At 74.2% G+C, this 56,385-nt stretch carries 52 protein-coding genes (1 of these 52 cut by a window edge); 28 read left to right on the plus strand and 24 right to left on the minus strand.

Going from position 1 to position 56,385, the window contains the following annotated elements; genetic code table 11:
- The first annotated feature begins 298 nt into the window (after window positions 1–298).
- From EDF38_RS02825 to EDF38_RS02840, 4 genes are read left to right on the plus strand one after another with little or no spacing between them, the layout of a single operon-like run.
- Window positions 299–1,981: an ABC transporter substrate-binding protein gene (locus tag EDF38_RS02825; RefSeq protein WP_123353860.1), complete on the plus strand. Its 1,683-nt coding sequence runs from the start codon at window positions 299–301 to the stop codon at window positions 1,979–1,981.
- Window positions 1,959–2,999, plus strand: a complete 1,041-nt coding sequence (locus EDF38_RS02830) for an ABC transporter permease (RefSeq protein ID WP_123353862.1) — start codon at window positions 1,959–1,961, stop codon at window positions 2,997–2,999. Before EDF38_RS02825 ends, EDF38_RS02830 begins: the two co-directional genes overlap by 23 nt.
- On the plus strand, window positions 2,996–4,045 hold the full coding sequence (locus EDF38_RS02835) for an ABC transporter permease (RefSeq protein WP_199734557.1): 1,050 nt from the start codon (window positions 2,996–2,998) through the stop codon (window positions 4,043–4,045). The genes EDF38_RS02830 and EDF38_RS02835 overlap by 4 nt, the downstream gene beginning before the upstream one ends.
- Window positions 4,042–6,033: an ABC transporter ATP-binding protein gene (locus EDF38_RS02840; protein WP_123353864.1), complete on the plus strand. Its 1,992-nt coding sequence runs from the start codon at window positions 4,042–4,044 to the stop codon at window positions 6,031–6,033. The genes EDF38_RS02835 and EDF38_RS02840 overlap by 4 nt, the downstream gene beginning before the upstream one ends.
- An 80-nt stretch (window positions 6,034–6,113) precedes the next feature.
- Here EDF38_RS02840 and EDF38_RS02845 read toward each other — a convergent pair whose 3' ends face one another.
- The 12 genes from EDF38_RS02845 to EDF38_RS02900 all read right to left on the minus strand — a co-directional run bounded on the left by EDF38_RS02845 (window position 6,114) and on the right by EDF38_RS02900 (window position 18,381).
- On the minus strand, window positions 6,114–6,551 hold the full coding sequence (locus EDF38_RS02845; protein WP_123353866.1) for a hypothetical protein: 438 nt from the start codon (window positions 6,549–6,551) through the stop codon (window positions 6,114–6,116).
- A gap of 128 nt (window positions 6,552–6,679) precedes the next feature.
- Window positions 6,680–7,693: a phosphoglycerate dehydrogenase gene (locus EDF38_RS02850; RefSeq protein WP_199734558.1), complete on the minus strand. Its 1,014-nt coding sequence runs from the start codon at window positions 7,691–7,693 to the stop codon at window positions 6,680–6,682.
- Entirely contained in the window at window positions 7,690–9,156 is a 1,467-nt protein-coding gene (locus EDF38_RS02855; protein WP_199734559.1) for an Nramp family divalent metal transporter, read from the minus strand. Before EDF38_RS02855 ends, EDF38_RS02850 begins: the two co-directional genes overlap by 4 nt.
- A gap of 114 nt (window positions 9,157–9,270) precedes the next feature.
- Window positions 9,271–9,999: an SDR family NAD(P)-dependent oxidoreductase gene (locus EDF38_RS02860; RefSeq protein ID WP_123353868.1), complete on the minus strand. Its 729-nt coding sequence runs from the start codon at window positions 9,997–9,999 to the stop codon at window positions 9,271–9,273.
- A gap of 3 nt (window positions 10,000–10,002) precedes the next feature.
- Window positions 10,003–11,307: an exo-alpha-sialidase gene (locus EDF38_RS02865; protein WP_370275491.1), complete on the minus strand. Its 1,305-nt coding sequence runs from the start codon at window positions 11,305–11,307 to the stop codon at window positions 10,003–10,005.
- On the minus strand, window positions 11,304–12,089 hold the full coding sequence (locus EDF38_RS02870; RefSeq protein ID WP_123353870.1) for an HpcH/HpaI aldolase/citrate lyase family protein: 786 nt from the start codon (window positions 12,087–12,089) through the stop codon (window positions 11,304–11,306). The genes EDF38_RS02865 and EDF38_RS02870 overlap by 4 nt, the downstream gene beginning before the upstream one ends.
- 115 nt (window positions 12,090–12,204) lie before the next feature.
- On the minus strand, window positions 12,205–13,185 hold the full coding sequence (locus tag EDF38_RS02875) for an aldo/keto reductase (RefSeq protein WP_123353871.1): 981 nt from the start codon (window positions 13,183–13,185) through the stop codon (window positions 12,205–12,207).
- Window positions 13,182–14,012 (minus strand): ABC transporter ATP-binding protein, encoded by an 831-nt coding sequence (locus tag EDF38_RS02880; protein ID WP_123353872.1) that lies wholly within the window; start codon window positions 14,010–14,012, stop codon window positions 13,182–13,184. Before EDF38_RS02880 ends, EDF38_RS02875 begins: the two co-directional genes overlap by 4 nt.
- A complete protein-coding gene (locus EDF38_RS02885; protein ID WP_123353873.1) occupies window positions 14,005–14,889 on the minus strand; it encodes an ABC transporter ATP-binding protein in 885 nt (294 codons plus the stop codon). Before EDF38_RS02885 ends, EDF38_RS02880 begins: the two co-directional genes overlap by 8 nt.
- The gene (locus EDF38_RS02890; RefSeq protein WP_123353875.1) at window positions 14,886–15,869 is read right to left on the minus strand and encodes an ABC transporter permease; all 984 of its coding nucleotides are present in this window, start codon (window positions 15,867–15,869) and stop codon (window positions 14,886–14,888) included. The genes EDF38_RS02885 and EDF38_RS02890 overlap by 4 nt, the downstream gene beginning before the upstream one ends.
- Window positions 15,866–16,807, minus strand: coding sequence for an ABC transporter permease (locus tag EDF38_RS02895; protein WP_233572161.1), 942 nt, complete (start codon window positions 16,805–16,807; stop codon window positions 15,866–15,868). Before EDF38_RS02895 ends, EDF38_RS02890 begins: the two co-directional genes overlap by 4 nt.
- Window positions 16,804–18,381: an ABC transporter substrate-binding protein gene (locus EDF38_RS02900; RefSeq protein ID WP_123353877.1), complete on the minus strand. Its 1,578-nt coding sequence runs from the start codon at window positions 18,379–18,381 to the stop codon at window positions 16,804–16,806. Before EDF38_RS02900 ends, EDF38_RS02895 begins: the two co-directional genes overlap by 4 nt.
- 158 nt (window positions 18,382–18,539) lie before the next feature.
- Between EDF38_RS02900 and EDF38_RS02905 the strand changes: the two genes are divergently transcribed.
- The 3 genes from EDF38_RS02905 to EDF38_RS02915 all read left to right on the plus strand — a co-directional run bounded on the left by EDF38_RS02905 (window position 18,540) and on the right by EDF38_RS02915 (window position 22,072).
- Complete coding sequence (locus EDF38_RS02905) at window positions 18,540–20,147, plus strand: four-carbon acid sugar kinase family protein (protein WP_123353879.1); 1,608 nt, start codon at window positions 18,540–18,542, stop codon at window positions 20,145–20,147.
- Entirely contained in the window at window positions 20,144–21,226 is a 1,083-nt protein-coding gene (gene pdxA / locus EDF38_RS02910) for a 4-hydroxythreonine-4-phosphate dehydrogenase PdxA (protein ID WP_123353881.1), read from the plus strand. Before EDF38_RS02905 ends, pdxA begins: the two co-directional genes overlap by 4 nt.
- Before the next feature lie 75 nt (window positions 21,227–21,301).
- Window positions 21,302–22,072 carry a DeoR/GlpR family DNA-binding transcription regulator gene (locus EDF38_RS02915; RefSeq protein WP_123353883.1) on the plus strand — a complete coding sequence of 257 codons (771 nt, stop codon included), beginning with the start codon at window positions 21,302–21,304 and terminating at the stop codon, window positions 22,070–22,072.
- Window positions 22,073–22,130: 58 nt separating this feature from the next.
- Here EDF38_RS02915 and EDF38_RS02920 read toward each other — a convergent pair whose 3' ends face one another.
- Together EDF38_RS02920 and EDF38_RS02925 are read right to left on the minus strand one after the other, a co-directional pair.
- Window positions 22,131–22,874, minus strand: coding sequence for a hypothetical protein (locus EDF38_RS02920; RefSeq protein WP_148061437.1), 744 nt, complete (start codon window positions 22,872–22,874; stop codon window positions 22,131–22,133).
- 200 nt (window positions 22,875–23,074) lie between these two features.
- Window positions 23,075–24,025: a helix-turn-helix domain-containing protein gene (locus EDF38_RS02925; RefSeq protein WP_123353887.1), complete on the minus strand. Its 951-nt coding sequence runs from the start codon at window positions 24,023–24,025 to the stop codon at window positions 23,075–23,077.
- Between the two features lie 329 nt (window positions 24,026–24,354).
- On the opposite strand from EDF38_RS02925, the gene nadE reads away from it, so the two are divergent.
- The 3 genes from nadE (at window position 24,355) to EDF38_RS02940 (ending at window position 26,052) form a co-directional block, all read left to right on the plus strand.
- Window positions 24,355–25,185: an ammonia-dependent NAD(+) synthetase gene (nadE, locus tag EDF38_RS02930; protein ID WP_123353889.1), complete on the plus strand. Its 831-nt coding sequence runs from the start codon at window positions 24,355–24,357 to the stop codon at window positions 25,183–25,185.
- 185 nt (window positions 25,186–25,370) lie between these two features.
- The gene (locus tag EDF38_RS02935; protein ID WP_123353891.1) at window positions 25,371–25,646 is read left to right on the plus strand and encodes a GlsB/YeaQ/YmgE family stress response membrane protein; all 276 of its coding nucleotides are present in this window, start codon (window positions 25,371–25,373) and stop codon (window positions 25,644–25,646) included.
- Window positions 25,647–25,740: 94 nt separating this feature from the next.
- Window positions 25,741–26,052: a putative quinol monooxygenase gene (locus EDF38_RS02940; protein WP_123353893.1), complete on the plus strand. Its 312-nt coding sequence runs from the start codon at window positions 25,741–25,743 to the stop codon at window positions 26,050–26,052.
- Between the two features lie 57 nt (window positions 26,053–26,109).
- Here the strand turns inward: EDF38_RS02940 and EDF38_RS02945 are convergent, their stop codons facing one another.
- Window positions 26,110–26,925 (minus strand): hypothetical protein, encoded by an 816-nt coding sequence (locus EDF38_RS02945; RefSeq protein WP_148061438.1) that lies wholly within the window; start codon window positions 26,923–26,925, stop codon window positions 26,110–26,112.
- Between the two features lie 250 nt (window positions 26,926–27,175).
- On the opposite strand from EDF38_RS02945, the gene EDF38_RS02955 reads away from it, so the two are divergent.
- The gene (locus EDF38_RS02955; protein WP_123353899.1) at window positions 27,176–28,621 is read left to right on the plus strand and encodes a hemolysin family protein; all 1,446 of its coding nucleotides are present in this window, start codon (window positions 27,176–27,178) and stop codon (window positions 28,619–28,621) included.
- Entirely contained in the window at window positions 28,614–29,654 is a 1,041-nt protein-coding gene (locus EDF38_RS02960) for a hemolysin family protein (RefSeq protein ID WP_123353901.1), read from the plus strand. Before EDF38_RS02955 ends, EDF38_RS02960 begins: the two co-directional genes overlap by 8 nt.
- 65 nt (window positions 29,655–29,719) lie before the next feature.
- Here EDF38_RS02960 and EDF38_RS02965 read toward each other — a convergent pair whose 3' ends face one another.
- Together EDF38_RS02965 and EDF38_RS02970 are read right to left on the minus strand one after the other, a co-directional pair.
- A complete protein-coding gene (locus EDF38_RS02965) occupies window positions 29,720–30,379 on the minus strand; it encodes a GntR family transcriptional regulator (RefSeq protein WP_123353903.1) in 660 nt (219 codons plus the stop codon).
- 140 nt (window positions 30,380–30,519) lie between these two features.
- Window positions 30,520–32,274, minus strand: coding sequence for a glycerol-3-phosphate dehydrogenase/oxidase (locus EDF38_RS02970; protein WP_123353905.1), 1,755 nt, complete (start codon window positions 32,272–32,274; stop codon window positions 30,520–30,522).
- Window positions 32,275–32,481: 207 nt separating this feature from the next.
- Between EDF38_RS02970 and EDF38_RS02975 the strand changes: the two genes are divergently transcribed.
- The 5 genes from EDF38_RS02975 (at window position 32,482) to EDF38_RS02995 (ending at window position 36,691) form a co-directional block, all read left to right on the plus strand.
- The gene (locus tag EDF38_RS02975; RefSeq protein ID WP_370275614.1) at window positions 32,482–33,381 is read left to right on the plus strand and encodes a sugar-binding transcriptional regulator; all 900 of its coding nucleotides are present in this window, start codon (window positions 32,482–32,484) and stop codon (window positions 33,379–33,381) included.
- Window positions 33,382–33,489: 108 nt separating this feature from the next.
- Complete coding sequence (locus EDF38_RS02980) at window positions 33,490–34,059, plus strand: DJ-1/PfpI/YhbO family deglycase/protease (protein WP_123353907.1); 570 nt, start codon at window positions 33,490–33,492, stop codon at window positions 34,057–34,059.
- 152 nt (window positions 34,060–34,211) lie between these two features.
- Window positions 34,212–34,802, plus strand: coding sequence for a hypothetical protein (locus EDF38_RS02985; protein WP_123353909.1), 591 nt, complete (start codon window positions 34,212–34,214; stop codon window positions 34,800–34,802).
- A 172-nt stretch (window positions 34,803–34,974) separates the two neighbouring features.
- The gene (locus EDF38_RS02990; protein WP_123353911.1) at window positions 34,975–36,216 is read left to right on the plus strand and encodes a GAF domain-containing protein; all 1,242 of its coding nucleotides are present in this window, start codon (window positions 34,975–34,977) and stop codon (window positions 36,214–36,216) included.
- 130 nt (window positions 36,217–36,346) lie between these two features.
- A complete protein-coding gene (locus tag EDF38_RS02995) occupies window positions 36,347–36,691 on the plus strand; it encodes a hypothetical protein (RefSeq protein ID WP_123353912.1) in 345 nt (114 codons plus the stop codon).
- A 41-nt stretch (window positions 36,692–36,732) separates the two neighbouring features.
- Here EDF38_RS02995 and EDF38_RS03000 read toward each other — a convergent pair whose 3' ends face one another.
- From EDF38_RS03000 to EDF38_RS03015, 4 genes are read right to left on the minus strand one after another with little or no spacing between them, the layout of a single operon-like run.
- Window positions 36,733–37,080: a LysR family transcriptional regulator gene (locus EDF38_RS03000; RefSeq protein ID WP_123353913.1), complete on the minus strand. Its 348-nt coding sequence runs from the start codon at window positions 37,078–37,080 to the stop codon at window positions 36,733–36,735.
- Window positions 37,077–37,910 carry a ferritin-like domain-containing protein gene (locus tag EDF38_RS03005; RefSeq protein ID WP_123353914.1) on the minus strand — a complete coding sequence of 278 codons (834 nt, stop codon included), beginning with the start codon at window positions 37,908–37,910 and terminating at the stop codon, window positions 37,077–37,079. The genes EDF38_RS03000 and EDF38_RS03005 overlap by 4 nt, the downstream gene beginning before the upstream one ends.
- A gap of 24 nt (window positions 37,911–37,934) precedes the next feature.
- Window positions 37,935–40,316, minus strand: coding sequence for an SDR family oxidoreductase (locus EDF38_RS03010; RefSeq protein WP_123353916.1), 2,382 nt, complete (start codon window positions 40,314–40,316; stop codon window positions 37,935–37,937).
- On the minus strand, window positions 40,313–41,134 hold the full coding sequence (locus tag EDF38_RS03015; RefSeq protein ID WP_123353918.1) for a hypothetical protein: 822 nt from the start codon (window positions 41,132–41,134) through the stop codon (window positions 40,313–40,315). Before EDF38_RS03015 ends, EDF38_RS03010 begins: the two co-directional genes overlap by 4 nt.
- A gap of 87 nt (window positions 41,135–41,221) precedes the next feature.
- On the opposite strand from EDF38_RS03015, the gene EDF38_RS03020 reads away from it, so the two are divergent.
- The 5 genes from EDF38_RS03020 (at window position 41,222) to epsC (ending at window position 46,638) form a co-directional block, all read left to right on the plus strand.
- On the plus strand, window positions 41,222–42,001 hold the full coding sequence (locus EDF38_RS03020; RefSeq protein ID WP_123353919.1) for an SDR family oxidoreductase: 780 nt from the start codon (window positions 41,222–41,224) through the stop codon (window positions 41,999–42,001).
- Window positions 41,998–43,095: a 1-acyl-sn-glycerol-3-phosphate acyltransferase gene (locus EDF38_RS03025; protein WP_123353920.1), complete on the plus strand. Its 1,098-nt coding sequence runs from the start codon at window positions 41,998–42,000 to the stop codon at window positions 43,093–43,095. The genes EDF38_RS03020 and EDF38_RS03025 overlap by 4 nt, the downstream gene beginning before the upstream one ends.
- Complete coding sequence (locus EDF38_RS03030; RefSeq protein WP_370275494.1) at window positions 43,092–44,822, plus strand: FAD-binding oxidoreductase; 1,731 nt, start codon at window positions 43,092–43,094, stop codon at window positions 44,820–44,822. Before EDF38_RS03025 ends, EDF38_RS03030 begins: the two co-directional genes overlap by 4 nt.
- Before the next feature lie 324 nt (window positions 44,823–45,146).
- A complete protein-coding gene (gene cysK, locus EDF38_RS03035) occupies window positions 45,147–46,085 on the plus strand; it encodes a cysteine synthase A (protein WP_123353922.1) in 939 nt (312 codons plus the stop codon).
- A gap of 1 nt (window position 46,086) precedes the next feature.
- Entirely contained in the window at window positions 46,087–46,638 is a 552-nt protein-coding gene (gene epsC / locus EDF38_RS03040; protein WP_123353924.1) for a serine O-acetyltransferase EpsC, read from the plus strand.
- Window positions 46,639–46,817: 179 nt separating this feature from the next.
- Here the strand turns inward: epsC and EDF38_RS03045 are convergent, their stop codons facing one another.
- Entirely contained in the window at window positions 46,818–47,546 is a 729-nt protein-coding gene (locus tag EDF38_RS03045) for an ABC transporter permease (protein WP_123353926.1), read from the minus strand.
- A 127-nt stretch (window positions 47,547–47,673) separates the two neighbouring features.
- Window positions 47,674–48,618 (minus strand): ABC transporter ATP-binding protein, encoded by a 945-nt coding sequence (locus EDF38_RS03050; protein WP_123353927.1) that lies wholly within the window; start codon window positions 48,616–48,618, stop codon window positions 47,674–47,676.
- A 130-nt stretch (window positions 48,619–48,748) separates the two neighbouring features.
- Here EDF38_RS03050 and EDF38_RS03055 point away from each other — a divergent pair, with 130 nt between their 5' ends.
- From EDF38_RS03055 to EDF38_RS03070, 4 genes are all read left to right on the plus strand, one after another.
- Complete coding sequence (locus EDF38_RS03055; RefSeq protein ID WP_148061439.1) at window positions 48,749–49,870, plus strand: sensor histidine kinase; 1,122 nt, start codon at window positions 48,749–48,751, stop codon at window positions 49,868–49,870.
- Window positions 49,867–50,469 carry a DNA-binding response regulator gene (locus tag EDF38_RS03060; protein ID WP_123353931.1) on the plus strand — a complete coding sequence of 201 codons (603 nt, stop codon included), beginning with the start codon at window positions 49,867–49,869 and terminating at the stop codon, window positions 50,467–50,469. The genes EDF38_RS03055 and EDF38_RS03060 overlap by 4 nt, the downstream gene beginning before the upstream one ends.
- Window positions 50,470–50,551: 82 nt before the next feature.
- Window positions 50,552–51,298, plus strand: a complete 747-nt coding sequence (locus EDF38_RS03065; protein WP_123353932.1) for a histidine phosphatase family protein — start codon at window positions 50,552–50,554, stop codon at window positions 51,296–51,298.
- The gene (locus EDF38_RS03070) at window positions 51,282–52,151 is read left to right on the plus strand and encodes an NAD(P)H-hydrate dehydratase (protein ID WP_123353933.1); all 870 of its coding nucleotides are present in this window, start codon (window positions 51,282–51,284) and stop codon (window positions 52,149–52,151) included. Before EDF38_RS03065 ends, EDF38_RS03070 begins: the two co-directional genes overlap by 17 nt.
- Window positions 52,152–52,197: 46 nt before the next feature.
- On the opposite strand, the gene EDF38_RS03075 is transcribed toward EDF38_RS03070, so the two are convergent.
- Window positions 52,198–52,947, minus strand: a complete 750-nt coding sequence (locus tag EDF38_RS03075) for a FadR/GntR family transcriptional regulator (protein WP_233572162.1) — start codon at window positions 52,945–52,947, stop codon at window positions 52,198–52,200.
- Between the two features lie 240 nt (window positions 52,948–53,187).
- Between EDF38_RS03075 and EDF38_RS03080 the strand changes: the two genes are divergently transcribed.
- Together EDF38_RS03080 and EDF38_RS03085 are read left to right on the plus strand one after the other, a co-directional pair.
- Window positions 53,188–54,552 (plus strand): MFS transporter, encoded by a 1,365-nt coding sequence (locus EDF38_RS03080; RefSeq protein ID WP_123353936.1) that lies wholly within the window; start codon window positions 53,188–53,190, stop codon window positions 54,550–54,552.
- Between the two features lie 109 nt (window positions 54,553–54,661).
- On the plus strand, window positions 54,662–56,385 hold the 5' portion of the coding sequence (locus tag EDF38_RS03085; RefSeq protein WP_123353937.1) for a dihydroxyacetone kinase family protein. 13 nt of this gene lie beyond the right edge of the window; 1,724 of the gene's 1,737 nt are visible here — the first part of the coding sequence; its start codon is at window positions 54,662–54,664; its stop codon lies beyond the right edge, outside the window.

Below are 56,385 nucleotides of genomic sequence, written 5' to 3' on the forward strand. Positions count from 1 at the left end.
AGCGGGGTCGGCGACGACGAAAGCTCCTGAGTCGCGCACAGGGCACGCCGCACAGGGCACCGCGCACACCGCACCCGCACCCAGCACCCAGCACCCGCACCCGCACCCGCACCCGCACCCGCACCCGCACCCGCACCCCGCACCCCGCCCGCGCGTACCCCCGCGCACCCCGCCCGCGCAACGACATGACGCCGCGCTACCCCGCGTGACACACCCTCACTTCATGTGACGTGACGCGCGTGACGGCGGGCCCGGGCGCTCCTTAGAGTCCTGGCAACCGACCGACGAGGAGACCCTCATGACCACCCGACACCCCCGCGTGACGGCCCTCGTGGCCGTCGCCCTCGTCGCCGCGGCAGGCATCGCGGGCTGCTCCGGCGGAGCCGGCGGGACCGGAGCGGGCACGGGGATCGGCGTCCGCCAGGCCGACGCCCCCGGCCCCGACGCCCGGCCCGTCGACGGCGGCACGATCGTCTACGCCCACCAGCAGGAGCCCGCCTGCGTCTTCGGCGGCTGGATCGAGCAGGCCTACCTGTCGACGCAGGTGCTCGACAACCTCGTCTCGCTCGACGACGACGGCACGGTCGTCCCCTGGCTCGCGCAGTCCTGGAGCGCGTCCGACGACGGCCTCACCTGGACCTTCGGCCTCGAGCCCGGCGTCGAGTTCACCGACGGCACGCCCGTCGACGCCGAGGCCGTCGCCTACAACTTCGGGTACTGGCTCGACGGCGGCAACAGCACGGCCCAGGTCTGGCTCGCCGGCTACTTCGAGAGCGCCGAGGCGGTCGACGACACGACCGTCGCCGTCCACCTCTCGCGCCCCTACCCGCGCTTCGCGGAGACGGTGGCGCAGGGCTACTTCGGCATCCAGTCGCAGCACGCGCTCGAGACCCGCACGCCGCAGGAGAACTGCGAGGCGCCGATCGGCTCGGGGGCGTTCGTCGTCGGCCGGTGGGACCGCGGCGAGAGCATCCACCTGACCCGCAACGACGACTACGCGTCGCCCGCGGCGAACGACCCCAACCAGGGCCCGGCGCACGTCGACGCGATCGACTGGCGCTTCGTCAGCGACCCGACGACGCGCGTCGCCAGCCTCCGGGCCGGCGAGGTCGACGCCGTCTACGACGTCCCCGCCGTCGAGTGGGCCGACCTCGGCGCCGAGGGCTACGACGAGCAGCTGTACGTCACCCCGGGCCGTCCGCAGCAGCTCGCCTTCAACACCGCTCAGGGCCCCTTCGCCGACGAGCGCGTGCGCAAGGCCTTCGCCTACGCCGTCGACCGAGAGCCCCTCGTCGAGACCATCGGCCAGGGCGTCATCCCCTACGAGGGCAACGGCGGCGTCAGCCGCGCGACCCCCGGCTACAGCGAGGGGGCCGCCGCGACCTACACGCACGACCTGCCCCGGGCCGAGCGCCTGCTCGACGAGGCGGGCTGGTCGACGGTCGACGACGACGGCTACCGCACGAAGGACGGCGAGCGCCTCAGCGTCGTCCTGCCCTACAACTCGGGCACGATCGTCACGGCGGACGGCGCCTCCATCCTGCAGGGGATCCAGCAGCAGGTGAAGGCGGCCGGCTTCGAGCTCGACCTCGTGCCGGTGCCGCCGAGCGGCTTCTTCGGCGGCGCCTACTCGCAGCCCGAGGAGCGCGACATCGCCGCCGGCTACTGGACGAGCGTCACCGCGGGCATCCTCTACGTGAACTGGCGCGTCGGCACCGACGACGACCCGAACTTCAACAACTCGGCGTTCTGGGACGACCCGGAGCTGCAGTCGATCATCGAGCAGGCCAACTCGACCGCCGACGCCGCCGCCCAGGACGCGCTCTACGAGCAGGCCCAGGTGTACATCGCCGACCACGCCCTCTCCATCGGGCTCTACGACCGCATCAGCACCCTCGCCGTGTCGCCCCGCCTCGTGGGCGTCCGCCAGGAACGTTCCCAGGGAGGACCGGTGTTCCATGACGCTCGCTTCGTCGACTGACCCGCGGCAGCTGTCGCTGCCCACCCCGTCCGGAGGCGCGGGCGGGCCTGCGGTCCCGGACCGCGCCTCCTCGTGGCCCCGGCTCGCGCGGCGCGTCGTGCGCCGCCTCGCCGGCGCCGCCGTGGTGCTGTGGGGCGCCGCGACGGTGGCGTTCCTCGCGCAGGTGGCGCTGCCCGGCGACCGTGCCACGGTCATCTTCAACATCCGGGCGGGGCAGCCGATCGAGCGCACGCCGGAGGAGCTAGCCGCGATCAACGCCCAGTACGGCCTCGCCGACCCGGTCGTCGTGCAGTACTGGCGGTACCTCACGGGACTGCTGCGGGGCGACCTCGGGTCGTCGTACCAGCAGTTCCGGCCGGTGACCGACGTCATCGGCGAGCAGGTGGGCTCGACGCTCACGCTGACCCTCGCGGCCATCGCGCTCGCATGGGTGATCATGATCGCCTGGGTCACGCTGACGGCCGGCCGCGGGCCGCGCCTCAGCGCCCTCGGCGCCGCGGTCGACACGACCGTCGCCGGACTCCCGCACTACTGGCTCGGCATCGTGCTGCTGCTCGTCTTCGCCCTGCGGCTCGGCCTCGTCCCGGTCATCAGCGGCACGAGCCCGTCGGGGCTGCTGCTGCCAGCGCTGACCCTGGCGATCCCGCTGGCCGGGTTCATGGGGCAGGCCACGCGCACCGAGTTCGAGACCGCGCTGCAGCAGCCGTTCGTCGTCACCGCGCGGCTGCGCGGGCAGAGCGACCTCGGCGTGCGGCTGCGCCACGTGCTGCGGCACTCGGCCCTGCCGGCCGTCACGCTGTCGGGCTGGGCGCTCGGGGCGACCATCTCGGGCGCCGTCGTCGTCGAGTCGGTCTTCAGCCGCGCCGGCATCGGCCGCGTGCTCGTCACCGCGGTGAACTCGCAGGACCTGCCGATCGTCACCGGCGTCGTCGTGCTCATCGCCGCCCTCTACGTCGTCGCGAACCTCGTCGTCGACGCCGTCCACGTGATCCTCGACCCGAGAGCGAAGACGTCATGAGCCCCACCGTGCCCGCCCGTGCCACCAGCGCCGCCGCCGGCCGCGCCGCGGCCGCCGGCCCCGAGACCGCCGGCCCCGAGACCGCCGCCGTCCGCTCGGCCGCCCCGTCGACCGTGCTCGACCCGGCGGTGGGCGAGAACTCAGGAGGAACCGTCGCGGGCGGCCCCGGCACGCCGTCGCCGGGCGGCCCGCGACGACGGTTCCTGAGTCCGCGCACCACCCCGCCCGCCGGCCGCCGCCGCCCGACCCGGTGGGGAGTCGTCGCGGCCTCCGCCGCGGCCCTCTTCTTCGCGGTCGCGCTCGTCTGGCCGGCCGCCCTGAGCCCGCGCGACCCCCTCGCGCTCGACCTGACGGCCGCCCTGCAGGCCCCGGGGCTCGCGCACTGGTTCGGCACCGACGAGGCCGGCCGCGACCTCTTCGCCCGCGTCGTCTGGGGCACCCGCGACTCGCTCGCCATCGGCTTCGGCGCGACCCTGGTCAGCATGACGACGGCCCTCGTGCTCGGGTCGCTCGCCGCCCTCGCGCCGCGGTGGCTCGCCGGTGCCGTCGACCGCCTGATCGAGGTGCTGCTCGCCTTCCCGACGCTGCTGCTCGCGCTGCTGCTCGTCGCCGTCATCGGACCGTCGGCCGTGTCGTCGATGATCGCCGTCGGCATCGGGACGGCGCCCGGCTACGCCCGCATGATCCGGGGCCAGGTGCTCTCGGTGCGCCGGTCGGGCTACGTCGAGGCCGCCGTGGCGCTCGGCCACCCCCGTCGCAGCGTCCTGGCGCGGCACGTCGTGCCGAACGCGGTGCGACCGCTCGTCGCGGTCGTCGCGCTGTCGATCGGCCAGTCGATCGTGTGGGCGTCGAGCCTGTCGTTCCTCGGGCTCGGGGTCGCTCCTCCCTCGTCGGAGTGGGGCGCCCTCCTCGAGGCCGGCCGCACCTACGTCACGCACGGCTGGTGGCTGACCGTGATCCCCGGGCTCGTCATCGCGGCGCTCGCCCTCACCACGACCACGCTGGGCAAGGCCCTGCAGGACTCCCTCGAGAGGGGCGAACGATGACCCGCCACGACACCGTCGCGAGCACGCCGCCCGGCCCGGGGGCGGCCGACGCACCGGCGCCCCGCGACGCGCCCGCCGCCCGCGAGGCCCCCGCCGCGACCGCCGCCGACGCCCCCGCCGCACCCGCCCCGACCCCGCGCCTCAGCGTCCGCGACCTGAACGTCTCGTTCCGCCACGGCGCCGAGCGGCGCCACGTCGTCCACGACGTGTCGTTCGACCTCCACGCCGGCGAGTGCGTCGCGATCGTCGGCGAGTCGGGGTCGGGCAAGAGCGTCACGGCCCGGACCCTGGTCGGCCTCACCGGGGGAGCGTCCGAGGTCGAGGCCACGCGCCTCCGCTTCGACGGGCGCGACGTCGCCGACCTGACCGCGCGGGAGTGGCGGCGCATCCGCGGGGCGCGCATCGGGTTCGTCCTGCAGGACGCGCTCGTGTCGCTCGACCCCCTCCGCCCGGTCGGCCACGAGATCGAGGAGGCCCTGCGCCTCCACGGGGTCCGCGGTCGCCGCGCCCGTCGCGCTCGGGCCGTCGAGCTGCTCGCCTCTGTCGGCGTCCCCGAGCCGGAGCTGCGCGCAGGCCAGCGGCCCGACCAGCTGTCGGGCGGGCTCCGCCAGCGCGCCCTCATCGCCTCCGCCGTCGCCCTCGACCCCGAGGTCGTCATCGCCGACGAGCCGACCACCGCCCTCGACGTCACCGTGCAGGCGCAGGTGCTCGACCTGCTCGAGCAGCAGAAGTCGCGCGGGGTCTCGGTGCTGCTGATCAGCCACGACCTCTCGGTGGTCGCGCGGCTCGCCGACCGCGTGCTCGTCATGCGCGGCGGCCACGTCGTCGAGGAGGGCCGCACCGCCGACGTCCTCCGCGACCCGCAGCACGACTACACGAAGAGCCTGCTCGCGGCCGTCCCGGGCGAGCACACGCGCGGCACGCGGCTCACGCTGCGCTCGGCCGCGTCGCCGACGGGCGGGGGACGTCCGGAGGCGCGGGTCGGATCGGCCACGCCCGTCGCCTCGCCGTCCGGTGCGGCCCCGACCGCGGGGCCCGACGGACGCGACCCCCTCGACGTGCCCGTGCCCCGGGTCGCGGGGCCCGGGTGGCTGCGGGACGCGGCGGTCGCGGCGGCGGACACCGCGCCTCCGGTGCTGGAGGCGTCGGGGCTCGTGAAGAGGTTCCGGACCGGGCGGGGGTCGTCGCGCACGGCCGTCGACGGGGTGTCGTTCACGCTCGGCCGAGGGCGGACGCTCGGCATCGTGGGGGAGTCGGGCTCGGGCAAGAGCACCACGGCGCGCATCGCGCTCGCGCTCGAGACGGCCGACGAGGGCGAGGTGCGCCTGCTCGGCGAGGCGTGGTCGGGGCTGCCCGAGACGCAGCGGCGGGCGCGACGGCACCTGGTCACCGTGGTTCAGCAGGACCCGCTGAGCTCGTTCGACCCGCGGTGGAACGTCGAGCGGATCCTGCTCGACGCGCTGCCGGCGGGGGTCGGCGCGGGTGCGGGTGCCGGTGCAGGTGCTGGTGGTGCGTCGGGGGCGGCCGGCGCGTCGCGGGCCGAGGCTCGTCGGGCGCGCGTGCGGGAGCTCGTCGACCAGGTCGGCCTGCCGCGGGAGGCGCTCACCCGGTTCCCGCTGCAGCTGTCGGGCGGGCAGCGTCAGCGCGTCTCGATCGCGCGGGCGCTCGCTCCCGACCCCGTGCTGGTCGTGCTCGACGAGGCCGTGTCGGCGCTCGACGTGTCGGTTCAGGCGCAGGTGCTCGACCTGCTCGCCGACCTGCAGCGCGACCTCGGCCTCAGCTACCTCTTCATCTCGCACGACCTCGGGGTGATCTACCACGTGAGCGACGACGTCCTCGTGATGAAGGACGGGGTCGTCGTCGAGCGCGGGTCGGCGGCGGACGTGTTCGAGCGGCCGCGGCACCCGTACACGCAGGAGCTCGTCGCGGCCCTGCCGCGGCTCAGCGAGCCGGGCACGGGTGGGGTCGCGGTGCCGACGGCGCCGTGAGGGGCGTGCCCCGGCCCCTCGCGGCGGGCCCTCCGCCCCGGGCTCGTGTCTGGGCCTGGGCAGGGCCTAGGACGTGGGCCCTACGCGCCGGGCCCGAGCAGCACGGAGAACATCACGAGCGCCGACCCGACGAGGAACGAGAACGTCCCGAGCTGCATCGTCCGCGACTTGTTGCGGTCGGCCACGGGCACGCTGACCTCGAGGATGGGGCAGCCCGACCATCCGATGAGGCCGAGGCTGACCGCGACGACGACCCCGCCGGCCCAGAAGACGACCTCGCCCGGGGTCGACAGCACGTCGGGCCGCCAGCCCGAGAGCAGCACCGCCGAGAACGCCAGGGCGACGGCGACGACGCCGCCGACGAACCAGATCGTGCCGGTCCACATGATGCGCTGGAGGTTCTCGACCGGTCCCATGAGGTCCCGTCCGCCCGGCAGCGGCGGCTGGCCCGTCGTCGGCGGCAGGTCGGTCGCGGGGGAGGGGGCGGTGCGGGTGGCGGGCGTTCCGGAGTCGTTCACCCTGCCACGCTGCCACCAAACCGCCCGCAGCGCCCACGCCCGGCCGCCCACGCGACGTGGCGCCCGGCCCGACGCCCGACGCGACGCCCGACGCGACGCCCGGCCCGACGCCCCGCGGCACCGGCCCCTCAGGCCACGCGGTGCACCGGCTCCTCGCCGCGCAGCACGCGCGCGACGTCCTCCGCGACGGTGACCCCCATGGCGGCGTTCGCCACGTCGGTGAACGCGCCGATGTGCGGCGTGAGCAGCACGTTCGGCGCCCCGACCAGCGGGTCGTCCGCCCCGAGGGGCTCGTGCTCGAAGGCGTCGAGGGCGGCGCCGGCGAGGCGCCCGGAGCGCAGGGCGGCGACCAGCGCCTCCTCGTCGACGAGCCCGCCGCGGGCAGCGTTGACGAAGAAGGCGCCGGGGCGCATGGCCTCGACGAGCCGGGCGTCGACGAGCGGCGGCTCGCCCGGCGTGCCGGGCAGGTGCAGGCTGACGAAGTCCGACCCGGTGACGACCTCGTCGAGGCCGGCACGGCGCACGCCTGCGGCGTCCGACACCTCGGCCGGCACGAAGGGGTCGTAGGCGACGACGTCCATGTCGAACCCGGAGGCGCGGCGCGCGACCGCCTGCCCGATCCGTCCGAAGCCCACGAGGCCGAGCGTCCGGCCCGTCAGCTCCACGCCCGGGAACCGCTCCCACCGCCCCGCCGTCATCGACGCGTGGGCCGGCACCAGCTGCCGGGCGAGCGCGAGCATCGCCCCGAGCGCGAGGTCGGCGACGGCGCCCGAGTTGCTCCCGGGCGCGTTGACGACGACGACCCCGGCGGCCCGGGCGGCGTCGAGATCGACGTTGTCGACCCCGACCCCGTGCTTGGCGACGACCCGCAGCGCGGGGGCGGCGGCGAACACCGAGGCGTCGACCGCGTCGAGCCCCACGACGACGGCGACCGCGCCCGTGCGGCGGAGCTCGGCGCCGAGGTCCGGCCCCGAGAGCGGGTGCGTCCCCTCGGGGAGGCAGGCTTCCAGACCTGCGGCGACCAGCGCCTCCCACGGTCTCGGCGACTGCTGGCCGAAGCTCGGCGTCGAGACGAGCACCCGGGGGCGGTCGGCCGCGTCGGCGGGCCCCGGCGCCGCCCGCGCGACCTCGACCCCGCTCACGAGAACTCCACGCCGACGACCGTGAGCACCGAGTACACGCCGACCGCCGTGACGGCGACGCTGCTGAAGGTGAGGGCGATCGTCCAGAACGCCGACCGGCGGAACCGTCGCGGCACCGACCGGCGCAGCTTCCACACGGCGATCACCACGGCGAGCAGGAACACCCCGCCCGCGACGCCGCCGATCTGCACCATGAGCACCGGCGACTTGATCACGAGGAAGCTCGCCGCCCAGATGATCGGCATCACGACGGTCAGCACGCGGATGACGCGGAGGCGCGTGGCCACGTCCTCCCACCGGTAGAAGCCCAGGATCGCGAGCGTGTTCGACCACAGCCGCGGCACCGAGGCCGTCGACGCGACGAGCGTCGAGAAGAGCACGAAGAACGCGCCGACCAGGAAGACCCAGTACCCGGCCGTGCCGAGCGTGTCGGAGTACATGCGCGAGAGCGTCACGATCATCTGGTTGCCCTCGGGCACGAGGCCCTGCGGGTTCAGCACGGCGGCCCCGATGACGTAGAACGAGAGCGTGCAGAGGGTGCAGATCACCCAGGAGACGAGCACGTCGAGGCGCATCACCTTGATCCAGCCCTCGGCCCGGCGGGCGCGTTCCTCGGTGCCGTCGTCGGGACCGGTCCAGCGGGCGTAGCCCTTCTCGAGGCACCAGTAGGTGTAGGTCGTCATCTCGTCGGCGCCGACGCCGGTGATGCCGAACATCGCGATGGCGAAGCCGATGGCGCCGGCGGGCAGGGCGAAGGTGAGCCCGGTGGCGAGGTCGCCGCCGTCGTAGCCGAACGGCGTCAGCGGCAGGCCGACGGCGAGCGCCACGGTGATGACCGTGAACAGCACCACCGAGACGAGGGAGGCGCGCTCGACCATGCTGTAGCGGCCCGAGAGCATGAGCGTGACGGCGGCCACGAGCACGACGATCGTCCAGAACCAGAGCGACGGCGTGCTGAGCGGCTCGCCCGCGACGGGGAACATGATCGACAGGCACGCGACGGCGCCGCCGATGATGCCGCCGCGCTGGAGCACCTTGGCGAAGTCCATCAAGATCCAGAGGAAGTTGATCCACCCGCCGCGACCGGTGCGCGGCCCGACCTCGCTGAAGCCCTGCAGCGCCGTCTTGCCGTGCAGGATCGCCCACTGGGCGAGCTCCATCTGCACCCAGACCTTGACGCCCGTGCTGACGATGACGAGCCAGAGCAGCACGAAGCCGGCCTTCGAGCCGAGGGCGGTCGTCGTGATCAGCTCGCCCGAGCCGACGACGGCGGCCGAGAGGATGAGCCCCGGCCCGAGGTAGCGGAACCGCTGGAGGAACGTGCCCGGCGCCCGCGCGGCGTCGCCGGGGCGGAGGGCGTACGGGTCGCGCACCTCGCTCGACCGGACGGGCCTCGAGGAGGCGTCGGCGTCGGTCTTCGAGGACGGGTCGGTGGTGGGGCGGCCGGTCTGGCTGGTGCTCACGCGTGTCTCCCTTGACGGTCGTGGGTCCGTCGACACTGACACATGTCGCGCGATCCGCGCAACCGCTCGTGCGTGTTGCGCGCAATGCGCAGTGCAACAGCGACGGCGGGCGTCCTACAGCGACGCCCCGCCGCACACGACGAGCGCCTGCCCCGTGATGCTGCGACCGTGCGGCCCGAGCACGAACGCGACGAGCGCCGCGACGTCGGCCGGGTCGACGAGGGCCCCGAGCGGCGGCACGACCGGAGCCGAGGAGGCGCGGGCCGGGTCGCGCAGCATGGGCGTGTCGGTGGGCCCCGGCGCCACGACGTTCGCCGTCACGCCGCGCGGGGCGAGCTCTTGCGCCCAGCTGCGGGCGAGCGCGACGAGCGCGGCCTTCGTCGCCGCGTACTGGCTCTTGCCGGCGGCTCCCTCCGCGGTGCGGCTGCCGATCAGGACGATGCGGCCGCCGTCGGCCAGCCGCCCGACGAGCGCGTCGACGAGCGCCGCCGCCGACCCGACGTGCACGGCGAACATGCCCGCGAGCGCCGCCGGGTCGAGGTCGCCGAGGCGGGCCGCGACCTGGAACCCGGCCGCGTGCACGATCGCGTCGACCGGTCCGACGTCGGCGACCGCGGCCGCGACGCCCTCCGGCTCGGCGAGGTCGCAGCCGAGCCACGAGAACGAGCCCCCGCCCGTGCCCGCCTCGCCGCCGAGCGCCACCTCGCGGCGGCTCAGCCCGGTGACGCGCCACCCCTCGGCGAGCAGCAGCTCGGCGACCGCGCGGCCGATGCCCGAGCTGCACCCCGTGACGACGGCGTGCGGCGCGGCGTCGACAACGAAGGACTCCTCGTCGCGACCCACGGCTCAGCCCGGCAGGTCGGCGGGCGCGAGACGGACGTACCTGATCGCTCGACGGTGCCAGGTGTACGCGACGTGCACGGCGCCGTCGCTCGTCTGCGTGATGCTCGGGTACGACAGCTCGCGGTTCAGCCCGTCGCGCGAGTTGTTCGACAGGCACCAGCCGTCGCCGTCCTCGAGGTCGAGCCGGTGCGGCCAGCTCGCCCCGCCGTCGCCCGACACCGCGAGCGACATCGGCGCGCGCGGCGTGCCCCAGAACGCGGTGCGCCCCTCGCCCGACGAGGCGTCGGGCCCCGGCCCGGACCCGGAGGCGCCCCCCGCCTCCCCGACGACCGCCTCGGCCTCGCCCCCCGCGACCGCCTGCTCGACGATCCCCGTCTCGTCGATCTCGTCGTAGAGCCCCAGCCGGCGCTCGGTCGAGGCGTCGGCGCGGCGGTGGTTGTAGACGATCGCGAGGCGTCCGTCGGCGAGCGGCACCCACTGCACGCTCGAGTTGTTGTTCGGCAGCTCGGTGGGCACGGGGGCGGACCAGGTCGCGCCTCCGTCGGTCGAGCGCGACTCGTGCACGGCGTCGGCCCACCGGCTGCGGTAGAGCGCGAGCAGGGTGCCGTCGGCGAGCTCGTGCACGTTCATGTGCACGGCGCCGGTGCTGCCCGGGACGGCGTGCTCACCCCACGTCAGCCCGCCGTCCCGGGAGATCATGACCGAGCTCGTGTCGTGGTCGCCGACCCAGGCCGCCCCCGGCGTGGTCACGCAGCGGAACACCGGCACGAGCCACGCCCCGTCGCGGGTGACGAGCGGGGGCTGGCGCACGAAGACGCCGCCGACCTCGTCGGGCGCGAAGAGCGTCTCGGGGTCGCCCCAGGTGGCTCCGCCGTCGGTCGAGACGCGGCGGCGCACCTCGGCGCTGTCCTGGTTCCCGGCGCGTTGCGCCGTGTAGAGCAGCCAGACGTCGCCGTCGGGGGTCGGCCAGAGCACGGGGTTCTGCTCGGAGCGCTCGGGGTCGTCGCTGAGCCGCACCGGAGCCGACCACGTGTCGGGCTCGTCGCCCCGGCCCGGCGTCAGCACGGACGACCAGACGTCGATGTCCGAGACCCCTTCTTGCGTGCCGCCGAACCAGACGCAGGCGAGGCGCCCGTCGGGCAGCTCGGCGAGGTTCGCGGCGTGGGCCTGCACGGTCGCCGCGGGCAGGAACGCCCCGACGCGGCCCGTGGCGTCCGTGCGCACGACGCCGTCGGCGAGCAGCTCGTCGTCGCCCGGCTGGTCGGCGACCAGGCCGCCGCCGCCCGAGGCGTCGCCCGCGTCGCTCACGCGTCGTCCCCCGCCGCGAGGGCCCGCTCGAGGTGCTCGCGCGCGACGAGCTCGAGGTGGTTGAGGTCGCCCGCGACCGTGGCGAAGGTGTAGCCGGCCCCGAGGCGTGCCCGGGCGACGTCGCCGTGCGGCGTGTGGATGCCCGCCGCGACGCCCGCCGCCTCGGCCGCCGCCGCGACGCGGACGAGCGCGGCGTCGAACTCCTCCTGCACCGCCGGGTCGCCGGGGAACGCCCCGCCCACCGCGATGCACAGGTCGCTCGGCCCGACGTAGAGGCCGTCGAGGCCCGGTGTGGCCGCGATGGCCTCGACGTTCGCGAGCCCGTCGGGCGTCTCGATCATCGCGAAGACGAGGGTCGCGGCGTTCGCGTCGCCGGGCACCGGGCCCACGCGGAGGCTCGAGCGCATCGGCCCGTACGACCGACCGCCGAGCGGCGGGTACTTCGCGCTCGCGACGGCGGCCGCGGCGTCCTCAGCGGTGTCGACGAGCGGCACGATGACGCCGACCGCGCCGGCGTCGAGCGCCTTGCCGATCGCCGTGACGTCGTTCGCCTCGACCCGCACGAGCCCGACCGAGGTCTGGCCCGCGTCGATCGCGAGCAGGCCCGTCATCATGCCCGAGTACCCGAACAGTCCGTGCTGCGCGTCGAGGGCGACGTAGTCGTAGCCGAGGCGGGCGATGCGCTCGGTCGAGGGCGGCGAGTCGAGGGTGATCCAGTAGCCGACCGACTTCTCACGGCTGCGGATGCGGCGGGCGAACTCGGTGGCGAGGGGGGAGGTCATCTGGTGGTTCTCATCTCGGTCGTGTCGTGTCGTGTCGTGTCGTGTCGTGTGTCGGTCGGTCGTGCGCCGGTGGTGCCGTGCCCAGCACACCAGGGCGGGGCTCAGGAGGCGCGGGTCACCGCGCGTAGGCCGGCATCGGACCCCGCAGGGTCGCGCCCACCTCGTCGCAGGCGGCCAGCACGTCGGCGTCGAGCGGCCCGCGGCCGATCGAGGCCACGTTGTCGCGCAGCTGCGACGCGCGCGAGCCGCCGAGCAGCACGCTGCCGACGCCCGGGCGCCAGGCGACCCAGCGCATCGCGAGCTCGACGAGCCCGCCCGCGAGACCCGCGTCGCCGGCGATCCGGCCCAGGCGGTCGATCGCCGCGAAGAGCTGCTCGTCCCAGTACCGCTTCGTGTACATCTCGGCGAGGGCGGAGTCGCCGAAGCGGCCCTCGGTCGGCGTCTCGTCGAAACGGTGCCGGCCGGTGAGCAGGCCGCCGCCGAGCGGGTTGTAGACCATCGTCTCGACGTCGTGCACGGCGGCGAACTCGAGGTACTCCTCGTCGAGGCGTCGCGCGACGAGGTTGCAGAGCTGCTGGGCGACGACGGGGCGCGGGGCGCCGACGGCGTCGGCGACGCGCTCGACGTCGCCGATCTGCCAGGCGGCGTAGTTCGAGACGCCGAGCGAGAGCACCTTGCCCTCGGCCACGAGGTCGGCGACCGTGCCGAGGGTCTCCTCGAGCGGGGTGAGCCGGTCGGGCTGGTGCAGGTAGAAGAGGTCGAGGCGGTCGGTGCCGAGGCGTCCGAGCGAGGCCTCCACGCTGTCGCGGAGCGCGCCGGCCGACAGCGGCGGACGTCCGGCGGCGTCGGCGTGCGGCATGCCGGCCTTCGAGGCCAGCACGAACTCGTCGCGACGGCCCGCGAGCAGTCGGGAGATCAGGAGTTCCGTGCGCCCGCCGACGTAGGCGTTGGCGGTGTCGATCCAGGTGACCCCCGCCTCCTGAGCCGTCGACAGCATCTCGGCGGCGCCGGCCTCGTCGACCGTGTCGCCGAAGGTCATCGTGCCGAGCACCAGTCGCGGCGCCGCGGGGCGGTCGGGGAGGGTGGTGGTGGTCATGCGGGGGCTCCGGTCGAGAGGCTGCGGACGAGGTGGCGCGGCTTCACGCCGGTCATGGTGGCCGGGTCGAGGGCGGCGCGGCGGAGGCGGCGGGTGTAGTCCTCGGCGGGGGCGGTGAGCACCTGGGCCGTCGGGCCCTGCTCCACGACCGCGCCGTGGCGCATGACGAGCACGCTCTCGCTGATCTGCTGCACGACGCCGAGGTTGTGCGAGATGACGACGTAGGTGATGCCCGTGTCGACCTGGATCTCGCGCAGCAGCTCGAGCACCTGCGCCTGCACCGAGACGTCGAGGGCGCTCGTCGCCTCGTCGCAGATGAGCAGGTCGGGGCTCGACGCGAGCGCCCGGGCGATGCCGATGCGCTGGCGCTGCCCGCCCGAGAACTCGCTCGGCCGGCGGTCGAGGGCGGTCGACGGCAGGCCGACGCGGTCGATCAGGCGAGCGGCCTCGGCGGCCCGGGCCGAGGCCGAGCGCACGCCCTTGAGCCGCAGGGGCTCGGCGACGATGTCCCGGGCGCTGAGGTGCGGGTCGAGCGAGCCGTACGGGTCCTGGAAGACCATCTGGAACCGGTGGCGGAGCGGGCGCAGGCGCGACTCCGACAGGGTCGCCAGGTCGGTGCCGTCGAGCACGATGCGGCCGCCGGTCGGGTCGAGCAGGCGCATGATCGCCTTGGCGATGGTCGACTTGCCGCAGCCCGACTCGCCCACGATCGCGAAGGTGCTGCCGCGGCGGACCGAGAACGACACGTGGTCGACCGCGCGGTGCGCCGTCGGCCCCGAGCCGTAGTCGACGACGAGGTCGTCGACCTCGAGGATGGTGTCAGGCACGGGCGGTCTCCTCGCGGTCGGCAGGTGCCGCGGGTGCGGCAGGTGCCGCGGGTACGGCAGGTGCGGCGGGCGTCTCGTCCCACGCCCCGAGCGTCGGCACGGCGGCGAGCAGCCGTCGCGTGTAGTCCTCGACGGGGTGGTCGACGATCTGGCGCACGTCGCCCGACTCGACGAAGACGCCGGCCTTCATGACGTGGATCCGGTCGGAGACGAGCCGCGCGACGCCGAGGTCGTGGGTGATCATGAGCAGGCCGATCCCGCGTTGCTCCTGCAGCTCGAGCAGCAGGTCGAGGATGCCCGCCTGCACGGTCACGTCGAGCGCGCTCGTCGGCTCGTCGGCGACGATCAGCTGCGGCTCGCAGGCGAGGGCGACGGCGATGAGCACGCGCTGCAGCATCCCGCCCGAGAGCTGGTGCGGGAACTTCCTGAGCTGCGCCCGCGGGTCGGGGATGTGCACCTGCTCGAGCAGCCGCACCGCGCGCGCCGTCACCGCCGCGCGGCCGCTGGCGGCCCCGGCGATGCGGATCGCCTCGCCGAGCTGCGACCCCACGGTGCGCACCGGGCTGAGCGCCGTCATGGGGTCCTGGGGGATGAGCGCGACGGTCCGCCCGCGCACCGCCTCGATCGCCCGCGGGTCGCCGAGCACGTCGAGCCCGGTGACCCGCACCGTTCCCGAGACGACGGCGAGGTCGCGCGGCAGCAGCTGCAGCACGCCCATCGCGGTCGTCGACTTGCCCGAGCCCGACTCGCCGATGATCGTCACGGTCTCGCCGCGGGCGATGCGGAACGAGACGCCGTCGACCGCCCGGATCACCCCGTTCGCGGTCATCAGCTCGATCTGGAGCTGGTCCACCTCGAGCAGCAGGTCGTCGGTCATGACGTGGCTCCCTTCGCGGCCTTGTCACGCAGCCCCAGCAGCCCGCGGAGGCGCGAGGTCGTCGTCCTCCGCGGCCGGTCCCGCAGGGCGTCGCCCAGCAGGTTCACCCCGACCACGAGCAGCACGATGAACAGGCCCGGCAGCGTCACCATCCACCAGGCGGTGGTGACGTAGTCCTGGCCGTCGGAGATGATGCGGCCCCAGGTCGCGAACGGCCGCTGCGGGCCGGCGCCGAGGAAGCTCAGCGCGCTCTCGAGCAGGACGGCCTGGGCGAGCAGCAGCAGCACGACGAGGGTCGCCTGCTTGATGACGTTCGGCACCACGTGCCGGATGAGGATCGTCATCCGCCCGAGCCCGAGGGTGCGCGCCGACGACACGTACGGCTTCTCGCGCTCGACGAGCACGAGCGACCGGGTCAGGCGGGCGACCTCCGGCCACTGCGCGATGGCGATGACGAAGGTGATCACGGGGATCGACGGCCCGAACAGCGCCACCACGAGCAGCAGCATCATGAGCAGCGGCAGCGACATCTGCGCCTCGAGCAGCCGCGAGATGAGCGTGTCGGCCCAGCGGCCGTAGTACCCGGCGATCGAGCCGAGCACGACGCCGATGGCGCCCGAGACGATCACGGCCAGCACGCCGATCGCGAGCGAGACCTGGCCGCCGTGCAGCACGCGCGACAGGAGGTCGCGCCCGAGCTGGTCGGTGCCGAAGAGGTGGCCGGCCGACAGGGGAGGCGCGAGGCGGTCCCCGAGGTCCTGCGCGTTCGCGTCCGGCAGCGGCAGCACCTGTGCCAGGAGGATCGGCACGATGACGACCAGCGCGCAGATCGCCCCCGCCCACAGCTTCAGGCGTGCGGCGGACGCCCGTCGGGAGGCCTCCGACCTCGTGAGCAGGCGCCGGGTGACGGCGGTGCCCCGCGCCTCCCCGGCCCCCGTGGCCTCGGCGGGCGAGCCCGCACCGGTCGTCGTCGTGGTCATGCCGCACTCGCCTTCCCGAGTCGCACCCGCGGGTCGAGCAGCGGGTAGGCGAGGTCGATCAGCAGCTGCACGCCGACGGCGAGCAGCGACGTGACCAGCACGGTCGCCTGGATGAGGGGGTAGTCGCGGGTCTCGAGGGCCCGGACGATGAGGGAGCCGACGCCCGGCCACGCGAACACGACCTCGACGACCACGACGCCGTTCAGCATCGCGGCGAAGCGCGTGCCGAGGGCCGTGAAGACGGGGATCGCCGAGTTGCCCATGGCGTAGCGCCAGGTCAGCGCCCGTTCGGAGACGCCGCGCGAGCGGGCCACGGTCAGGTAGGGCGCCGCGAAGTTGGCGGCCATCTCGCGCCGGACGAGCCGCGAGATGAGCGCGACCTGGAGGATCGCGATCGTCACCGTCGGCAGCACGAGCCCGCCCCACGTGGCGAAGCCCGACGCCGGGAACACGGGGATGACGACGGCGAAGGCGCTGAGCAGGAGGATGCCCGTCCAGAAGTCGGGCATCGACTGGCCGGCGATCGCGACGACGTTCACGCCCGTCTCGGAGCGGGTGTCGGTGCGGCGGGCCATCCAGACGCCGAGCGGGATCGAGACGAGCGCCGCGAGCAGGATCGCCGAGAACGACAACGTCAGCGTGTAGGGCAGCCGCTCGAGGACGACCTGCAGCGCCGACGACTGGAACGAGTACGACTGGCCGAGGTTGCCGGTGAAGAGCTGCTGCAGGAAGAGGAGGTACTGCTGCGGCAGCGGCGCGTCGAGGCCGAACTCGGTGCGGACGGCGGCGAGCTGCTCGTTCGTCGCCAGGGGGCCGGCGTAGGCGACGGCGGGGTCGCCGGGCGCGAGCCGGATGAGCACGAACACGGTCGACACCGTGAGGAACACGGTGAGCAGGCCCTGCCCGAGGCGCTTGAGGACGTAGGTGGCCACGGTCATGCCTCCAGCGTCACGGCGGTCAGGGGGTAGGAGTTCGAGGAGGCGAGGTCGAGGCCCTGCACCCGGTCGCGGCGGGCGAGCACCGACTTCGGGATGAACTGCCAGGCGCACGGCCAGGTGTCCCAGACGGCGCGCTGCGCCTCGCCGAGCAGCTGCTGGCGGCGGGTCGCGTCGGGCTCGCTGCTCGCGACGGCGATCGCGTCGGCGACGGAGGGGATCACGTAGCCCTGGTAGGTGTCGCGGGTCTCCTCCTTCTCGGCGGTGCCGCTGTACATGCCCTGGAGGATGGTGAGCGCGAGGCCGGTCGCTGCCGAGAAGCCGTTGCCGAGGAGGTCCCAGTCGCCGGCCTTGCCCTGGCGCCACGAGAGGATGTCGCCGCCGGGCTCGAACTGCTGCAGCGTCGTGCGGACGCCGACGGCGCCGAACATCTCGACCAGCGCCTCCATCACGAAGGTGTCGCCGGCGAACTCGCCCGACTCCCAGATGATCTTGAGCTGCAGGTCGGAGGCGCCGAGCTCGGCCAGCATCGACCGGCAGCGGTCGGGGTCGTGCACGTAGGCGCCGGTCTTCTCGTAGCCGGAGAGGTCGGGCGGCACGACGCCGCGGGCCGCCGTCACGGAGCCGGTGAGCACGTCGCGGACGAGTGCCTCGCCGTCGACGGCGTACGAGAGCGCCTGGCGGACGCGGGCGTCGGCGAGCGGGTGCCCCTCGGGCTTGCGGAAGTTGTAGAAGAGCTGGTTGATGCGGAAGCTCGAGGCCTCCTCCAGGGCGATGCCCGGCAGACCGGACAGCTGCAGGCGCGAGTCGGGCGTGATCGAGTCGATGACGTCGACCTCGCCGCTGCGGAGGGCGATGACGCGGCTGGACTCCTCGGGCAGGAAGCGCACCTCCACGTTCTCGACCCCGGGGCGAGGGCCCCAGTAGTTCTCGTTGCGCGTCAGGCTGTAGGTGCCGGCGCCGCGGTTGAAGCGCGTGACCACGAACGGGCCGCTGCCGACGCCGTCCTGCAGCTCCTCCGGCACGTTGGCGGCGGCGGGCGTGATGAGGATGTTGCTCATCAGCGCGTCCAGCACCGGGATCGGCTGCGCGGAGTCGAGCGTGAAGGTGCGCTCGTCGATCGCCGTCACCGTCGGGAACTCGGGGAAGAAGCTGGCGACGAACGAGCCGTTCACCTGTGCGTACATCTCGAGCGCGGTCGCGACGTCGTCGACCGTGACGGGGCTGCCGTCCGAGTAGACGACGCCCTCCCGCAGGCGGACGGTCCACTGCGTGTCGCTCGTCGGCGCGAACGACTCGGCGAGCACCAGGCGCGGCGTCGCGTCGGGGCCGATCTCGGTCAGCGCCTGCCGCACCGCCCGCTGCACCGTGATGGCGGCGTCGAACTGGTTCAGCTTGTTGTCGAGGCTGACCAGCGAGCGGTTGAGCGCGAGGATCAGCGTGCCCTGGCCGGGGAGGCCCGTGGGGCCCGCGCAGCCGGAGAGCAGCGACCCGGCGGCCACGAAGGCCCCGGCCGCCGCACCGGCGCGCAGGAGGCTGCGTCGTGTCAGCTGGTGGTCCGCGAACGGAACGGTCATCGTCGACCTCTCGATCCAGGGGGTGACGGGTCCGTCGACGCGCTCTGGCTCGCAGCGCTGCGGCGCCCTCGTCCGGGCTGGAGCCACTGTGCCACCGCTGCGCGTTCTGCGCAAGGCCGGTGGCGCGAAACGCGCAGTCGTGTCAGGATGGCGCCACCATGACCCGCATCACCGTCATCGCTGACGACCTCTCCGGGGCGGCCGAGACCGCCGAGCAGTTCCGGCTGCGCGGACACTCGGTGCGGCTCGAGCTCGGCGTGACGAGCGCCGCCGACGCCGTGCGCGTCGACGACTCAGGAGTCGTCGTCGTCGACACCGCCACCCGGGCCGGCGCCGCCGCGGCGGCGCACGCGCTCCTGACCTCCCGACCGCTCGCCGACGACGCCCTCGTGGTCAAGAAGACCGACTCGCTCTGGCGCGGCCACGTCGGCCCCGAGCTGGCGGCGCTCGCCGGGCGCGGCTTCGCCGTCGTGCTGGCCGGTGCGCTGCCGTCACTCGGCCGCACGGTCGTCGGCGGCCGACCCCTCGTCGACGGGGTCGCCCTCGCCGACACCGCCCACTGGCACGTCGAGGCGGGTCGGGCACCCGCGACCCTCGCCGAGCTGATCGGGCTGCCGGTGCGCCTCGTCGGGCTCGACGCCGTGCGCGCCGGGCCCGCGGCCCTCGCCGAGCAGCTGGCGGCCGCCGCGAGCGGGGGAGCGGTCGCCGTCGTCGACGGCGAGACCGACGACGACCTCGACCGCGTGGTGGCGGCGGCGCTCGCCGGTGCCGATGCCGGTGCCGCTGTCGAGAACTCAGGCGACGGCGTCGCGGACGCCGCGCTGCCGCCGTCGGGCGGCGCGACCGGACCGTTCCTCCTGAACGGTCGACGCCTGCTGCTCGCCGGGTCGGCCGCGCTCGCCGCCGCCGTCGCCGCGGCCGTCGACCCCGCGACGCCCATCGCCCGCGTCGCGGAGTCAGGAGTCGTCGTCGGCGACGACCCGCGGGCCGCGACGGGCGGAGACTCCGCGCCGATCGTCCTGAGTCGTGCACGCGAGGGGGCGGAGGTCGCTCCGCGCCCGGTCGTCGTCGTCGTCGGCTCCGCCGCCGAGGCCGCCGGGCGTCACGTCGCGGCCCTCGTGGCCGGCGGGGCGGCGCTCACCGTGGTCGACCCCGACCCCGACCCCGATCCCGACCCGAGCTCCGACCCGAGCTCCGACCCCGACGCCGGCCCCAGCTCCGACCCCGGAGACCGCTCCGCCGAGGCCGCCGTGAGCCGCGCGGCCGAGGCCGCGCTCCGGGACGGCCTCGCCGTGCTCGTGCTGCCCGCCGACCGGGCCCTCGACCCCGCGCGGGCCGCCGCGGCCCTCGCCGACGTGGCTGCGACGGTCGCCGTCGCCGCGGCGGCCGACCTCGTGCTCACGGGAGGCGAGACCGCCCGGGCCGTCCTCGACCGGCTCGGCACGGCGTGGCTCGTGCCCCTCGCGCAGGTCGAGCACGGCGCGGTCGCGAGCCGGGCCGACGACGGCCGCCTCGTGGCGACGAAGCCGGGCAGCTTCGGCGCCGACGACGTGCTCGTGCGCCTCGTCGACCGCCTCCGCACCCTGCGCGACGCCGACCCGTGCGCCGCCGACCCGCAGGACGCCGACCCGCAGGACGCTGACCCGCAGGACGCCGACCGCGGCGGCCCCGGCCGGCGGCCCGCCACGACCACCCCTCGTCCCACCCCACCGACCACGACCCGCGCGGCACCGCCCCCGCGGACCTCTCGAACGGAGACCCCATGAGCGACACGACGCGAGACGAACGCCCCTTCATCGCCGTCACGATGGGCGACGGCGCCGGCGTCGGCCCCGAGGTCACGGTGGGTGCGCTCCTCGACGAGGCCGCCTACCGCGACGCCCGGCCGGTCGTCGTCGGCGACGCGGCCCGCCTGCGGATGGGGGCCGCTGCCCTGGGCGTCGAGGTCGACGTGGTCGAGGTCGACGGACCCGCCGACGCCGTGTTCGAGGCCGGGCGGATCAACGTGGTCGACCCGCACCTCCTCTCGGCCGACCTGCCGTGGGGCGCCGTCTCGGCCGAGGCCGGCCACGCGGCGTACGAGTACATCCGCATCGCGTGCGAGCTCGGCATGGCCGGGCAGGTGCAGGGCATCTGCACCGCGCCGCTGAACAAGGCCGCGCTGCACGAGGCGGGCCACGTCTTCCCGGGGCACACCGAGCTGCTGGCGCACTTCATGGGCGTCGGCGAGGTGTCGATGATGCTGTCGACGCCGAAGATCAAGGTGATCCACGTGACCACCCACATCGGGCTGATCGACGCGATCGCGAAGATCGAGCCCGGCCTCGTCGAGCGCACGGTCCGCCGGGGCTGGGAGGCGCTCCGTCGCGCCGGCGTCGACGACCCGACGATCGGCGTCTGCGCCATCAACCCGCACGCCGGCGAGAACGGCCTGTTCGGCCACGGCGAGGAGGCGGAGAAGATCACCCCCGCGATCGAGGTGCTGCAGGCCGACGGCATCCGCGCGGTCGGGCCGCTGCCGGCCGACACGGCGTTCTTCCTCGGTGGGCGGGGCGACTACGACCTCATCGTCGCGATGTACCACGACCAGGGCCACGGCCCGGTGAAGGTGCTCGGCATCGAGGCGGGCGTCAACATCACCGTCGGCCTGCCGGTGATCCGCACGTCGGTCGACCACGGCACCGCGTTCGACATCGCCGGCACCGGGAAGGTCGCGGTCGGTAGCATGATCGAGGCCCTGCGGCAGGCCGTCGAGATGTCCCCCGGCCCCCACGCCGCGGCCGACGCGGCCGAGGCGCAGGCCGAGGCCGGGCGGCAGGCCACGGCGGCCGGCGCCCCCGCCTGACCCGGGGCCCGCCCGCACGTCAGAGCACGACGGCACCACGGCAGCACCGGCAGCACACGACCGAGACGGCGGACCATGACCATTAGCGCGAGCGAGCGGCGTCGCGACATCGTCGAGCTCGCCCACACGAGCGGCCTGGCGAGCGTCGACGACCTCTCCCGCCGGTTCGACGTGACGCCCTCGACCATCCGGCGCGACCTCGCGCAGCTCACGGCCCGCGGCGAGATCGCCCGCACCTACGGCGGCGCGATGGCGCTCGGACCGAGCGGCGCCGAGCCGTCCTTCCGCCAGCGCACCGGGGAGGCGGGGGTCGCCAAGTCCTCCATCGCCCGGTGGGCGCGTCGGCAGCTCGTCGACGGCGAGACGATCCTGCTCGACGCGGGCTCGACCGTCTCGGCCCTGGCGCGGGAGCTGCGCCACGGCTTCACCGGCACGGTCGCGACCACCTCGATCGCGGTCGTGCAGCAGCTCGCGGAGACCGACCGGGTGCACGTCGAGTGCCTCGGAGGCACCCTGCGGGTCGCGAGCCAGGGCTTCGTCGGACCGCTGACGGAGGCGTCGCTCGAGCGGATGACCTTCGACCGGGTCTTCCTCGGCGCCGACGGCGTGCTCGCAAGCGGCCACGTCGTCGAGGCCGACCTCGCGCAGACGCGGCTGAAGGAACTCATGTGCCGCCAGAGCGAGCGCGTCTACGTGCTGGCCGACGGCTCCAAGCTCGGTCGCGCGACCTTCCACGCCCGGGCTGCGCTGCCGGCCGGCTGGACCCTCGTCACCGACGACACCGCGACCGCCGACGCCCTCGCCGAGTTCGCCGCGGCGGGCGTCGAGGTCGTCGTCGCCGACTGACCTCCGCCGGTCGGCGACGCCGGGGAGGCGCGGTGCGCGTCCCCGACGCCCGCCCGCCTCAGCCCCAGACGCGCGCCACGATCGCGGCCATGAGCTGCCCGTCGGTCGGGGCGTTCGACTGCGTCACCGTCACGACGACGTCGCCGCGCACGAGGACCGTCTCGGCGTACTCGACGCCGTACTGGGGCTCGGTCGTGACGAGCTGGCAGCGGGTGCCGCCCAGGTCGTCGGTGCAGGTCGAGGGCGTCGTGCGGAGGTCGCCCGTGCTCTCGTCGGACGCGAGCCAGGCGGGGTAGGCCTCGGCCGTCGCGGCGTCGACGGTCGCGACGCTGATCAGGATGCCCGTGATGTCGGCCCGGGGGTCGCGGAACCCGCAGTAGAGCTGCGTGGCGGCCGAGACGACGCCGCGGAGATCGGCACCGGGCTGCGGAGCCCGGGGCGTGACCGCGCCCGTGGGCTGGTCGCCGAAGTACCCCGGGTCGTTGAGGGGCCCGACCGCGGTGAGCTCGGCGAGTGTCGCCGCGTCGACCAGGTCGGTGCAGTCGGTGGGGACCGAGGCCGGGGCGGCGGTCGCGCTCGGCCCGGTGCCCGGCTCGTCGCCCGGCGTCGCCGGGGCGGTCGGGTCGCCCGGGGGCGTCGCCGACCCCGAGGAGGTCGGAGCCCCCGACGCGCCCGGCGTCGAGGCCGTCGACGGGGCGGCCGGCTCGTCGTCGCCGGTGCAGCCGGCGAGGACGAGTCCGCCGAGGGCGACCAGGGCGACGGCGGCGACCCGGGCCGACCGCCTGGCGATGTGGTGCGACATGGTGATCTCCCCCGTGGTGCGCGCCCCCGCGGCGGGAGCGACGGCCCCTGTGGCCGTGTCGCCCACGGTAGGCGCGGCCGCGGAGGCGGGCGTCATCCCCGCGGATGACCGTCGTGGGGCGTCGGTCACGATCGCGTCACGCCTCGCTCGCACCGCGCCTCCGGCCGGCGTCGGCGTCGGCGCGGCTGTCGGCGCCGGCGTCAGTGCGCCAGCGTCGCGCTCGGGTACTCGCCGAACCGGGTGCGGTAGGCCCCGGCGAAGCGGCCGAGGTGGGCGAAGCCCCAGCGGCGGGCCACGTCGGCCACGGTCGTCACCTCGGGCGTCAGCGCCGTGAGCTCGTCGCGCACCCGGTCGAGGCGGACGCCGCGCAGGTAGAGGGTCGGCGTCGTGCCCGCGTGCCGGTGCAGGGCCGCCTGCAGACCGCGGATGCTGAGGCCCGCGGCGGCCGCGACCTCGTCCACGCCGACCGGCTCGTGGGCGTGGGCGTGCATGTAGTCGACCGCGGCGCGGAGGCGGGGGCCGCCGGCGACCAGCGACTCCGACGGCGCGGGCTCCGTCGAGTGCGAGAAGGTGTCGAGCACCGTGACGGCGACCAGGCGGTTCGTCTCGGCCCGCAGCAGTCGAGGGGTCGAGGCGTCGAGCAGCACCGGCGAGGCCTCGGCGAGCACGCGGCGCCAGCGGCGGAGGGCGTCGCCCGCGGGCTCCTGGGCGTGGTCGAAGGTCAGCGGCGAGCGCGGCCCGCACTCGTGCTCGGCCGCGACGAGCTCGAGGTAGTCGGCGTCGAGGTGCACGAGGTTCTGCCGGTAGTCGGCGTAGTCGAACTCGTACGCGTGGGTCGGCGCCACGTGCGGCACGTGGAGGGTCTGCACCGCCTCGTCGGCCCCGACGTCGGTCACGCCGTGGCCCTCGAGCAGCCACGAGACGATGTACTCGCGCGTCGCCTCGGCCACGCCGTGGGCCGCGCCCCGGAAGACCGAGGTGCGGAGCGTGACGTCGGCGTCGCCCGTCATCGAGTACCGGTAGGTGAACGGCTGCTCGGTCGGCTCGAGGCGGAAGCCGTCGCCCGGGTAGGCCGTCTGGTAGAGCAGGCGCGCCTCGTCGACGTCGTCGCCCTGCGAGGCCGACCTCGTCAGCGAGTCGTCGTGGTCCATCCCGAGATCTTGACACGGGGGCGGCCGCGGAGGCGGATCGACGGGCGGCGACCCGTCGCCCGCGGGGGTCGGGACTCGCGACGCGGCCAGCCGACCGTGACCTCGCGGTGCGAGGATGGGGCCGACCCGCCCTCACGTCTGGAGCCTCCTGTGGACAACGCCTCGCTCGCCGCCTTCTTCACCGCCCTCATCTCGATCGTCACCGTCGGCGGCCTCGTGATGGGCATCGCCGCCTTCGTGGCGCTCGCGAAGTCCGAGTAGTCGAGCCGCGCCTCCGAGACCGCGGTGAGGCCTGCCGCCCGGCGACGCGCGTGGCTACTCTCGACACCATGAGACCGCTGCAGCAGACCATCATCGCCGAGCTCGCCGTCAAGCCCGAGATCGACCCCGCGGCCGAGGTCGCGTCGCGCGTCGCCTTCCTCCGCGACTACCTCGAGGTCACGGGCGCCGCCGGCTTCGTCCTCGCGATCAGCGGCGGTCAGGACAGCACGCTCGCCGGTCGGCTCTGCCAGCTCGCCGTCGAGGGCGTCCGCCGCGACGGCGGCAGCGCCGAGCTCGTCACGGTCCGAATGCCCTACAAGGTGCAGGCCGACGAGGAGGACGCGCAGCTCGCGCTCCGCTTCATCGACGGCGCCGAGGGCGTCACGATCGAAGTCCAGCACGGCGTCGACGGCACGGCGCGTGCCCATGAAGAGGCCACGGGCGCCCCGATCACCGACTTCGCGAAGGGCAACGTCAAGGCGCGCACCCGCATGGTGGCGCAGTACGCCCTGGCGGGCGAACGCGGCATGCTCGTCGTCGGCACCGACCACGCGGCCGAGGCCCTCACCGGCTTCTTCACGAAGTACGGCGACGGCGGCGTCGACCTCACGCCGCTCACCGGCCTGAGCAAGGGCCAGGGCAAGGCGCTCCTCCGCCACCTCGGCGCCCCGGCCCGCCTGTACGAGAAGGCGCCGACCGCCGACCTGCTCGACGACGCCCCCGGACAGACCGACGAGGCGAACCTCGGCCTCACCTACGCCGACATCGACGCCTACCTCGAGGGCCGCGACGTCGACGCCGCGGTCGCCGAGACCATCGAGGCGCGGTACCTCGCGACCGAGCACAAGCGGCGGGTGCCCGCCACGCCGCACGACACCTGGTGGCGCCCGCAGGCCTGAGCCCGCGGCCGTGGCGCACCGGTCCGGAGGCGCGGGGTGCGCCTCCCTACACCATCCGAGGCCATCGCGACCAGATCTCCCCGCTGCGTAACAGCGGATGCTCAGGCGTGGTTGTGTCCTAGGTGCGGCTGATCCGGCCGCACCCGCATGTCGCACGACATGGACCCAGCAAGGAGCATCACACCATGATCGGTCTCATCATCAGCCTCATCGTCATCGGCCTCATCGCCGGTGCGGTCGCTCGCCTCGTCGTCCCCGGCAAGCAGAACATCTCGATCCCGATGACGATCCTCCTCGGCATCATCGGCTCGTTCGTCGGCGGCTTCCTCGCCTACCTGATCTTCCCGGGCAGCAACCCCGACGGCTTCTTCCAGACCTCGGGCATCATCGGCTCGATCATCGGCGCGATCATCGTGCTCGTGATCTACCTCCAGGTGACGGGTCGTCGTCGCTCGCGCTGACGCACCCCACCCGCGCGCTCGTGCGGGCGCCAGCAGGGCCCCGTGGCTACCCGCCGCGGGGCCCTTCGCCGTGCCGGGGGAGTTGGCTCGGGGCATGATCATCGTCTCCGGCCACCTGCTCGTCGACCCCGAGATCCGTGACGACTACCTGGCCGAGTGCCGGCAGCTCGTCGAGGCCGCGCGCGAGGCCCCCGGGTGCCTCGACTTCGCGCTCTCGCCCGACATCGTCGACGACGGGCGCGTCAACGTCACCGAGCGCTGGGTCTCGCAGCAGGCGCTCGACGACTTCCGCGGCAGCGGTCCCTCCGAGGAGCAGGAGGCCGAGATCCGCGAGTCGCACGTGCACGACTACGTGCTGACGGGCCCCGAGGAGCCCTCGCTCTCCGAGAGCGGCGACCTGGCCTAGGTCGTCCGCGCGTGGGCGCCGGCAGCGGCTCCGACGGCCGCGGCGCCGACGACCGTCTCAGTCGTTCCCGTCGATGCCGCCCAGCCGCTCGAGGACGCCCGTCAGGATGGTGCCGGCCGGGTCGGGCAGCACGTGGTGGTTGAGGTAGATGCCCTCGAGCCACGAGAGCACCTCGTCGGCGGGCAGGCCCACGGCGTCCCAGTCGACCCCGTCGACGGCGCGCGTGACGGGCGTCTCGGTACCGGGCAGCAGCCAGGCCTCGGCGATCGGCCGGTCGGGCGTGGTCGCCTCGGACGCCGACCAGAGCAGCGCGATCGGGTGCTCGCGGTCGTCCTCGACCGAGTCGTCGAGAGCGCCGTGCGACGACTCCTCGACGTGGTCGTGCTCGACGTGGCCGGCGCCCAGCCAGGGCAGCGTCAGCAGCTCGCCCTCGATGTCGACCTCGATCAGGTCGAGCTGGGCGGGCTCCTCGATCTCGCAGACCCAGAGGTCGAACCCGGCGTCGTGCCAGGCGGCGGCGTCGTCGACGTCGTCGACGAGGTCGGGCATGAGGGCCTGGACGTCGCTGATCAGCGCGGTCGACCAGGCGACGAGCAGCTCGGTGTCGGCGTCGTTCCACGGGCTCGCGACGGCGTCGTCGCCCCCCGCGTCGTGGAAGTGGTGCTCGACGCCGGAGGGCGTCGTCTCGAGGTGCACCTGGCCCGTGCCGAAGCCGACGTAGAGCGTGGTCTGCTCGGTCTCGTCGTCCCACTCGCCGAACAGGTTCGGCTTGCCGAGCGTCGTCGGCAGGGGGAGGCCGGCGGCGTGCCGGGCGCCGAGGGCGAAGACGGCGCGGAACCGCGTCGTCGGCAGCCGGAGGCTCATGTCAGTCACTGCGGGTGTCCAATCGATCGACCCCCAGGGTAGATGGTCGCGGAGGCGCGGGGCGTCCTCCGCGACCGGTCCCGTGACGGGACCCGCGCCTCCCGCGCCCCGGCCCCGACCTTGCACCACCTGCACGTTCCCAGGGAGCGCGCGGCGACCGGCTCTATCTTCTGCGGAATGGACGACCCTCCCTCTCACATCCCCGCGCCCCTCCGGCTCGTGATCGCCCCGGCGACCGCACACGACGAGGAGGGGCGCCATGAATGAGTTCGTCATGCTCGGCATCGGGCTCGTCCTCACCCTCGGCACCGGCCTCTTCGTCGCGTCCGAGTTCTCGCTGGTCAACCTCGACCGCTCCGACCTCGAGGCCCGTCAGGCCCGCGGCGAGAAGCGACTCGGGCCCACGATCAAGGCCCTGCGCATCACCTCGACCCACCTGTCGGGCGCGCAGCTCGGCATCACGCTGACGACGCTGCTCACCGGCTACACCTTCGAGCCGGCGATCAGCTCGCTGCTCGGCGGCCCGCTCACCTCCGTCGGCGTCCCCGAGGGCCTCGTGCCCGGCATCGGCGCCGTCGCCGGCATCGCGCTCGCGACCCTGTTCTCGATGGTCGTCGGCGAGCTCGTGCCGAAGAACTTCGCCCTCGCCCTGCCGCTCGCGACGGCCAAGCTCGTCGTGCCGTTCCAGGCGCTCTTCACGACGGTGTTCAAGCCCGTCATCGTGCTCTTCAACAACACGGCCAACGCCGTCATCCGGTCGATGGGCATCGAGCCGAAGGAGGAGCTCTCCGGCGCCCGCTCGGCCGAGGAGCTCAGCTCGCTCGTCCGCCGCTCCGCGCTCGAGGGGGTGCTCGACGACGACCACGCGACGCTGCTCGGGCGCACGCTGCGCTTCTCGGAGCACACCGCGGCCGACGTGCTCACGCCCCGCGTGCGCATGACGACGGTCCGCTCGACCGACACGGCCGCCGCGATCGTCGAGACGTCGCTCAGCAGCGGCTTCTCGCGCTTCCCGGTGATCGGCGACGACTCCGACGACGTGCTCGGCGTCGTGCACGTCAAGCAGGCCTTCGCCCTGCCCCTGGCCGAGCGCGGCACCGTGCTCGCCTCGACGCTCGTCAGCGACGCGCGCTTCGTGCCCGAGTCGATGGGCACCGACACCCTGCTCGGGCTGCTGCGTCGCGACGGCTTCCAGATCGCCGTCGTGACGGACGAGTTCGGCGGCACCGCCGGCCTCGTCACCCTCGAGGACCTCGTCGAGGAACTCGTCGGCGAGCTGGAGGACGAGCACGACCGCGCCCGCGTCGGCATCGTCCGCTCCGGCGGCACCGTGCTCTTCGACGCGTCGCTCCGTCCCGACGAGCTGCAGGAACGCGCGGCGATCCGCGTCCCCGACGACGGCGACTACGAGACCGTGGCCGGCTTCGTCGCCGAGCGCCTCGACCGCCTGCCCGAGGTCGGCGACGAGGTCGAGATCGCCGGAGGCGCGCTGCGGGTCGAGCGCGTCGTCGGCACCCGCCTCGAGCGGCTGCGGTTCGTGCCGCGCGTCGAGGCGGGCGACCTCGACGAGGCGGGCCGCGCCTCCTCGTCCCCCTCTCCCACCCCGGGCCACTCCGCCACGCCGGCGGAGACCGGCCGACGCGACGACCGCGCCGAGCACGACCGCGTCGTGAACGCGCTGAAGGACGGTTCGACCCATGTCTGAGTACCTGCCCGGCATCATCTGGCTGGTGGTGCTGCTCGTCGTCAACGGCTTCTTCGTCGGCGCCGAGTTCGCCGTCATCTCCGCCCGACGCTCGCAGATCGAGCCCCGCGCCGAGGCCGGCAGCAAGGCCGCGAAGACGACGCTCTGGGCGATGGAGCACGCGACGCTGATGCTGGCGACCAGCCAGCTCGGCATCACGGTCTGCTCGCTCGTGATCCTCAACGTGTCGGAGCCGGCGATCCACCACCTGCTCGAGATCCCGCTCGGGCTCACGCCGCTGACGGCCGACGTCATCAGCGTCGTCGCCTTCGTCGTGGCGCTCGTGCTCGTGACCTTCCTGCACGTGGTCGTCGGCGAGATGATCCCCAAGAACCTCTCGTTCTCGGTGCCCGACCGCGCCGCGCTCATCCTCGCGCCGCCGCTCGTCTTCGTGGCCCGCGTGCTCAAGCCGGTCATCTGGTCGCTCAACGGCATCGCGAACGGCGTGCTGCGGCTCTTCGGCGTGGAGCCGAAGGACGGGGCGACGAGCACGTACACGCTCGACGAGGTCGCGACCATCGTCGTGCAGTCGACCCGCGAGGGGACGCTCGACGACCGCTCGGGCACCCTCTCGGCGGCCTTCGAGTTCACCACCCGCAAGGTGCGCGACGTCGAGGTGCCGGTCGACGACATGGTGCGCCTCGAGCCCGGCGCGACGCCGGCCGACATCCAGCGCGCCGTGGCCGCCCACGGCTACTCGCGCTACGTGCTGACCGACGGCGCGGGCGAGCCGACGGGGTACCTGCACCTCAAGGACGTCATGGACCTCACCACGCCGGAGTCGTTCGACGCCCCCGTGCCGGAGAAGCGCATCCGACGCCTCGGCGCCGTGCCGCACGAGGCCGACCTCGAGGACGCCCTCGCGTCGATGCGCCGGAGCGGCGCCCACGTGGCCCGCGCGGTCTCGGCGGACGGCGTGACGACGGGCGTGCTGTTCCTCGAGGACATCATCGAGGAGCTCGTCGGCGAGGTCGACGACGCGACGACGGTGTAGCGCGGGCGGTCGGGCGGTCGGGCGGTCGGGCGGCCGGGGTCGTGCCCGGCTGCCGACGGTCCGCCCTAGGCCGTGGGCCGCGCGCCGGGGAGCTCGTGCAGCGCCTCGGCCGCGAGCTCGGCGGCGATGGGGTCGCGGGCGATCGTCGCCTCGCGGAGGGCCGCGAACTGCTCGCTCATGCCGCCCCAGGCCAGCACCTGCACGATGTTCGGCAGGCGGAGCTTGTACGCGAGGCCGTCGGTGACGTCGCGGCAGACCTTGCGCAGGGAGCCGTTGCCGCAGTGCTCGACGTACGTGTCGAAGAGGGCGACGGTGTGGGCGTTCAGGGCCGGGCCGTCCTCGCCCGCCACGTCGGCGAGGCAGACGTCGATCGCCGCGACGACCTGCCGCAGCACGGGCTCGGGCAGGCGGGGGACGGCGAGCCGCACCGCGCCTCCGTACAGGACGCCGAGGGTCTGGACGGCCTCGACCGCCTCGTCGGCCCGCGGCGTCGCGACGCGCGTGTAGCGGTTCGGCGCCATCTCGACGAGGCCGGCCCGCACGAGGTCGCCGAGCGCCTCGCGGATGGGCGTGCGCGACACCTGCAGCCACGTGATGAGCTCGTCGTCGTGCAGCCGCTCTCCCGGCTCGAGCGTGCCGTCGACGATCGCGTCGCGGATGCGCGTGCGCACCGTGTCGCGGAGCAGCTGGCGCTCGGCGGCGGGGGGAGAGGTGGGGATCGGCACGGGGGCTCCGTTCGACGAGCGGCAGGGACCCGACGACTGTAACGGAGAAATATCCGATACTGCCGGACGCGTGCCGGTGGTGACGCACGAGACCCGCCCGCCCCCGAGGGGACGAGCGGGTCGGGGGTCGTGCGGGTGGCTCAGACCGCGGTGCTCGCGGCGGGCGCCTGGCTCGGCACCGGCTGCGACGCGACCTCGACGCCGTGCGAGGCGCGCAGCACCTCGACCGTCGCCGCGACCTCGGAGCGACGCTCGGCGTCGTCCCAGCCGAGGGCGTCGCCGAGGACGCCGGCGATCTCGTCGAGCAGCTCGAGCGAGACGCCGCCGACGAAGGCGAGGTTGGTCCGGCGCAGGACGACGTCGGCGAGGTGCACCGCGTCCTCGTGCTCGGCGAAGTACGCGATCTCGGCGCGCGTCAGCTGCGGGTCGTTCGCGAGCGTCTCGGAGGGCTGGTCGAGCAGCACCTCGATGACGCTCTCGGCGCGGGTGCCGTAGCGCGTCAGCAGGCGGTCGACCTGGGCGCGGTCGAGGCCGTCGGCGTGCGCCGCGACCCACGTGGTGCGGGCCGCGTCGGTCGTCGGGAAGCCCTTGCCGCCGCCGATCGCCATGCCCGTCGTGTCGACGGGGCGCTCGACGCCGAGGCGCTTCGTGGCCTCGGTCGACAGGTGCGCCGAGAGGGCGCGGAAGGTCGTCCACTTGCCCCCGACGAGGCTGAGCACGGCCGAGTCGGGCAGGCCCGCGATCGGCGTCTCGACGATGCGGTAGTCGCGGGAGACGAATCCGGGCGCGGTGTCCTCGTGGCGCGGCAGCGGGCGGATGCCCGAGTAGCGGTACACGATGTGGTCGCGCGTGACGTCGATCTGCGGGAAGACGTGCTTGACGAGGTCGAAGAAGTAGTCGACCTCCTCCTCCGTGCAGACGGCCGGCTGCGACGGGTCGGCGTCGATGTCGGTGGTGCCGATGAGCACGCGGCCCTTGAGCGGGTAGATCAGGACGATGCGGCCGTCCTCGTTCTCGAAGAAGATCTCGCGGCCCTTGGTGGCCTCGAGCAGCTCGGCGTTGTCGACGACGATGTGCGAGCCCTTGGTGCCGCCCATGTACTGGGTCTCGCCGCCGAAGGCCTGGTTCGTGAGGTCGGTCCACGGGCCCGACGCGTTGATCACGACGTCGGCCGTCACGACGAACTCGGTGCCGCTCACGACGTCGCGCAGCAGCACGCCGCCGTCGCGGGTGCCGACGGCCTCGACGTAGTTGGCGCTGCGGGCGTGGTCGCCAGCGGCCAGGCCGTCCTTCAGCACGTCGAGCGCCAGGCGCTCGGGCTCGTGCACGGACGCGTCGTAGTAGGTGCCGGTGTACTTCACGCCCTTGTTGAGCGCGGGCATGTCGGCGAGGGCCGCGGCCTTGGTGCGGAACTGGTGACGGGGCACCGAGCCGCCGTCGCGCGAGAAGGAGTCGTACAGCGTCATGCCGACCTTGATGAGCAGCGCGCCGCGCTCCTTCGTCGAGCGCTGCTTGTGCGTCAGCATGCGCAGCGGGGCGTTGAGGATCCCCGAGAAGGTCGAGAAGATCGGCATCGTCGTCTGCAGCGGCTTGACGTAGTGGGGCGCGATCTTGAGGAGGCCGTTGCGCTCCTCCACGCTCTCGCGGACGAGGCGGAACTCGCCGTTCTCGAGGTAGCGGATGCCGCCGTGGATCATGTGCGACGACGCGGCGGACGCGCCCGAGGCGTAGTCGGCACGCTCGACGAGCACGACGTCGACGCCCTGCAGCGCGAGGTCGCGGAACGTCGCGATGCCGTTGATGCCGCCCCCGACGACGACGACCTCGGCCGTCGGTCGGTCGGCGATGCGCGCGACGTTGGCGCGGAGGTCGTGTGTCTTCTTCGACTCGGTCACGAGGAGCTTCTTCCTGACGATGGTGGTGCGGGTCGCGTGTCACGCGACGAGGGCACGAGATCGGGGCCTCGTGCCGGTAACCTCATCGTCGACCCCTCGGAGCGAGGGTGCAACGTATCTGCACACATGTGCACGGAGGTCGTCGTGGTCGAACCCTCAGCGTCGGAGAAGACGCAGGACGCCCTGCGCGCCGCCCATCTGTACTACATGCAGGACCTCACGATGGAGGCGATCGCCGCGGAGCTCGGGACCTCCCGCTCGTCGGTCTCGCGCCTCCTGAAGTCCGCCCGCGAGAGCGGGCTCGTCGACATCCAGATCAAGTCGCCGCTCGACCAGGCCACGGCGGTGGCCGAGGCCCTGCACCACCGCTTCGGGGTCGTCGCCCACGTCGTACCCGTGCCCGACCAGACGAGCGACGTCGACCGGCTCGAACGGGTCGCGCTCTCGGCTGCACGAACGATCACGCCGTACGTCGACTCGAACATGGTGATCGGGGTGGCGTGGGGCTCGACCCTCAGCGCCGTGAGCCGGTCGCTCGTGCCGAAGGCGACGCACAACTCCGTCGTGGTGCAGCTGAACGGCGCCGCGAACACGCGCACGACCGGCATCGAGTACGCGAGCGAGATCCTCCGCCGGTTCGGGCACGCCTACACGGCGGCGATCCAGCAGTTCCCGGTGCCGGCGTTCTTCGACGACCCCGCGACGAAGCGCGCCCTGTGGCGCGAGCGCAGCACCAAGCGGGTGCTCGAGCTGCAGGCGTCGATGGACCTCGTCGTGTTCGGCGTCGGCTCGCGCGACGCCCGCGTGCCGAGCCACGTCTACTCGGGCGGCTACCTCGAGCCCGCCGACCAGGCGAGCCTCGACCGCGACCACGTCGTCGGCGACGTCGCGACGGTCTTCTACCGCGAGGACGGCTCGTCGACCGACATCGTCCTCAACGCCCGGGGCACGGGCCCCGACCTCGCCACGATCCGCCGGGCGCCGCGACGCGTCTGCGTCGTGGCGGGGGAGGCGAAGGTCGTCGGCGTGCGCGGGGCGCTGGCCGCCGGGCTCGCGACCGACCTCATCCTCGACGAGGGCACGGCGCGGGCGCTGCTCGCGAGCTGACCCGGGCGGCCTCGGGGGACAGTGCTGGGTGCGGCCCCAGCCCGGCGGCGTACACGGGAACGGTCCACGACACACGCCCGCCACCGCGGGCACCCGAGGAGGCTCACCATGGCAACCACCGATCTCACCGGACGTCGCGTGCTCGCGATCGTCACCAACTACGGCGTCGAGCAGGACGAGCTCGTCGTGCCGACCGAGAGGCTCCGGGCTGCCGGGGCGACCGTCGTCGTCGCCGCGCAGTCGACCGAGCCCGTCGCGACGCTCGTCGGCGACAAGGACCCGGGTCAGGACGTCCGGCCCGACACGACGCTCTCCGAGGTCGACGCGGCCGACTTCGACCTGCTGCTCGTGCCCGGCGGCACCATCAACGCCGACACGATCCGGCAGGACGCCGACGCCGTCGCACTCGTCAAGGCCTTCGCGGCCGCGGGCAGCCCCATCGCGGCCATCTGCCACGGCCCCTGGCTGCTCGTCGAGGCCGGCCTGGTCGAGGGCAAGGAGCTCACCTCCTTCGCCTCGCTGCAGACCGACCTGCGGAACGCGGGCGCCTCGTGGGTCGACCGTGCCGCGGTCACCGACGTCGAGCAGGGCTTCACCCTCGTCACCTCGCGCGACCCCGACGACCTCGACGACTTCGTCGAGGCCGTGTCGACGGCGCTGGCGAGCGCCTCGGCCTGACGCGGCGCCGCGGCGCCTCGTCTCGTCGCACCGGCTCGGGCCGGGTCCTGGCACCGCCGGGGCCCGGCCCTCGTGCGTGCGGGGGCGCGCGAGGGTGCAGGATTGACGGGGACGTCGCCGGTCGGCCGTCCCGACCGTGCAGAGGAGAGGCCATGATCTGGGGCAAGCAGCGTCGCCGTGCTCCCGGTGAGGACCCGGCGCCGGTCGATCCTGCCGCGCTCGAGCGGGCCGTGGGCGAGGGGCTGCTGATCGCCCGGTCGGCGGCCGTCGTCTCGGTGGCGAACCGCATCGTGGTGCGGGCCCTGCGCGACGACGACGTCTTCGACCACGACGAGACGGCCGCGTCCGTCCGCCGCACGCTGCACCGCCTCGCGGAGGAGCAGCGCTACCAGAACAAGCGCATCGAGGCCGCCCGGGCCAAGGCCCTGACGACGAAGGGGCGCTCGCGGCACCAGCACGACTACCGCAGCGCCGACGACGAGACCCTGTGGTTCCGCGAGAACACCTACGTGGCGGTCGCGGACGCCCTCGACGCCCTGCGCGACGACGACGAGTACGTCGACGGGGTCGTGCGCGCCGCCGTCGACCGGGCCTGGGGCGACGTCGGCAGCGCGATCGTACTGAGGGTGCGGTCGGCCGAGGTCGTCGTCGACGCCGAGTACGACGCCGAGCGCGACGACCGGCTCGCCGGGCTCGGCGACGACCTCGCGGCCCTCGCCGGCCGGTCGCGCGACGACGCGTGACCGGCGAGGGCGAAGGGGCCGCGTCCCCGGTGAACCGTCCGGTCTGCGCCCCGACCGGGGGCTTGTCGACGCCGTGACCGAGGAGGATGCTGGTCGTCCACCGACCGGGGCCTCACCATCCCCGGGTCGTCCGAGCAGATCAGGCCCGCGCAGCGGGAACCGGAGCACAGCCATGTCCCTCGTCAGCCAAGCCGCGCGCCTCGTCGCCCGGAGCCGGTACCGTCTCGTCGACGACCTCGCGGCGTCGCCCCGTCCGGACGACGCGCCGCACGCGCACGCCCCGGGGGTGGACCCCGACCGGGTGCTCGTGCTCGGCAACGGGCCCGCCGTCGGGTGGGGCGTCCGCAGCCACGACCTCGCCCTGCCCGGGCACCTCGCCCGCAAGCTCTCGGCCCTCACCGGCCGTGGCGCCGACGTCGACGCCCTGGCCGCCCCGTCGGTCACGATCGCCACCGCCCGCGACCTGCTCTCCGTCCGGTCGATCCGCGACTACGACGCCGTCGTCGTGGTCGTCGGCCTGAGCGACGCGCTCCGCCTCCTGCCCGTCGAGCGCTGGAGCGCCGACCTCTGCGCGCTGCTGGGGGCCATCGACGAGGAGACCGACCCGAGCTGCCACGTCGTCGTCATGGCGGTGCACGCCCCGAGCTCGGTCCCGAAGTTCACCGTCCCCGTGGGCGGCCACGCCGACCAGCACGCCGAGCTGATGAACGAGGCCGCGCGCGAGCTCTGCGCCGGGCGCGACCGCACGCACTTCCTGCTTCCGCCCGCACCTCCGACGGCGACCGCCCGCGAGGTGCTCGGCACCCCGGGCCGCGGCACGGGCGACGACGGCGGGCGCCAGGTGCTCCGCTACGCCGACTGGGCGGCCGGCCAGGCCGGTCTCCTCGCCCCGCTGCTCGACGCCGAGCTCGAGCGTGGCGGCACCGCGCGCTCGACGCGCCACGCACCGCAGGACGAGGCCGTGAGGCTCGAGGCGATCCGCGAGCTGGGGCTGCTCGACAGTCCCCACGAGCAGCGCTTCGACGAGCTCGTCGAGCGGGCGCGGGTGCTGCTCGGCACGCAGGGGGCGGCCTTCTCGGTGATCGGCGACGGCCGTCACTGGAACAAGGCGATCTCCGGCGCGTCCCAGCTCGAGCTGCCCATCGCCGACTCGTTCTGCGCGCACACGATCCGCAGCGGTCGTCCGCTCGTCGTGCCCGACGCGTGGAACGACGCCCGGTTCGTGTCGCACCCGTCGGTGCGGTTCTACGCCGGACACCCGATCGAGACCGCGGAGGGCGTCCGCATCGGGGCGCTCTGCGTCGTCGACGCGGAGCCCCGCAGCGGCGACGGGGTCGACCTCGTCCTCCTGCGCGAGCTCGCCATGCAGGTCCAGCGCGAGCTCCGGGCGACGCCGGCGGTCGCCGGGGCGTAGGGCGCGCCGGCCCGGGCTCCGCGGCCCGGCCTCCGCGGCCGGGCTCGCGCCCGACGTCGCGCCCGACGTCGACCCCGACGTCGCGCCCGCCGGTGTGCCTGGTCCAGGAACGGCGGGCACACTCGACTCCATGACGACGCAGCACGACGACCGCGACGGCCCGCCCGTGACCCCCGACGGCCGGTACCTCGTCGTGCACGGCCGGCTCTGGCGTCGTTCCGACCCGGGCCTGTCCGACGAGCGGCGCGACGCCCTCGTCCACGAGCTCATGGACGCCCGACGAGCCAAGGGCACGGCGAAGCGCGCCGACGACCACGACGCGGTCGAGGCCGCCCGGCAGCGCGTCGACGCCGCGAAGACCGCGCTGGGCGAGCGCGGCCCGGTGTGGTGGGACGACGACGCCCCCGACGAGACCCGTCGCCTGGCCGAGAACACCCGCTACGCCGAGTGGTGGGCCACCCACGAGCAGGCGTAGCGAACTGCCGCCCGGCCGGTCGCCGCGGCGGCGGAGGAGCCCTAGCGCCCCTGGCGCTTCTTGAACGGCTTGGGCTGCCCCTTGACCGCAGGCGTGCGCCCCTTGCCCTTGGACGCCTTCGCCTTGCCGCCCCCCGGCGGGGCCGGTGGCGGCGGCGGGGTCGACGGGCTCGCGAGCTCCTCCTCGGCGATGACGATCGCCGCCTGACCAGCCTTCGTCAGCCGGTACGGCGTCGCGTTCCGGTCGAACAGCTTGGTCCCGAACTCGAGCTCGAGCGCCTCGATCGACGACTCGAGCTTCTGGCGCGAGATGCCGAGCTTGTCGGCGGCCAGCGGGAAGTGGAGCACCTCGGCCGCCACGAGGAAGTGGCGCAGGTGGCTCGTCTTCACGCGGCCGCCACGCCGCCGGGCCCGCCGGCGGTCGGGCCGTTGACGACGCCGAGCCCGTCGAGGGCCTTCTGGAAGATGCGCAGCCCGGTCATGCCCGGCAGGTTCGAGATGTTGTGGTCGAGCTTCTCGGCGGCCTTGCGGCCCTCCTCGCCGCTCATGAGCTGGCCGAAGACGAAGCGCACGTCGTCGATGTCCATGATCGACGAGCCGACGGGAGCCCAGACCTTCTGCAGCAGGAAGCGGGTGAGCTTCTGCGCCTTCTTGCTCTTGAGCAGGCGCTCCCGGGCCTGCGAGACGTAGAACGCGACGTGGCGCGACTCCTGCTTGGCGATGCGGATGAGCAGCTCGGCGAGGACCGGGTCCTTCTCGAGCGCGGCCATGCGCTTGTAGGCGCTGACGGCGGAGTACTCGTTGGCGGCGCCCCACGACATGTGCACGGCGACGAAGTCCGAGCCGACGAACTTGCCGAGCAGGCCCTGCTTGACCGGGTCGAGCTTGTCGCGCCAGCCGAGCTTGAGGCGGTTCGCGCGCAGCTGGTCGTAGTCGACCTTGATGCCGTGCACCTCGAGGATCGCGGCGAGGGCCTCGCCGTGCCAGAACTCCTCGCGGTTCCACATCGTCATGAAGGTCGAGACGTCGCCCTCCTTGTGCGAGGGCGTCGTCAGCAGGTCGCGGGTGTAGCAGACGGTGTGGTACTCGACGTCGGCCATGTAGCGCAGGGTGCGGAGGGAGTCCGCGCTGAGGGGGTTCGCCTTGAAGTGGTCGAGGTCGAGGTCGTCCCAGGTGATGCGCTCGCTGGTCGCGGCGAACTTGTCGATGTCGAATGCCATGTGAGATGGGGGAGGCGCGGGTCGTCAGACCTGCTTCCCGTCTCCTTTCCGTGTGGTGCCGCCGGTCGTCGCCGCGCTCGTGGACCGGGCGCGAGCCCAGTCGCGGATGCTCCAACGTCTTCGGAGCGCCTCGCGAGCGAGATTGGCGTCGGGATTCACGGCAGAGGGATTCCCGACGAGCTCGAGCCACGCGAGGTCGGCGTGGCTGTCACCGTAGCCGTACGACGCTGAGAGGTCGATTCCCCGTTCGAGGGCGTACTGCCGCAGCCAGGCCGCGCGGGCCTCGTCGACGAGCGGCGGCTGGGCGAGGTAGCCCGTGAGCACGCCGTCGCGCTCGTGCATGGTGCTGGCGACGACCTCGTCGAACAGGTCGGCGATGGGCGCGGCGAGGGTGCCGATCGAGCCGGTGACGAGCACGGTGCGGTGGCCCGCGGCCCGGTGCTCGGCGATGCGCGCGACGGCCTGCGGCAGCGTGTGGCGGCGCACGGTCTCGGCGTAGCCGCCCGAGCGCACGACCCCGGCGAGCCGCGAGACGGGCATGCCGCTGTAGCGCCGCAGGAAGGCGCGGATGAACTCGCCCCGGTCGCGCCCCTCGGCGCGCAGGTAGGCGGGCAGCCCGGTCAGCAGGCTGGCGACCTCGCCCGGCCAGGCCGCCTTGCGGAAGCCGTTCGAGCGCACCCAGAGGTACTGCTCGACGATGTTCGAGTCGACGACGGTGCCCTCGAGGTCGAAGACGGCGACGACGTCGTCGCGCCGCGGCAGCGGCCGGTCGTCGACCACCGCGGCGCCGGCGGCGGGCCGCACCGAGAAGGCGCGGGTCATGGCCGTGATCGACGGGAAGTGCACGGTCTGGAAGTAGTCCTCCCAGTCGATGTCCGTCACGTCGAAGCCGATGTCGGCGGGCGAGCCGCCGGGCAGCCCGTCGTGCAGCGCGCGCGTGCGGCGGTCGTCGAAGATGATCTCCGACTGCACGTAGTGGCGGTAGAGGTCGGTGAGGCTCTGCAGCGACTCGAGGTCGCCGCGGCGCGTCTGCACGTCGGTCAGCGCCGTGCGGGTGCGGGCGTTCGACGGCAGGCGCGTGAGCACCTTCTCGCGCCAGTCGTTGGCGCGCTGCGCGGTGCGGATCGCGCCCTCGACCTTCCGCACGCCGGGGAACTTCCACGTCGGCACCGGGATGCTCGTGTGCTCGTCGCGCGGCAGCGGGTTCGCGGTGAAGAACGTCTTGAGGTTGTCGAACATCCGCAGGATCGGGAACGGGTTGCTGTTGCCCGACGCCACGTGGAAGTACCGGGGCTCCGGAGGCGCGGCCACGGCGTCCGCGCCGCCCGCCTCGCCGAGGCCCTCGCGCTCGGCCGGGCCGCCCGGCGGGTTCGCCGCCACGGCCAGGATCACGTTGACGACGTAGTCGACCGGCACGACGTCGAGCACGCTGTCGGGCACCCCGGGGAACTCCGGCAGGAGGCCGCGGGCGTACGACATGATCAGCGGGTCGGCGACCTTGAAGCCGTCGATCCAGCCCGGGAACGGGTGGCGCAGGGCGCTCTCGACGATCGCGGGGCGCACCACCGACAGGCGGTGGCCGTCCGCGGCCCAGAGCTCCTCCGCGGCGCGCTCGGCGAACGCCTTCGTCAGCGTGTAGACGTCGGTCCAGCCGAGGGTCTCCGCGCGGGTGCGGCCGTAGTCGACGAGACGGTCCTTGACCCAGGCGACCCGCGCCTCCTCGGCGGCGGCGGCGACGGCCTGCGGGCCGGTCTTGCCGTGCCCGGCACGGCCCTCGGCCAAGAACTTGCGGAGCGTCTCGGGCTGCCGCGAGGCGGCTTCGACCCGGGCCCGGGCGTCGCGCGCGGCGGCGTGCTCGGCGCGCCAGTCGACGTCGTGCGTGAGCGCCGCCTCGGGGAAGACGCCCTTGCGGATGCCGCCGACGTAGGCGGTCGAGACGTGGACCACGTGCGGGTCGCCCCCGGCCGCGCGCAGTGCCTCGTAGAGGCCCACCGCCCCGCCGACGTTCGTGTCGAAGGCCTGGTCGATGGGCGGGTCGAACGAGACCGTCGACGCGCTGTGGATGACGACGTCGAGGTCGGCGGGCAGGGCCGGGAGCGAGCCGAGGCTGCTCTCGACGACGCGCAGCCGCTCGGTGAGCGCCCGCTCGACCTCGGCCGGCCCGACGCGGTCGCGCCAGGTCGCGAAGACGGGCTTCTTCAGCAGGTGGCGGAGCCGGCCGAGGGCGGGGGTGCCGGCCTTCGGGCGGATGAGCAGGGTGACGGTCGTGTCGGGGTGCGTCGAGAGCAGCCGCTCGAGGATGGCCTGCCCGACGAAGCCGGTGCCGCCGGTGAGCAGCACGTGCGACGAGCCGAGGCCGGTCGCGGTCGAGCCGGGCGTCGGGGCGGGGGGGAGCGATGCGGTCATGAGGTGAGCTTTCGGGTCACGGCGGAGCCGACGCGGTCGTCGAGGCCGGGCAGCGCGGCGACGCGCTCGCCCACCGAGTCGGCACGGACGTGCCCCTCGGCCCCTCCCCAGACGGCGGTCTCGAAGGCGGTGCGGTCGGCGTCGGCGCGCTCGACGGCGCCGATCGGGAAGACGGCCCGCACCAGGGAGGCGCGGGTCTGCTTGACGGCGCGGGGCGAGTCCCGCAGGCGCCACGTCGACTCGATCTCGAAGAACTGCTCGTGGCGGGCCTTCACGGCGCGGACCCGGTCGAGCACGGCGGTGAGGGCGGGGCTGCCGGCGCGGACGTCGAGCGCGGAGTAGCCCTCGCCCATGACCCACTCGTCCACGAGGCCGGCGGTCATGTGCTCCGCGACGATCGGCACGCCCTTGTTGATCGCCTCGAGGGCCCGCGTGATGGGCCCGCGGCGCTCGGCGGCCTCGGAGGGGGAGTGGCGGCGGGGGCCCTCCTCCTCGTCGCGCAGGCGCGGCTGGCCGTGCGCCTCCAGGACGGCGTCGAGGGCGTCGGCGAGCCAGAACTTCTCGAAGGCCCAGGTCACGAGGAACGCGGTGACGCGGGCGTCCTTGTGCGTGGCCGTGACGAGCACGTTGCGGAGGTTCTCCATCGTCGCGCTCTCGAGGAGGCCGAGGTGGCGGAGGAGGCGCAGGTCGTCGGAGCGGAGCGGAGCCGTCTCGAAGGGCGCCAGGTCGAGCTCGGAGCGGAAGGCGCCCTGGGCCGTCAGCGTGAACTGGCGGATGTCGAACGCGGAGGTGTCGTAGGGGTCGCCGGGGATCGTCATGGACAGTGTTCCTCCGGGTGGCGTCGAAGCAGTGGTGATCGGGGCTGGATGCACGCGGATTCCCCTCAAGACCGTATCGTAAGCGGCATGGCAACAGCGCTCGTCACCGGGGGCACGTCCGGCATCGGAGCCGAATTCGCCCGCCAACTCACCGCTCGCGGCTGGGACCTCGTCCTGGTCGCGCGCGACGCGACCCGACTCGACGAGACCGCGGCCCGGCTGCGCGCCTCCGGCCGCTCGGTCGAGGTGCTGCCGGCCGACCTCGGCGACCGCGGCGACGTCGACCGCGTGGCGGCCCGCCTCGCCGACGACTCGCGACCGGTCGACCTGCTCGTGAACAACGCCGGCTTCGGCATGCACACGCCGCTGACCTCGACCGACGTCGCCGCGCACGACGCGGGCTTCGAGGTGATGTGCCGGTCGGTGCTCGTGCTCTCCGGCGCCGCGGCGCGCTCGATGCGGCCGCGCGGCCGCGGACGCATCGTCAACGTCGGCAGCACCGCGGGGTTCATGACCATGGGCAGCTACTCCGCCATCAAGGCGTGGGTGAACTCGTTCAGCGAGAGCCTCTCCGTCGAGCTCCGGGGCACCGGGGTCGGCGTCACCGTGCTCGAGCCGGGCTGGGTCCGCACCGAGTTCCACCAGCGGGCCGGCATCCGGTCGTCGTCCATACCCAACTTCCTGTGGCTCAGCGCCGAACAGCTCGTGAGCGCGTGCCTGCGCGACGTCGACGAGAACAAGGTGATCTCCATGCCCACGCTCCGGTACAAGGTGCTGATCGGCCTCGTGCGCCACGCTCCGCGGAGCGCCGTGCGGGCGGTGTCGGGCGCCATCTCGTCGAAGCGCGGGAAGCCCGCGGGGCAGTGACCGTGGCGGAACGCGGACGACCCGACGCGTCGGGCGACGACGGGGTGCCCTCGACCGGCGACGACGCCCGGCGACGGGCCGAGCAGCGCTCCCCGGCCGAGCAGCGCGACGCCTCGGCGCACGAGCGCCGACGCGATGCCGTGGCCCGGGCGGCGACCGACGTGAAGGACCGCTTCAGCTCGCGCGGCCACGCGATGGCCCGCTACGTGGCCCAGCGCGTCGTGCTCAAGCCGACGATCTGGTCGATCACGAGCGTCACGGTCATCGACCGCGACCGGCTCAAGGGGGTCGAGGGCGGCTTCATCGTCGTCGCGAACCACTCGAGCCACCTCGACGCGCCGCTGATCCTCGGGGCGCTGCCCCGACGCCTCGCCCGGTACCTCGCGACCGGGGCCGCCGCCGACTACTTCTTCGACGTGCCGTGGCGTCGCAAGCTCACCGAGCTGTTCTTCAACGCCTTCCCCGTGCAGCGAGGATCGTCGACGGCCACGCCGTCGGGCTCGCCGGGCTCGCCGAAGCCGCAGGGCCCCGCGGTCGTGGCCGCCGCGACCGGGTCGATCCCGGTCGTCGACGGGGCCGCCGGGTCGGGATCGTCCGCATCCGCATCCGCATCCGCATCCGCGAAGGCGACGAGACGCCGAGCCGACCGCGACGCGACCGCGAGCTCCTCGGCCCGCAAGCGCGCCGTGGCGAAGTCGGCCGCCCGACGTCGTGCCGGCCAGCCGACGGTCAGCGCCCGCTCGCTGCTCGAGCGCGGCTACCCGGTGCTGGTCTTCCCCGAGGGCACCCGCTCGAAGGACGGGTCCGTCGCGGCCTTCAAGCCCGGCGCCGCGGCGCTCTCGGCGGCGTGCGACGTGCCGATCATCCCGCTCGCGCTGATCGGGGCCCACATCGCCCACCCCCGCGGCTCGGCCTGGCCCCGGCCCGGTCGCCTGCCCGTCGGCGTGGCCTTCGGCGACCCCATGCGCCCGGAGCCCGGCGAGACGCCGCTCCAGTTCTCTGCTCGGCTCCGTGCCGAGATCCTGCGTCTCAAGGACGCGAACACCGCCCGTATCCTGGGCCCAGACACCCCGTCCGAAGGAGCACGACCGTGACCGACGTCGACATCGAGACCCCCGCCCCGAGCACCGAGGCACGGTCGACCGAGCCCGCCGACCACGGCGTGAAGCACATGAAGTGGTGGGGCTGGGGCGTCGAGGGCGTCGCCTTCCACCACGACGACAAGCCCGCGTTCGCGCCGTTCGTGAAGAAGATCGTCGGCGTCGAGCTGTCGAGCGGAGAGCACGACTCGGGGCTCTCGTTCAGCGACCTGACCGTGCCGGCCTCCCGCGCCTCCTCGGAGGTCGTCGACTCCCTCGTGCAGATCGTCGGGCGGGAGCACCTCGACCAGGGCGACCACGACCGCGTCGTCCACACGTACGGCAAGAGCATCCGCGACCTGATCCGCATCCGCGCCGGGATCCTCGAGCGGGTGCCCGACCTCGTCGTCTACCCCGCCGACGAGGCCGAGGTGCAGCGCATCGTCGACCTCGCCGTCGCGAGCGACCTCGTGCTCATCCCGTTCGGCGGCGGCAGCAACATCGTCGGCAGCCTCGAGCCGCTGCCGACCGAGGAGCGCACCGTGGTCTCGCTCGACATGGGCCGGCTCTCGAAGGTGCTCGACGTCGACGAAGACAGCGGTCTCGCGCGCATCCAGGCCGGCGGCCAGGGCCCCGACCTGGAGGAGCAGCTCAACGCCCGCGGCTGGACCCTCGGCCACTTCCCCGACAGCTTCACGCACTCGACGATGGGGGGCTGGGTCGCGACCCGCTCCTCCGGCATGCAGAGCGACAAGTACGGCGACATCGCCGACATCACGAAGGGCCTCCGCGTCGTGCGGCCGGGCGGGGTGCTCGCCATCCGCGCCGTGCCGAGCGCGTCGACGGGGCCGTCGCTCCGCGAGATGATCATCGGCTCGGAGGGGCGCCTCGGCGTCATCACCGAGGTCACCGCGCAGGTGCACCGCCTGCCCGAGAAGCGCGAGATCCTCGCCTACCTGTTCCCGTCGTGGCACGACGGCCTCGCCGCGATGCAGGCCATCGCCGAGAGCGACGCGAGCCCCTCGGTCACCCGCGTCTCGGACGCCCACGAGACCGCGTTCTCGTTCGCGACCTCGAAGCCCGGCAAGGGCATCTCGCAGAAGGTCACCGACGCGCTGCCGCTGCTGCTCAAGGCGAAGGGCTGGGACGTCGACGCGATGTGCCTGTCGTTCATCGGCTACGAGGGCAGCCCCGAGCACGTGGCCCGCACGCAGAAGACCGTCGCCGGCATCGTCAAGGCGAACCGCGGCATGAGCGTCGGCAAGGGCCCCGGCAAGCTCTACGACCAGAAGAAGTTCGACACGCCCTACCTGCGCGACTTCTTCATGGACCACGGAGGCGCGGCCGACGTCTCGGAGACCGCCGCCCCCTGGTCGAAGCTCCGCGACGTGTCGGCCCGGGTCTACGCCGCCGCGAACCAGGCGTTCGACCGCATCGGCGTGCAGGGCTGGATCATGGGCCACCTCTCGCACTCGTACCACTCGGGTGCCTGCCTCTACTTCACGTTCGCGTTCGAGCACGGCGACGACTCCGAGGCGCAGTACGACGTCGTCAAGCACGCGATCCAGCAGGCGTTCATCGACACCGGCGCGACGCTGTCGCACCACCACGGCGTCGGCCTCGAGCACGCGCCCTGGCTCGAGCAGGACGTCTCGTCCGAGGGCGTCGCCGTCATGCAGGGGCTCTTCGACTCGGCCGACCCGGGGCGCGTGTTCAACCCGGGCAAGGTGACGGGCGCCTAGGCGCCCCGAGCCGCGCTGACGGCGCCCCGCCGCACCTCGGTGCCGGGGCGCCGTCGTGCGTGCGGGCTGCGCCGTCGTGCGTGCGGGCTGCGCCTCCCGTCGCACTCCCGTCGCGAACTCAGGAGTCTTCGTCCGCCGGACGCGCGGCGGCCGCGAGGGCCGGCTCGCGCCTCCGGAACCGCCTGAGTCCTTCACCCGAGCAGGCCCGTCGGAGGCCGCCGGGGCCGGGTCGCGCGCCCCGCGGCGTCATCTCGGCGGACGCCTCGGTGCGTCTGCCTAGACTGACGCCCACCGACCTGACCACACCTCACGGAAGAGACGCGCATGACCGGCATCCACGGCGACATCACCTCGGCCTTCGGCGACACCCCGCTGGTGCGGCTCAACAGGCTCGGGACGCCCGGCGGCGCCGAGGTCGTGGTCAAGCTCGAGTTCTACAACCCCGGCGCCAGCGTCAAGGACCGCCTCGGCGTCGCCGTCGTCGACGCGGCCGAGGCCTCGGGCGACCTCCGGCCGGGCGGCACCATCGTCGAGGGCTCGAGCGGCAACACCGGCATCGCGCTGGCCCTCGTCGGCGCCGCCCGCGGCTACCGCGTCGTCATCACGATGCCCGAGACGATGAGCGTCGAGCGACGCACCGTCATGCGGGCCTACGGCGCCGAGATCGTCCTGACCCCCGGCAGCGAGGGCATGCGGGGCGCCGTCGAGCGCGCGAAGCAGATCGTCGACGAGACCGAGGGCGCCGTCTGGGCGCGGCAGTTCGAGACGGAGGCGAACGCGGAGATCCACCGTCGGACGACGGCTCCGGAGATCCTGCGCGACACCGACGGCAAGATCGACTTCTTCGTCGCCGGCGTCGGCACCGGGGGCACGATCACCGGCGTCGGGCAGGTGCTGCACGAGCAGGTGCCCGGCGTGAAGGTCGTCGCGGTCGAGCCGGCCGACTCGCCGCTGCTGAGCGAGGGCCGGGCCGGGCCGCACAAGATCCAGGGGATCGGGGCGAACTTCGTGCCCGAGCTGCTGGACCGGTCGCAGATCGACGAGGTCTTCCCCGTGCAGCTCGACGACGCGCTGCGGGTGGCTCGTGACCTCGCGACGAAGGAGGGCATCCTCTCCGGCATCTCGTCCGGGGCCATCGTGCACGCCGCGCTCGAGATCGCCGCGCGACCCGAGAACGCCGGCAAGCGCATCGTCGCGGTCGTCTGCGACACGGGGGAGCGGTACCTGTCGACGGTGCTCTTCCAGGACCTCGCGGACGCGTAGCGTGCACCCGCTCGCGCGGGTGCGCGAGGACGTCGCCGCGGTGCGGCTCCGCGACCCCGCGGCGCGCGGCCGCGTCGAGACGGCCCTGGTCTACCCGGGCCTGCACGCGGTCTGGGCGCATCGGGTCGCGTCGCGCCTGTGGCGAGCGCCGGGCGTGCCCCGACGGCTCGGAGCGCGCGTCGCGGCCCGGCTGGTCTCGCAGGCCGCGCGGACGCTGACCGGGGTCGAGATCCATCCCGGCGCCACGATCGGGCGACGCCTGTTCATCGACCACGGCATGGGCACGGTCGTCGGCGAGACGGCCGTGGTCGGCGACGACTGCACGCTGTTCCACGGGGTGACGCTCGGGGGCAAGGGCGGGCGCGGGGCCGCGGGCCGCCGGCACCCGACCCTCGGCGACGGCGTCGTGGTCGGCGCGGGGGCGGCGGTGCTCGGGGGCGTGACCGTCGGGGCCGGCAGCGTCGTCGGCGCGGGCGCCGTCGTCACGCACGACGTGCCGCCCGGGTCGGTCGCCGTGGGCGTGCCCGCGATGCCGCGGCCCCGTCGCGCGTAGCCCCGGCGCGCCCCGGGTCGTGTCGCGTGGCGCGCCGCCGCCACGCCCCCGGGTCGCGTCGCGAACTCAGGAGTCGCTGTCGCGGCCGGCCGTGACCGGCGGCCGCGACGGCCCGGGCCGACGGGATGTCCTGAGTCCGCATCCCCGACGGCGCGGGCCGGCGTCAGCGCGGCGCGGCGTCAGCGCCGCGGCTCCCACCGGAAGAACCGGGCCGCCGCGACCCCGCCGAGCACCGCCCAGCCGAGCGTCGGCAGCAGCAGCACGGGCAGCAGCCCGAGGTCGCCGCCGTTCCAGGCGAGGGCGATGAGCTCGGCGAGCCCGCCGCCGGGCAGTGCACGCTTGACCCACGCGAGGTCGTCGGCCCCGGTCACCTGGAACCAGATCGCGACCCCGAGCGTGACGAAGAACAGCGGCAGGGTCGTGTACTGGGCGTGCTCCGGCGAGGTGCTGAACCCCGCCGTGGCCAGGGCGAGGCCGACGAACATCGCCTCGGCGAGCAGCACGGCGACGACGAGCAGCCACACGTGCTCGGGGGCGGCGCGCGTCGAGAGCACGGCGAGCACGATCAGCAGCTGGGCGAGGCTGACGGCGACCAGCGGCAGCACGAGCCCCGCGAGGATGCCGCGGTCGGAGAGCGCCCCGCCCCGCATCCGCTTGAGGAACAGGGTCTGGCGGCGCGCGGCCAGGGTCGTCGTCGCGCTCACGTAGACGCCCATGCCGACCATGCCGATGATCTGCACGCCGGCGAGCATGCCCGCGGCGCCGGGTGCCTCGGCGCTCGAGCTGAACAGCAGGAACCCGCCGAAGGCGAGCGGCACGAGCAGGGCGCAGAGCGCGACGGTCCGGTTGCGGAGCATCATCCGCAGCTCGGCGGCGGCGATGGCGGTGGTGGCGGTGAGGGAGGTCATGCGAGGTCCTTCCGGGGACGGGGGAGCGGGGGAGGCGCGGGTCGCGTGCCGAGGGCACGTCCCGCCGCGCGAGGGCGAGAGCCGGTGCAGGTGCGGGTACGGCCGCGCGTGAGGCGGGCGGCCCGCCTCACGCGTCCCGGCTCAGCGCGCGGAACACGTCGTCGAGCCCCGACTCGTGCGTGCCGAACCGGTCGAGCCGGTGCCCGTGCTCGGCGGCCCAGGCGAGCAGCGCCGCGACGTCGCGCTGCGGGTCGGTCGTGGTCACGACGACGAGCCCGTTCTCGGTGCCCGACACGGGCAGCGGCAGCTCGGCGACCGCGACCGGCGAGACGAAGCGGATGCTCGTCGTGCTGCCGGCGGTCAGGTCGGCGATCGTCCCCTCGCGACGCAGGGTGCCCCGGTGCATGAGGCCGATGCGGTCGGCGTGACGTTCCGCCTCCTCGAGGTAGTGGGTGGTGAGGAGGAAGGTGACGCCCTCGTCGCGCAGGTCGCGGACGACGTCCCAGAGCTCGTCGCGGGCGCTCGGGTCGAGCCCCGTCGTCGGCTCGTCGAGGAAGACGAGCTCGGGCGTGCCCCACACCGCCATCGCGAAGTCGACGCGGCGCTTCTCGCCGCCCGACAGCTGGGCGACGCGGGTGCGCGCCTTCGCGGCGATGCCGACGCGGTCGAGGAGGGCGTCGACGTCGGCCTCACGGCCCGAGACCGCTCCCGAGAGCAGCACGCTCTCGCGGACCGTCAGCTCGGCGGCGAGCCCGGAGTCCTGCAGCATGATGCCGACGCGGGGCCGCGTGCGGGCCCGGTCGGCCGGGTCCCCGCCGAGCACCTCGACGGTGCCCGCGGTCGGGCGTCGGTGCCCCTCGAGCACCTCGAGGGTGGTGGTCTTGCCGGCGCCGTTCGTGCCGAGCAGGGCGTAGAGCTCCCCGCGGCGCACCGTGAGGTCGAGCCCGTCGACGGCGGTGAACCCGCCGTAGGAGAAGCCCAGTCCGGAGGCGCGGATCACCTCGTCGAGACCGGTGCCGCCGGTCGTGCCGGTCCCGCTGGTCGCGGGTCGTGCGTCAGTCGTGTCGTCCATGGCCACCACGATCCCGGAGCGGCTGCCCGCCCGGCAGTGCCAGGACGACACCTGTCGACGTGACGGATGTCACGTCGCGACGTGACGTCCCGGCCTCGTGGTCGTCGGGGGCCGCCGCTACGGTGGTCGCATGCCCTCCGCCGCGTCGTCGACCGCCCCGCCGCTCGCGCGCATGCGGCGCTACACGACGTGGTCGTTCGTCGCCATGGTCGCCCTGTTCGGGGTCATGTGCGTGCCGCTCGCGGGCAGCCCCGCCCTCATGGCGGCGGTCGCGGTCGCCACGCTCGCCACGGCGGCCCAGACCCTCTTCTGGGAGCGCGGCGCGCCCGTCTGGCTCACGGTCGCCGCGCTCGTCGTGGGGCTCGGGGTCTGGTGCGCCGCGGCCGCGCACGGCGACGCCGGCTTCGCCGCCGTGCCCTTCGTGGTGAGCGGGGCCGTCGTGGCGACGACGCCGCCCGTGGTGGCCCACCGCGGCGGCCCGATCGTGCTGCTCGCCGTCGCGCTGGCCCCGCTCGTCGTCGGCCGCGCGGTCGACGGCGCGCCCCTCCTGCCGCCCGCCCTCGTCGTCACGATCCTCGTCGCGTCGGCCTGGGGCGCCTTCCGCCTCAACCGCTACCAGTTCGGCCTCTACCTCGAGATCGACGCGGCCCGGCAGACCGAGGCCGAGCTCGCGGTGCTGCGCGAGCGCTTCCGGTTCTCGTCCGACCTGCACGACATCCAGGGCCAGGCCCTGCACGTCAGCCGGCTGCAGCTGCAGCTCGCCGGCAAGGTGCTCGCGAGCGATCCCGACCGGGCCCGCGGGCACCTGCGCGAGGCCGAGCAGCTCATCGTCGAGACCATCGCCGAGACCCGACGCCTCGCCTACGGCGAGCGGACCGTGACCCTGGCGGGCGAGCTCGCGAACTCCGCGGCCCTCGTGCGCGCCGCGGGCATCGACCTGCGCGTCGAGGGCGACCCGCCCGTCGGCCACCGGCTCGACGCCCTCTGGGGCCACGTCGTCCGTGAGGCGACCACGAACCTGCTGCGCCACGCCCAGGCCGAGCGCGTCGTCGTCGAGCTGGGCCCCGACGCCGTCGTCATCGTCAACGACGGGGCGCCCGACCAGGTCGGCGAGCCCCGTGGCCTGGCCCGCCTGGGCGAGCGCTTCGCCGAGGCCGGCGGCGTCCTCGTGACGCGGCTGGACGGGGAGTCGTTCCGCACCGAGGCCCGTGACGCGGCCCCGAGCCGCCCGCGTGAGGGAGCGGCGTCGTGATCCGCGTCGTGCTCGCCGACGACGAGACCCTCCTGCGCCGGGCGATCGCGTCCTTGCTCGACCTCACCGACGAGATCGAGGTCGTCGCCCAGGCCTCCGACGGCGTGGAGGCCGTCGCCCTGGCCCTGCGCCACGAGCCCGACGTCGTCCTGCTCGACCTCGAGATGCCCGGGCTCGACGGGGTCGAGGCAGCGCGGCAGATCCTCGAGCAGCGACCCGACCAGGCCGTCGTGCTGCTGACCCGTCACGGGCGACCCGGGGTGCTCAAGCGGGCGCTGGCCGCCGGGGTGCGCGGGTTCCTGCCCAAGTCGGTCGACCCCGACGAGCTGGCCCGGGTCGTGATCCACGTGCACGGCGGGCGCCGCTGGATCGACGCCGACATCTCCGCCGCGGCCATGATCGACGACTGCCCGCTGACCGAGCGCGAGCTCGACGCCCTGCGCCTCACGACCGAGGGGTTCTCGGTGCGCGAGATCGGCGCCCGGCTGCACCTCGCCTCCGGCACGGTCCGCAACTACCTGTCGTCGGCGATGCAGAAGACCGGCACCTCGTCGCGGCACGCGGCGGCCCGCACGGCCCGCGAGCGCAGCTGGCTGTAAGAGGCGCGGCTCGGCGCAGCTGACCGGTCCCGGTGGGGAGGACGCCGGTCGGCCCCGGCCGGGACGGCCTACCGTCGGCGAGATGATCAGGGAACTCCTCCTCGTCCGCCACGGCGAGAGCACCGCCAACGTCGCCGCGACCGCCGCCGAGGAGGACGGCTCGGAGACCGTCGACGTCGACGAGCGCGACGCCGACGTGCCCCTCAGCGACCGCGGCGTCGAGCAGGCCCGCGCCCTCGGCTCCTGGGTCGCCGACCTCGGCCTCGACGGGCCCGACGGCGCCCGCACCGCGGTGTGGGTCTCGCCCTACCTCCGCGCCCGGCAGACTCTCCGCGCGGCCCTCGACGAGGCCGGGGCCGACGTCACCGTGCACGTCGACGAGCGGCTCCGCGACCGCGAGCTCGGCGTCCTCGACCTGCTGACCCGTCGCGGCGTCGAGGCGCGGCACCCCGACGAGGAGGCGCGGCGACGTCGGCTCGGCAAGTTCTACCACCGGCCGCCCGGCGGCGAGTCGTGGGCCGACGTGGCCCTCCGCGTGCGGTCGCTGCTGCGCGACCTCGACGCGCTGCCCGACGTCGACCGGGTGCTCGTGACGGCGCACGACGCCGTCATCATGCTCGTCGTGTACGTCTGCACCGGGCTGGACGAGGCCGACCTGCTCGAGTTCGCGCGCGGCAACACCGTCACGAACGCGTCGGTGACCACCCTCCGCCTCGACGAGGGCGCCGCATGGTGGACCCTCGTCCGGTTCGCCGATGTCGACCACCTCTCGGAGGAGCACGCCCCCGTCACCGCCCACGAAGGAGACCGCGATGTCCGACCCCGCTGAGCAGATGATCACGCCCGACCTGCTGCGCGGCTGGCCGCTGCCCTCGGCCGGCGCCGGCAAGTACTCGCGCGGCCAGGTCGTCGTCGTCGGCGGGGCCGCGCGCACGCCCGGCGCCGCGATGCTCGGCGCCCTGGCCGCGCTCCGGGTCGGGGCCGGGCGCCTCACGCTGGCGGTCGCGGGCTCCGTCGCGCCGCACGTCGCCGTCGCGCTGCCGGAGGCGGGCGTGGTGCCCCTCGACCAGACCCCCGGCGGCCACGTGGTCGGAGCCTCGCTGGGGGCGGCCTCGGGCGACCTGGAGGGCGCCGACGCCGTGCTGGCCGGGTCGGGCCTCGACGACGCGGACGAGGCCGAGGCCCTGGTGCGCCTCCTGCCGTCGCTCGTCGGCCCCGACGCGGTCGTCGTGCTCGACGCGTTCGCCCTGGGCGTCCTGCCGCGCTGCGGCTCGGCGCTCGACCTGCTGCGGGGCCGGCTCGTGTTGACGCCGAACTCGAGCGAGGCCGGGCGCCTGCTCGGGCGCGACGTCGACGACCTGCCCGACGACCTGCGCGAGATCGCCCGCCGGTGGGAGGCGGTGGTCGCCTGCCAGAGCCTGGTCGCGGCACCCGACGGCCGGGTCTGGCGCTCCGGGGCCGGGCATCCCGGGCTCGGCACCTCGGGCAGCGGGGACGTGCTCGCGGGAGCGGTGGCCGGGCTCTCGGCGCGCGGTGCGGAGCCAGCCCAGGCGGCGGTGTGGGCGACGCACGCGCACGCGTCGGCAGGCGACCGGCTCTCGGTCGGGGTGGGGCCGCTGGGGTTCCTCGCCAGCGAGCTCCTCGACGAGCTGCCCCGGGTGCTGGTCGAGGTCGGCGGCTAGGCGGACCGAGGTCTGCCGCCGGCGCGGCTGGGCGCACCGGGCCGGCTCAGCGCAGGGGCCCGGCGATGTCGGCGTGGCCGACGCGCTCGCCGGCGGTGGCCATGTGCGCGCGCATCGCCTCGCGCGCGGCGTGCGGGTCGTGGGCGGCGATCGCCTCGAAGACGCCTTGGTGCTCGCGATAGGCGGCCTCTGCCTGGTCGCGTTCGCGGAGGCCCCGCTCGACCCAGAGGCGCAGCAGCGAGCGGGTGCTCTGCAGCAGGTCGCGCAGCACCACGTTGTCGGCGCTGATCGCGATCTGCAGGTGGAAGCGGATGTCGGCCTGCAGGAACGTGTCGAGGTCGTCGAGGCTGTCGCGCATCGTCGCGACGAAGCCGCGGAGGGCCTCGACGTCGGCGTCGGTCGCTCGCTGCGCCGCGAAGCTCGCGGCCTGCACCTCGAGGCCGCCGCGCACCTCGATCAGCTCGCGGGTGCGCGCGGCGTTGAGCATCATGCCCCAGCTGAGCGTCGTCGGCAGCAGCTCGGACGTGTTGTCGCGGAGGTACGTGCCCGAGCCAGGCCGGACGGTCACGATGCCGAGGATCTCCAGCGCCGCGAGGGCCTCGCGCACGGCCGACCGGCCGACGCCGAGCTGCTCGGCGAGCTGGCGCTCGGGCGGCAGGCGCGAGCCGGGCACGAGCTCGCCGGTGGTGAGCAGCCCGATCAGCTGCTTGACGACCTCGCTGACGGCCGTCCCCTTCGGCACGAGCTCGAGCTCGAGGCGGAGGCTCGTCGGGTCGTCGTCGGGGTAGGCGGGCACGGGGGAGAGCTTACCGACGGGTCCGTCGCGGGCCGGGGGGCGCCGTCCTCCCTTTTTCCCGTCGCCTTCCGCCGTCCCTCCTCGCCGCCGGCACGGATTGGTCAACCGGTTGACAAGTGCGCTCGGATCCGTGACCATGGATCCTGAGCGCCTCGACCACCGTCGATCACGGCGTCATCTCACAACGTCGTCAGATCCGAAGGAGTCGATGTGGACACCCCAGCCCGCACGGCGGAGGCCATGAGCCCCGTCGAGAAGTCCGCGATCAAGAAGGTGGCGATCCGGCTCGTGCCGTTCGTCGCGTTGATGTTCTTCATCAACTACCTCGACCGCACCGCCATCGGCTTCGCCGCCCCGAACGGCATGGAGTCCGACCTCGCCCTGTCGGCGGCCCAGTTCGGCTTCGCCTCGGGCGTCTTCTTCATCGGCTACATCCTGCTCGAGGTGCCCTCGAACCTGGCGCTGCACAAGTTCGGCGCCCGCAAGTGGCTCGCCCGCATCATGGTGACCTGGGGCATCGTCGCGCTGCTCTTCACCTGGGTGCAGAACTTCGAGCAGCTCGTCGCGCTGCGCTTCCTCCTCGGCGTGATGGAGGCCGGGTTCTTCCCCGGCGCGATCCTCTTCCTGAGCCTCTGGGTGCCTGCCCGCCACCGCAGCAAGATCCTCGCGCTCTTCTACCTGGCGCAGCCCCTCACCACGGTCGTCGGCGCCCCGCTCGCCGGCTGGCTGATCAGCCACGACGGCGTCTTCTTCGGCCTCGAGGGCTGGCGCTTCATGTTCCTCGGCGTCGCGATCCCCGCGATCGTGGTCGGCATCGTCGCCTGGTTCTACCTCAAGGACAAGCCGGCCGACGCGAAGTGGCTCACGAAGGAGGAGCAGGAGTGGCTGACCGCCGCCCTGGTCAAGGAGGCGTCGACCAAGACCGGCGCCGTCTCCACGACGGGCAAGCACCCGGGCCTCGGCGTCGTGTTCAAGAACGGCCGCGTCTGGATGCTGTCGTTCATCTACTTCGGCTTCGTCTACGGCCTCTACGCCCTCGCGTTCTTCCTGCCGACCATCATCGGCGGCTTCCAGGAGCAGTTCGGCACCGAGTTCACCGTCACGCAGCGCGGCTTCATCACCGCGATCCCCTACGTGCCGGCCGCCCTCGCCCTGTACTTCTGGTCGCGGGACGCCACGCGGCGCGGCCTCAAGACCTGGCACATCGCCGTCCCGGCCGTCGTCGGAGGCCTCAGCATCCCGGTCGCGCTGTACGCCCAGTCGCCGGCGCTCACCATCGCCGTCATCACCATCACCGCCATGGCCATCTTCGCCGCGCTGCCCAACTTCTGGACGCTGCCGACCCAGTTCCTCACGGGGGCGGCCGCGGCCGCGGGCATCGCGCTGATCAACACGATCGGCAACCTCGCCGGCTTCAGCGCCCCGTACATCACGGGCCTGGTGACCGACGTGACGGGCGACTACCGGGCGCCGATGTTCATCGTCGGCTTCTTCCTGCTCCTCTCGGCCGTCCTCATGCTCGTCCTCAGCCGGATGAAGCGGCCCGAGGGCGCGGCGACGCCGCAGCAGGCCGCCGACCTGGCCGCGACGGCCGGGCTCGACTGACGGACGCGGGGCCCGGGCGTCCACTACGCCCGGGCCCTGCGTCCACCACCCCGCCACCGGCGCCGACCGCGCCTCCTCCGTCACCGGACCACCGCCTCCTGGAGCCCTCATGACCCGCCTCTTCAACGAACCGAGCGACTTCGCCGACGAGATGATCGACGGCTTCGTCGCCGCCAGCGGCCGCTGGGTGCGCCGCGTGCACGGCGGCGTCGTACGGTCGACGCGCTCGACGCCCGGCACCGTCGCGCTCGTCGTCGGCGGCGGCTCCGGCCACTACCCCGCGTTCGGCGGGCTGGTCGGCCAGGGCCTCGCCCACGGCGCCGCCCTCGGCAACCTCTTCGCGTCGCCGTCCTGGCAGCAGGTCAGGTCGGTCGCGAAGGCCGCCCAGGTCGGCGGGGGAGTGCTGCTCAGCTACGGCAACTACGCGGGCGACGTGCTCAACTTCGACAAGGCGCAGCAGAAGCTGATCGACGAGGGCATCGAGACCCGCACGGTCGCCGTGACCGACGACATCTCGAGCGCCTCGGTCGACGAGAAGCACAGGCGCCGCGGCATCGCCGGCGACCTCACCGTCTTCAAGACCGCCGCGGCCGCCGCCGAGGGGGGCGCCTCGCTCGACGAGGTCGTCCGCCTCGCCACGAAGGCCAACGAGCGCACCCGTTCGTTCGGCGTCGCGTTCTCCGGCTGCTCGCTGCCCGGGGCCGACGAGCCGCTCTTCACCGTGCCGGAGGGCCGCATGGCCGTCGGCATGGGCATCCACGGCGAGCCCGGCATCGGCGAGGCCGACGTGCCGACCGCGGCGGGCCTCGCCGAGCTGCTCGTCTCGTCGCTGCTCGCGAGCGACGAGCTGCCCGAGGGCGTCGCGGAGGCGCGGGGCGGCCGGGTCGCCGTCCTCCTGAACGGCCTCGGCTCGGTCAAGTACGAGGAGCTCTTCGTCGTCTACTCCCGCGTCGACGCCCTCCTGCGCGAGGCCGGGGTCGAGGTCGTCGAGCCCGAGGTCGGCGAGCTCGTCACGAGCTTCGACATGGCCGGCGTCTCGCTCACCCTCTTCTGGCTCGACGACGAGCTCGAGCGCCTGTGGGGCGCCCCCGTCGACGCCCCGGCGTACTCGAAGGGCTCGGTCGTCGCGGCCGAGCGCGTGGACGACACCCGACCGGAGGCGCTGGTCGCCGACAGCATCCCACCCGCCTCGGTCGCGTCGCAGGCCGCGGCCGCGACGGTGCTCGCCGCCCTCGAGGCGATGCAGGCCACCGTCGACCTGCACGCCGACGAGCTCGGACGCATCGACGCGGTCGCCGGGGACGGCGACCACGGCATCGGCATGCAGCGCGGAGTCACGGCCGCCGTCGCCGCGGCCCGGGCAGCCGTCGAGGCCGGCGCGGGTGCCGGCACCGTGCTCGACATCGCCGGCGACGCCTGGTCCGACCGGGCCGGAGGCACCTCCGGCGCGCTCTGGGGCGCCGCGCTCGCGAGCGTCGGCGCGGCGGTCGGCGACGAGGCCGCCCCGACCCGCGACTCGGTCGCGGCGGGCGTCGCGGCGGCGACCGAGGCGATCCTCGAGTTCGGGGCCACGGTCGGCGACAAGACGATGGTCGACGTGCTCGTGCCGTTCAGCGACGCGCTCTCGGGCGCCGTCGCGGACGGCGCCGACCTGCCCGCCGCGTGGTCCGCGGCCTCCGACGTGGCCGTCGCGGCCGCCGCGGCGACCGCCGACCTCCTCCCCAGGATGGGCCGCGCGCGGCCCCACGCCGAGAAGAGCCTCGGGACCCCCGACGCCGGCGCGACCTCGCTCGGGCTCGTGACGCGGGCCGTGGGCCTCGTCGTCGCGAGCGG

This window comes from Frigoribacterium sp. PhB160 (assembly GCF_003751785.1).
Lineage (GTDB): Bacteria > Actinomycetota > Actinomycetes > Actinomycetales > Microbacteriaceae > Frigoribacterium.

Coding starts and splice junctions, on each gene's coding strand:
- EDF38_RS02840 (WP_123353864.1), top strand. CDS start 4,042: ATGACCCGCCACGACACCGTCGCGAGCACGCCGCCCGGCCCGGGGGCG.
- EDF38_RS03005 (WP_123353914.1), bottom strand. CDS start 37,910: ATGGCATTCGACATCGACAAGTTCGCCGCGACCAGCGAGCGCATCACC.
- EDF38_RS02920 (WP_148061437.1), bottom strand. CDS start 22,874: ATGTCGCACCACATCGCCAGGCGGTCGGCCCGGGTCGCCGCCGTCGCC.
- EDF38_RS02915 (WP_123353883.1), top strand. CDS start 21,302: ATGACCATTAGCGCGAGCGAGCGGCGTCGCGACATCGTCGAGCTCGCC.
- EDF38_RS02925 (WP_123353887.1), bottom strand. CDS start 24,025: ATGGACCACGACGACTCGCTGACGAGGTCGGCCTCGCAGGGCGACGAC.
- EDF38_RS02870 (WP_123353870.1), bottom strand. CDS start 12,089: ATGACCTCCCCCCTCGCCACCGAGTTCGCCCGCCGCATCCGCAGCCGT.
- EDF38_RS03045 (WP_123353926.1), bottom strand. CDS start 47,546: ATGACCTCCCTCACCGCCACCACCGCCATCGCCGCCGCCGAGCTGCGG.
- EDF38_RS02900 (WP_123353877.1), bottom strand. CDS start 18,381: ATGACCGTTCCGTTCGCGGACCACCAGCTGACACGACGCAGCCTCCTG.
- EDF38_RS02835 (WP_199734557.1), top strand. CDS start 2,996: ATGAGCCCCACCGTGCCCGCCCGTGCCACCAGCGCCGCCGCCGGCCGC.
- EDF38_RS02960 (WP_123353901.1), top strand. CDS start 28,614: ATGTCTGAGTACCTGCCCGGCATCATCTGGCTGGTGGTGCTGCTCGTC.
- EDF38_RS03010 (WP_123353916.1), bottom strand. CDS start 40,316: ATGACCGCATCGCTCCCCCCCGCCCCGACGCCCGGCTCGACCGCGACC.
- nadE (WP_123353889.1), top strand. CDS start 24,355: ATGAGACCGCTGCAGCAGACCATCATCGCCGAGCTCGCCGTCAAGCCC.
- EDF38_RS02885 (WP_123353873.1), bottom strand. CDS start 14,889: ATGACCGACGACCTGCTGCTCGAGGTGGACCAGCTCCAGATCGAGCTG.
- EDF38_RS02955 (WP_123353899.1), top strand. CDS start 27,176: ATGAATGAGTTCGTCATGCTCGGCATCGGGCTCGTCCTCACCCTCGGC.
- EDF38_RS02940 (WP_123353893.1), top strand. CDS start 25,741: ATGATCATCGTCTCCGGCCACCTGCTCGTCGACCCCGAGATCCGTGAC.
- EDF38_RS03055 (WP_148061439.1), top strand. CDS start 48,749: ATGCCCTCCGCCGCGTCGTCGACCGCCCCGCCGCTCGCGCGCATGCGG.
- EDF38_RS02830 (WP_123353862.1), top strand. CDS start 1,959: ATGACGCTCGCTTCGTCGACTGACCCGCGGCAGCTGTCGCTGCCCACC.
- EDF38_RS03050 (WP_123353927.1), bottom strand. CDS start 48,618: ATGGACGACACGACTGACGCACGACCCGCGACCAGCGGGACCGGCACG.
- cysK (WP_123353922.1), top strand. CDS start 45,147: ATGACCGGCATCCACGGCGACATCACCTCGGCCTTCGGCGACACCCCG.
- pdxA (WP_123353881.1), top strand. CDS start 20,144: ATGAGCGACACGACGCGAGACGAACGCCCCTTCATCGCCGTCACGATG.
- EDF38_RS02975 (WP_370275614.1), top strand. CDS start 32,482: ATGCAGGACCTCACGATGGAGGCGATCGCCGCGGAGCTCGGGACCTCC.
- EDF38_RS02985 (WP_123353909.1), top strand. CDS start 34,212: ATGATCTGGGGCAAGCAGCGTCGCCGTGCTCCCGGTGAGGACCCGGCG.
- EDF38_RS03065 (WP_123353932.1), top strand. CDS start 50,552: ATGATCAGGGAACTCCTCCTCGTCCGCCACGGCGAGAGCACCGCCAAC.
- EDF38_RS03015 (WP_123353918.1), bottom strand. CDS start 41,134: ATGACGATCCCCGGCGACCCCTACGACACCTCCGCGTTCGACATCCGC.
- EDF38_RS02995 (WP_123353912.1), top strand. CDS start 36,347: ATGACGACGCAGCACGACGACCGCGACGGCCCGCCCGTGACCCCCGAC.
- EDF38_RS02895 (WP_233572161.1), bottom strand. CDS start 16,807: ATGACCGTGGCCACCTACGTCCTCAAGCGCCTCGGGCAGGGCCTGCTC.
- EDF38_RS03070 (WP_123353933.1), top strand. CDS start 51,282: ATGTCCGACCCCGCTGAGCAGATGATCACGCCCGACCTGCTGCGCGGC.
- EDF38_RS02990 (WP_123353911.1), top strand. CDS start 34,975: ATGTCCCTCGTCAGCCAAGCCGCGCGCCTCGTCGCCCGGAGCCGGTAC.
- EDF38_RS02825 (WP_123353860.1), top strand. CDS start 299: ATGACCACCCGACACCCCCGCGTGACGGCCCTCGTGGCCGTCGCCCTC.
- EDF38_RS02875 (WP_123353871.1), bottom strand. CDS start 13,185: ATGACCACCACCACCCTCCCCGACCGCCCCGCGGCGCCGCGACTGGTG.
- EDF38_RS02890 (WP_123353875.1), bottom strand. CDS start 15,869: ATGACCACGACGACGACCGGTGCGGGCTCGCCCGCCGAGGCCACGGGG.
- EDF38_RS03080 (WP_123353936.1), top strand. CDS start 53,188: ATGAGCCCCGTCGAGAAGTCCGCGATCAAGAAGGTGGCGATCCGGCTC.
- EDF38_RS02905 (WP_123353879.1), top strand. CDS start 18,540: ATGACCCGCATCACCGTCATCGCTGACGACCTCTCCGGGGCGGCCGAG.
- EDF38_RS02980 (WP_123353907.1), top strand. CDS start 33,490: ATGGCAACCACCGATCTCACCGGACGTCGCGTGCTCGCGATCGTCACC.
- EDF38_RS02935 (WP_123353891.1), top strand. CDS start 25,371: ATGATCGGTCTCATCATCAGCCTCATCGTCATCGGCCTCATCGCCGGT.
- EDF38_RS03020 (WP_123353919.1), top strand. CDS start 41,222: ATGGCAACAGCGCTCGTCACCGGGGGCACGTCCGGCATCGGAGCCGAA.